A 42,801-nucleotide genomic window follows, 5' to 3' on the forward strand; every position below is an offset into this window, starting at 1 on the left:
TTTTTATATTCGGCAAATCCGGGGCGGTTCACTATTCGCTATCTAGTTAAATCCGAACTCACTGAAAAGAAGGTTTATCTTATAGTCCCTCGGCTCCCGCAAAAGCTCCAGGTAGAGTAACAAATACAGACAGAATTCAATGGAGTCTTTACAAATTTTGATATTATTTTTATAAGGCAGACGCAAAAAAGGATTTTTAGAGGTTCCCTAAATATTATCTATTTTCAGGCAAGATAAAAGAAGGGACTGGGCTTAAAGGAATGGAGGTCTTAGGGCCTCCTATTTCTAATACCTGAACCCGATGGTTAAAAAGATCTGTTATATATATGCGTCCGAAACTGTCTATCATTATATCTGAAGGGTAATTAAACCACCCAGGATTCCAACCTCGGCCCCCAAACTCAAACTTTAGTTTTCCTGTATCGTAGTCATAAACTAATCCTGTATGTCTCATGTAATCTACTACATATATTAATTTTTTTCGGGGATCGGCACATATCCCGCGAGGACGACTTAACTTTCCAGCACCACCTCCTTTTTGCCCTCCTTTAAAAAGGAATTTTTCGTTATGGTCATACACATAGAAACGCCCCATTTCTTCGCTAAGGAGATAGATCCTTCCCTTACTGTCTATAAAAACATCTGTAATAATGGCTTTTTGTTCAGGTGTTTCGGGGGCAAATCTGTCTTTAGGAGATATAGTTTTGATATAGTTCCCTTCCCTATCAAGAACTATTACCCCTTTATAACCTATTCCGGTGACATATATTTTTCCGTTTTGCCCTATAGCTATTGAACGAGGGAAAAAGTTTTCTGCTCCTTCAAAGTCCTTTAGAAAAATGTCTTTTATCTTGATAGCCGCTGCATTAAATATAGAAATATGAGGACGAGCCTCGTAAGAACTGCTTCCTTGGCATAGATAAATGTTTCCTTGCTCATCAATAGCTAATCCCGCTGGAGTATATATACCCCTACCTTTACCCATGGAAAAAATAGGGAAAAGATCCGGACTATAAACAATAATTCGTCCTTTGGCTGTATCAACCACATATAATTCGTCTCTTTGGGCATCGTAGGCTAAATATGATGGAAAAGATAGCCTTTTACCTTGATCGTCTTTTTCAATAATAGCAATGACTTTGGGTTCTACCCTTTGAGCCTGTCCTTCAAGGACTTTTTTTAAGGCCTCTTCACTTGGTTGCTCAGTAACTTGTTGAGCAAAAGAAGTAGAAAGCCAAAAGAAAAGGCCCAGCAAAGCTATACCTAATACTTTGCTGAGCCTTAAATAACCCGTCAACATGATTCTTTACTGAAAGATACCTTTGTTAGTATGACAGACAAAGCAACCGCAATTTGTAGAATCTCCAACGGTGCACTGGGAGTAATCCCATCTTAAGATGTCATCATAAGGCGTGCCGTGAGGTCTGTGACAGGACAAACACATAACCATGTCCTGCCCTGGGGTGACCGTAGCACTTGGTCCTCCCAAAGCTGTGAGGTCAGGCCGTGCTACTGGAGCAAGGGGATTGTAAACGGTATAATTGGCGTATTCACCAGAGCTAGGGATTACCGCATCAGAAGGATGCCTTAACCAGGGGGATCCACCGCCTGCATTATCATTTTCTATATGGAAATTCCCGTGACATCCTGTACAGTAGGCGGTCATAGTATTGGCTTGAATAGACATAAAACCACCTGTTCCTGATAAATTGCCAGGTTTCCCAAAATATTCATTATGGTCAGAAGCACTAACGGTGGCTTCCCAGTCATTATCTTCAATCCCTTCTACCCCGTATCCTGTAGTATGGGCTGCCGCCAGATACCTATACCATCCTCCACTTTCGCCTACCACGTTGTTATAATTCCCATTGGGGTGGTCATCAGCGTGATGTTTTGGATATACGTGACAACCCGTGCATCCATATTTACCCTCAATAATAGACGGTTGACTGAGTTTTATATGGCAGCTATTAGTACAACTTATGGCACTTCCAGGGGCTTCAGTTAAAAAATCATCGTCTTCGTTGAGAAAGACGTTATGTCCTTTGGGGTCTCCTACCTGACCATCGGTGTTGCCAAGGCCTTCTTTTACCCACCAGAAATTGCCACCAGCAAGATAATTGGTGGGAGCATTCCCTCCAGTATAAAGCACTACTGGCACAACACTATTACCCAACATATAAGTTGTAGAAGATTCACTTGAGGAGTGGCAGCCAACGCAGTCATATTTAGTAAGGGCCATATGAGGGCCATTCCCGCTAACTACTTGGCCGTTTTGAGAATTGTGCATGGTATGACAATTTGAACACATTCCAGAGACGCGGGCTTTTCCAGAAGAAGCTAAAACTAAAACCACTGAGAAGCTTATGAGAAACAGAAAAAGTCTTTTCATACCCCCCTCCTAAAAAAATAGAAAGGGGGATATCCCCCTTTCTATTTTTAGCTTAGTACTTATTAGTATGACAGGCGAAGCAGCCACACTGGTTACCAACTCCACTTGAAGCGTTACAGTTGTTGTAATCCCACCTTAAAAGATCAGCATAAGGAGAACCATGAGCCCGGTGGCAGGAAATACAAAGGACTATATCATCATTTCCAGAAAACTGAACAGTAGAAAGAACTCCACCGGTAAGATCACTACCTAAAGGAGCTCCTGGCCAGTAATCTCCTGCATTTCCAAAAGGCCCAGGATAGGCTGTATAACCGGCACCAGCCGCAGAGCTTAGAGCAAAATCAGTAGGATGCCTCAACCAGGGGGAGCCAGATCCAGTGTAGCTTATCTCATTTCCACTATGGAATTGTCCGTGACATTCGGCACAAAGATAATTAATGGTGGCACTATCAGTGGGGGTGTTAAAAGCGGAGCGATTGACAGCATAGTACTGGTTGTGGGCTGTATTAGTAGGCTGATATTCCCAGTCGCTGTCTTCTATTCCTTTGATACCATAAAGGAACCTGAAGCTTGTTCCTACAGTAGTGCCATCAATAGTGCTATCGTCAGCATGGTGTGCTCCACGAATAGCCGCGAAATCGTCTTCCTGGTCATGTTTACCGTGACAGCCATAAGTGCCGGCACATGTTAACTGTTTGCTCCAGGTTGCTTCGTTGTTGGCCAGAGCACCGTTCGCGTTAAAGCTGGTGTCCCAGCCAGGAGGGGTCATGCCAATAGCACCATCTTCTCCAGCTATACCAACAACGTTATGTCCTGTAGCATCACTACCGTTTTTAACCCAGTAGAAATTACCACCAGCTAAAGTGTTACCTTCTATTCCAAAATTACCATAGTTAGGAGTCGTTTCGCTTAAAACATAAGGAATATTATTTGAACCTGTATTAGTACCCGTATGGCATCCTACACAATCTCCTATAGTGAGGGCACGATAAGGACCATTTGCCACTACACTTGCCCCATTTTGGGAGTTGTGCATAGTATGGCAGTCAGCACACTGCCCTTGTACTTTCGCCCATGTAAACTTGGGTAAAAAACTTATCAATGCCAAGCATACCAGAAATAAAATTAAGCGTTTCATAACCCTCCCTCCTTAAAATAAATTTTTTTTGGGTTATTAACATCTTTTATAAATTATTTTTAATAACCACCTCCTTACACCTATTTTTTCCTCTAATTTTAATAATAGAACATCTTTTGTCCTAAAACTAATAAAAAATTTTTTAGGACTACGAGATATTTAATAAAATAAACTTAATTTAGTTCAAAAAAATAAAAACTATTTAAAAGTTTTCCTGAAGTTTTTAACATAAAAGAACTCTTTATTAAAAAGAGCAAATTAAATATTTCAATTTTTAAGAATAAAATATTCTAGAATCTTCAAATTTTAAATGTTTTCACTTTTTTTCTTAATAAAACGTTTTTTTTCACAACTTGAGTTTTGAAAGAACAAAAGCTAATATCCCTCGCAAATGCTTAAATTTTTTTTAGGTTTTTTGTCTATTATTATTATTAATATTCCATGGTCGGTTTGGGCCCTCAGTTTTATGGGGGACTGGCGTTATCTTGAAAACGAAGACGAACCTAAAATTTTTTCGCAAATTTACTCTTTAACTTTTTCTTCGCAGGTTACCAATAATATCAGTTTGGGTACGACTTTTAGATATAACCGAACTTCTCAAGGGGATAGCTACCGAGAAACACTTACGCCGGTTTTTTCTTTATTTTTACGTAATGATTTTTTTAATTTTAATCTTAGTGCTACAGCTACAGAGCAACACGGTACAGATAGTAGAGATTTATCCAGTCGTTCCTGGAATGCGGACTTTAGTTCTTCATATATAAAAGATATAAATTCTAGAATTTATTTTGGTAGTTCTAAACAAGAAGATAAAATGACTCCACATTTAATTAATCAAAAAAGTGATTATTGGGGATTAAATTTAAGTAAAGATTTTAAAAATTTAGATATATATTATGATTATAGAAGTAGCCAAGGGGAAGACTATGTTTTAAAATCTGTTACTAATAATTATTCACATCTTGTAAGGCTTAATTATACTGGTGTATTTAATAATCTTTCCTATTCTTTTGGTCAGCAATTTAATTATACTAAGACTAAATGGCAGGGAGAACTAATTGCTGGAAAAGCTAATTTCCCTATAAATATTTCGGTGGAGTGGTATATAGATGATAACCCAAGTTCTTGGGATGGTAAAAATCTTGAAGATTTTAACGATAGTAATGACGATGATTACGTGATAATTGATTTAGGAACAGAAGAAATAGGATTGATGGAGTTCTACTATGATACTATAAATTGGACTGCTATACCAAGTGATATCAAATGGGATATTTATTATAGTAACGATAAAATTACTTGGGACTCACTCGTTACGGATGTTTCCTTGCCCTTTGATTTTTCTACTTTAGGTACTCTAAACTTTTCTAAAGCTCGCTATTTAAAGCTTGTTCCCAAAACATTTTCTGATTTAGAATTTAAATCTCCCCAGTTTCTGGCTTATAAATATGTTCTTTCTTCTCAATATACTAGTAGTTTGAAGACATACCGTACTTCTCTGGCCCTTTCATACAATTTTTTGGAAAATATTACTTCGTCTTATTCTTTTTCCTTAAATTTAGCTGAACCAACTCCTGGTCCAGACTCTAAAGATTATATCCATAGTATTTCTGTTTCTTGGATACCTAATAAATTTTTTCAACCTACGGCTTCGGCTTCCAAGACTAAAAATATAAAAGATAATCAGCCAGACTTAACAATTGATAATATATCTTTTTCTGTTTTTTCTGATATCTTGCCCACCTTGAATATATCTTTTGGTTATACCTATACTAATGTTAAAGAAGATGATATAAAAAAAGTTACTAATGATAACTTTAATGTTAGCACCTTTGCCAAAATTTATCCAGACTTAGATTTTAGGTGGGATATTTCTATTGGAAGATCTAAAAACTTTGAAAATAATTTAACTTCCAAAACCCTATCTTCTCGTATTAATACCATAGCTAGATTGAAACCAGCTATTACTACAACAATTACGTATCAGTATGATTATAATGATAATGATATATCTTCAACAACTACTCATAATTTTAGTTTTGATTTTAGCTGGACCATCTCTGAGTATTGTTCTTTTCATGGTTCTGAAAGTATTAAAATTATAGAGAGGGAAACTTCAATAAATTCTTTTTATTCTTTATGGTTTTTATTGACTTCTAAAACTCAAATTAATTTTCAATATTCTTCTAGTAGAAATGGCACTACTTCAGACCAGTTTTCTAGTTTTCTTTCCTGGAAGATTAGTAAATATTTGTCTTTTAAGGCTAACTATAATTGGTTAAAGACAGATGATGATACGTCTTGGTCATGGATGTTCAATTTAACGGCTAAATTTTAGGAGGTAATCATGAAATATTTTAAAGTTGTTTTATTTTTATTTTTATTCTTTTTTATATCTTCTTGTTTTTCTTCTTATGTTCAAAAATCTTTTGTGAGATCAGGTGTTGATATAGGATATATTAAAAAAGTAGCAGTTTTGACTTTTCAAAATAATAGTCAAGATAAATATGCTGCAGAAAGATTAAGGAACATAGTAATTACAGAGATTCTTTCAAAAGGTGTTTTTGATGTGGTAGATAAGTCATTAGTTGATACCATTTTATTAGAAGAAGGTATAACAGAGCAGGCCGTATATAATAAAACCACTTTACGGAGAATAGCAAAAAAATTGGGAGTGCAAGCTTTAATAACCGGTTCTGTAGACACTTATGAAATAGTCCGTGAAGGAACTTATAGCTATCCTGTCGTAGCTGTTACTTTAACCCTCATTGATGGTTCTACCGGAGAAATTGTATGGCGTGCTAGCGGTTCTCTTAGTGGCTATAGCACTATTGGCCGAATATTTGGCCTCAAACCAAAAGATTTGACCCAGTTGAGCTTTGATTTGATTCAAGAACTTTTAAAACAATTAACTTAAATTTTTTAGATGTTTTTTATTGATTTCAATAATTTTTTTTGTATTTATATTTTCATGAAAATATAGTTATAATTTTAATATAGTGAATATTATGATTTATTTTATAATTAAAATGAAATGTTTTTTCTTATTTGTATTCATATTTCTATCGTTTTTAGGCGTTAGTAATGCCAATTCTAAAATAGTAGTATTGCCATTTGAAGATCTTTCTGAAGATATAAATGGTATAAACTTCGAAATTCCAACTCTAATAGCAGAATCTCTTAAAGAGAATAATATAGTAACCATTTCTCCTAAAGAAGTACTACCTTTTTTGGCAAAAAACCGAATTAGATGGGTTGGTTGGCTTGATAGAATTACCGCAATTAAGCTGGCTAAAAAATATCAAGCCAGTTTAATAATGGTTGGTACTATTACTGAAATAAATAAAAATGGTTCAACTTCATCTCTAGGAATCACGGTGCAACTAATTAGACCTAAAGATTATAGTATTGTATGGTCAAAAACTATAATATCTTCTTCTGAAGAAGAGATTAGTTTTTTAGATCTTAAGACTATGGATTATTATGCTGTTAAGCAAGAAGTTATCCGTACTTTAATTAGTAGTTTACCGGTAAATGTTAAAAGATCTATTTATGAGCCTCCTGAAGTTCAAATTTCAGAGGTTTTCGTATCTCCTCGTAAAATAAAAGGAAATGAAATAATTACTTGCGCTGTTCGTCTGGATTTATCTGGTCCTCTCCCTCAAAAAGTATATTTTTTGTGGAAAAATAAAAAAATAGAAGCTCAAAAAAAAGACAGTCTTTATATAGCTCGTTGGAACGCCCCCGAAAAAGAAGGTAGATACTTTATCAATTTGGAACTTTATTGGCCTAATTTAGGTTTAAAAAAGAAGATGTTTTTGTCTGATTTCCGGGTTGATAATACCCCTCCAGATATAGGACTTAAAATATTAAAAGGAAAAAATATAAATGGAAAGTTAGTTTTTAATAAATATATCTATTGTATTGCTAGCCTAAAACGTCCAGAACCAATTGCTAGATGGCTATTTGAGGTAGTTGATAAAAAATCACAAAAAGTTCTTTTTAAAGAAGATAGGCCTGGTCCACTACCTAAAAAATTTGTTTGGAAAGGAAAAGATAATCAAGGATATTTGTTACCAAGTGGCCCATATATTATTCGTCTTAAAGTTTGGGATTTAGCTGGCAATATAGGTCAAGTACAAAAGGAAGTTTTATTTGTACGTAATGCTCCACAAATTAATTTATTAGCAGAAAAAAGAAACAATAATAAAATTGATATTAAACTAAGTTTATCGAACCATTTATTGCCTATAGACTATATTAAATTGGAAATATGGGATGAGGAAGGAAACTTATTAAAAGAAGTAAGCATTACTGGTAAAGAAATAGAAATAAATAAAAATATTTTTTTGCAGATGAAAAAGAATAAAAAAGTATATTATTCATTAGAAGTCAGAGATATTGTGGGGAATAAAAGAACTATAAAAAATTTTCCATTATCTACTATTTTAATTCAAGCTAAAAAAGAGAATAAAAAGAAAGAGAAAAAAAGTATATGGATAGAAGACTTTTAATTTTGATCATAGTAATATTATTTTTTATAATTTCATGTTCAAAAAGTGTTCCTGAAGTTAAAACAGTAAAAAATTTTTCTTTAGATACATGTAGAGTTATTGTTTTGCCATTTGAAAATCAAACAAAAGACCCTACTATTCATAAAATTTTTTATAGAATATTACTTGATTCTTTAAATGAAGAAGGTTTCTTTCTTGTTCCCGAAGGCCAAATTCGTAGATTTCTTATTATGGAACGGTATTTAGTTGGTGAAAATATTCCTTTAACTTCAATTCAGCTTTTAGCCAAGAGAACCAAAACAAAGATTTTTATTGATGGTGCTATTTTATCATATGAAAAAAAAGAAAAAAATTTAAAATTAGCTTTTATAATAAATGTTAAAGATGCTTATACTGGTAAAATATTGTGTTCTACTTATCATGTCAGAACTTCTGAAGATTATAGAAAGATTTTGCATTTTGGTAAAATTTATTCTCCTTCAACTTTAATAAAAAGAATGATTAAAGAGGTGTTAATGGAATGGGAACAAAAAGGAATTTTCAGTTGCTGATTTTTAAAAATAGTTTTTTTATTTTTTATTTATTTTTTTTAATTATTATTTTTCCAAATTCTGCTTATTCTTTCTGGGGAGATAATTATCTTTTTAAAATAGATAATAAGAAATATACACGAGATGATTTTCTTGATTGGTGGAAATATTGGAAAGAACCAGGGATGAAGTTTCCTGGAACTCCAAATCCTTTTATAAACTGGATTTTAATAGCAAATGAAGCAAAAAGAATGGAGTTAGATAAAGATCCTCTCTATAAGCATAAAATTAGAGTTTTTTTAGAAGTTAGGGGGCTCTTACTTTTAAAAAATGAAGAGGTTGATAAGAAAATAGATCTTTCTCAAAAACGTCTCTGGAAAGAGTATGAATCTAATTATATCCCACGTTTAAAAATAAAAGCATTAATAACACAAGATTATCAACAGGCTAATAAGTGGAAAAAATCTATAAAGACTAAAGAAGCATTTTTAGCACTTTATGAAAAATTGAAAAATGAAGGAAAAGCTCGAGATTTTGGTTGGGAAAGACCTATTACTATTCCTGAAAAGATAAGAAAAAAGGTTTTAAGAGCAAATAAATCTGAAATAGTGGGTCCTCTAGAATATAAAAATACTTATTTTTTATTGTTTATAGAAGATAAATTAGGACCAGATCCTGCTGATTTTAATCTTGTAAAGAGAGAAATTGCTGAAAAGATTCGCAAAAAAGATGAGGCTTATTATACAGAAAAACTTATTGAAAATCTTAAAAAGAAATATAATGTTAATGTAAACTGGGATACTATAAAATTAATATCTTTAGATAGTCTTCCCGAAAATTTGAAAGAAAAAATAGTTTTGACTATTGATGATAGAAAATTAAATGCTGATCAATTTTGGCATAAATTAAAAAAAGAAATTGATCTTAGATTTCATAAGAAAAAGTTATCTCCTGAAGAAATAGATAAAATGAAGCACTTTATTATTAACACTTATATTTCTCAAACATTAACTAGTCTAGAAGCTTTGAACAGACACTATGAAAAAAAGTCTCCCCTTAAAGATATTTATGAGTTTTATAGAAAACAATTATTAGTTGTTTTGTTTAAAGAAAAAATAATAAAGCCACAGATAAAAATTTCTGAAGAGGAATTGAAAGATTTTTATAATAAAAATAAAGATAAATTCACAAGACCTGATATGGTAGAAATTGCTGTTATAAAAACTAGAGATCCTAAGCTGATTAGAAGAATATATAAACGTATTAAGCAAGGAGATAATTTTTTTGAAGTTGGAAGAGAACTACAGTTTCATGGTTTACGTCCAGAAAGGTATTTTTTAAATCAACTTGTTCCCGAAATGAGAAAGGCTATTATTAAATTAAAATCGAATGAAGTATCGCCTATTATAGAGTTTAAAAGAGGAGATAATACTTGGTATTGTTTGGTATATTTAATAAAATTTTATCCTAAAAAAGTACATTCGTATGACATAGTTAAAGAGGATATAAAAAGAATTTTAGAACAACAAAAGTTTGACAAATTAGAACAAGAATATATTGATAAATTGAGAGCTCAAGTAAATATAAACATCAATGAAAAGGAGTGGTTGAAACTGAGGCGAGAGATGATGGAGGATCATAATGACAAACCATCCCAATAGATTACTGAAATATTTTATTCTTATTTTTTTGTTTTTTTTATTAATAACATCATGTGTTTCAAAGCCATCACCTCAAAAAACTAGAAAAAACTGTATTGATTGTCATCCAGATTTTCAAAAAACTGTTAAAAAAAATGGTCCTTTTTTACATAAACCTGTGGCTGAAAAAAATTGTAAAGGTTGTCATCGGCCACATGGAGTAATAGGTGGAGCTTTTTTGAAAGATAAACCTCCAAGATTGTGTTTTAATTGCCATAAAAAAAATGTTAAAGATTTTCAAAATAAATTTATTCATGCCCCCCTAAAGAAGGGAGATTGTTTTATTTGTCATGAATATCATTCGTCTCAGAATAAACTTTTATTAAAAGAACCTTCTTTTCAACTTTGTTTGTCATGTCATAAAGAAATCATTAAAGGAAAGTTTAAACATAAAGCGTTAGATAATAATCAAGGATGTTTATACTGTCATGTGCCTCACACTGCTAGTAATAAAACTTTATTAAAAGAGAATGCATCTAGTTTATGTTTGTCATGTCATAAGAATAAAGAAAAGTTAAAAAAGTTACACTTTGAGATTAACTTTAATGATAACTGTATTAGTTGTCATAATCCTCATGTAGGCAATGATAAACGATTATTGAAACCTTATGTTCATCCGTTAGTAATTCAAGGCGAGTGTTTTAAATGCCATATATATAAAGGAAATAATTTAGATATTAGAAAGGATTTAATCAATCAGTGTTTGGAATGTCATAAGATACAGTCTGGAAGAAGTATACATAAACCATATTTTGATAAAAAATGCTTTGAATGTCACGAGCCACATGCTAGTTATAATTTATTTTTACTTAAAAATACTCCAGGTAAAGTTTGTATCCAATGTCATAGTGACTTTTCCAAAATTAAACAATATAAAAGTATTCATGATCCTGTTAAGAAAGAGAATTGTTTAAGTTGTCATAAAGGTCATGTATCTAATTACAAATTTTTGCTAAAAAATGATGATAAAAAAATATGTTTTTCATGTCATGAAAAAATTAATGATAAAAGATTTAAACATCCACCTTCCCAGAAAGATAATTGCTTAAAATGTCATAGGCCTCATTGGTCAAAATTTGAAGGACTATTAACAAACGAGCAGAAAAAGTTATGTTTTTCTTGTCATAAAAAAACTTCTTTAGAAGAAGATCTTTTTAGCTTACATATGCCATTTCAGAAAGGTAATTGTGCTGATTGTCATAATCCTCATTCATCTAATTTTTCCAAATTATTAGTAAATAATACTCCTCAATTATGTTGGAATTGTCATGATAATTTTAGAAAAAATTATTCTAAATTAAAAAAACATAAACCTTATAAGGAAGGCAATTGTCTTTTGTGTCATAATGCACATTCTTCTGATTATGCTTATCAAATTAATGGTCCTCTTTCGAATATCTGTTTTGAATGTCATAATAATTTAGGAAGAAAAATTAAGTCAGAACCTTTTGTCCATCCTCCAGTTCAAAAAGATAATTGTTCTAAGTGTCATGATGTTCATGGGACCAATAATGTTTGGTTTTTAAAACAGTCTTTGAACAATTTATGTGTATCTTGTCATATTGATATTTCTAAATATTGGCAAGATGCTTTTTCTCATCCTCCAATTAAGAAAGAGAATAGTTGTGTTGAATGCCATTTTGTACATGCTTCTAAATATAATTACCTTTTAAATAAAGCTTCTGATAAAATATGTATTGTCTGCCATAAAATTGATGAAAAAATGATAAAAAATCATAATAATATTAGACCAAGTGAATCTAATTGTACAACGTGTCATAATCCTCATGGAGGAGAGAATAATAAAATGTTATGGTTAAATCAACATCCTCCTTTTGCTAAGGGTGATTGTACACCATGTCATGAGGGGAGGTCAAAGTGAGAGTTTTTTTGCTTATTTTTTTATTTTCTTTGTTTTATTATACTTCTCCAGTCATTTCTAAAGTAGATAATAAGACCTGTTTTCAATGTCATAAATCTAAAATATATCTAGATAAAAAATATATACACAAACCTATTCTTACTAAAAAAGGATGTCTTGAGTGTCATTTTCCTCATGCTTCTAAAAATGAGAAACTATTAAAAGAATCAAATATTAAATTATGTTTTTCTTGTCATAAAAAGCTAGAAAATGATTTTAAAAAGAGACTTTTTTTACATGAACCTTATAAAGAAAAAGCTTGTTTAAGATGTCATGTATCTCACTCTTCTAATTATAAATATTTACTTAAAGATGACGTATATGATCTTTGTTTTTCATGTCATAAAAACTTATTAGTAAATAGGAAAAAGTTCTTACATAAGCCCTATAAAGAGGGGAAATGTTTGTCTTGTCATAATCCTCATATTGGATATGATGTTAGACTTCTTAATGAAGTTAGTATTAATTCGTTATGTTTTTCTTGTCATAAGGAAGATAAAAAGTTTTTGAATGCTCATCTTGGAAGAGATGCTACTAATTGTTTAGAATGCCATGATCCACATATGAGTAATAACAAGTTTATATTGAAAGACTTTGAACATAAACCATTTGCTGAACAAAAATGTAATTTATGTCACAGCCAAAAAGATAAGTCAACTGCTTTATGTTTGAAGTGTCATCAAGATATTACTGATACTTTTTATTATTTTCATAATCATTCTTTAGGAGGATATCAAGAGAATTCTTGTTTGGTTTGTCATAGCCCTCATGTCGGTAATACAAAAATACTTTTAAAAAGTTCTCCTAAAATATTATGTATTTCCTGTCATAGTTTAGCATATAAGCAAAAAGAAAATTCCCTCTATGTTCATCCCAAAAGAGACAATTGTATTGAGTGTCATAGTGGACACGGTTCTAATAATCCATCTATGTTAAAAGGTGATGGAAATCAGGTTTGTTCTAGATGTCATAAAACACAAGGTAAGTTTTCGCATCCAATTGGAAATAAAGTTTTAGATCCTAGGAATGGCAAACCTATAACTTGTATTACTTGTCATGAGCCTATGGGGACTAACTTTAAATATGAATTGAAATTGAGCGGAGAGGCTACATTATGTGTAGAATGTCACAAAAATTATTAATAATATTAACAATTTTTCTTTCTTGCTTTGCTATTAAAATAGAAGATGTTTTTTCTTATAAATTTCATTATCAATTTTCAATTTTAAAAGACACATATGATAATTACTTAAGTCAGCCATTTTCTATTTTTGTTGATAACCAAATTGAAAGAATTTATGTATGTGATGCTGCTGAAAATCGTTTGATTTCATATGATTTTACTGGGACTCCATTAAAAGAATTTGACGCCGCAGGACAATTAAAAGGGCCCATCTTTATGATTAAAGATCCTTCTGGGTGTCTCTGGATCATAGAAAGATCTATTAACTCTTTAACTTTTGTAGATCTTAAAGCCAAAAAATTTCAAAGACGTTTTTTAAAATATAAAAACCATATTCTTTTACCGGCTAAACTTGCATATTGGAAGGATTATCTTTTTCTTTTAGATCAAATGAGTGGTTTAATATATGTAATCGATAAAAACTTAATAACTCCTAATAAAATTATTAAACCCAAAAAATTAAAAGATTTTAAGGGTTTTATCGATATAAAATTTAGAAAAAATAAATTATGGGCTCTGGAAAACGGAGGAAAACGGTTGATTGTCTTTGATTTAAATAAAAAAACTGAGCAAATATTTAATTTAAAGGGGGCGAACACTGTACTGCCAGTATCTTTTGATATCGATAATCACAATAATATATACCTTTTAGATAGAGATTTAAAAAAAATATTGGTTTTTTCTCCTGAAGGAATTTTTAGGAAATCTTTTTTGAAAGAAGGTTTTAGGATGGGACAGGTTCTTTATCCTTCTTATTTATTAATTTCAGGTTCAAGGCTTTATGTAGTTGATGAAGGGAACGGAAGGATAGATGTTTGGGGGTTTTAAGTGAAAGAAAATGTCACTCCAAAAATTACTATATATTTTATACTATTAACGAACTTAATTTTTATTTTATATCCAGTCATAAGTCTAGCTAAAATTAAAAAAGGTCTTCCTTGCTCGGCCTGTCATACTATGCATTACTCTCAACATGGCGGAATCTTAACTCATTGGGGAGGATCTGGTCCATATAAAGCTTTGGTAATTAATGATTGTCTTGGATGTCATACCGGTAACAACGATGGGACTAACTATATACCTTATGTGCTTTCAACCAGTCCTCCTGATTACTCTAATGCTGGAGTATCAGGAAATACATTAGCTGGTGGCAATTTTTATTGGGTATCTCAGGGACAAGAAGATAGAGGTCATAATGTAAAACCTTTTCCACCTGATTCTGTTTATGGATATACCCCTCCTGGAGGAAGTCCTTTGTCTTCTCAGCTTTCTTGCGCTGGGCTAAATGGATGCCACGGAGATAGAAGTAAACAAGGAGATTTTGAGGCTATATTGGGAGCTCATCATGCTAACGATGATGTTATTGATGGAAACACTGTAGGAACCAGTTATCGGTTTTTGTTAGGAATAAAAGGATATGAAGATCCAAAGTGGGAATATAAACCTAACGTTTTTTCTCATAATCAATATAAAGGTGCAGATCGAATTTCTGAAACAGAAGTTGATAAATCTACTATAAGTTATTTTTGTGCACAATGTCACGGAAATTTCCATAGCGGTTCAAGTCAGATAAGTGCTGATATTGGAGGCTGGGGATCCCCTTGGCTTAGACATCCAACAGATTATGACATGGGAAATACTCTAAGTGATTCCGAATATCGAAATTACCCCGGAGATTACCCTGGAGCTGGTGCGACGGGTAGTAACCCTTATTCTCTTATAGCTCCAGTAGGCAGTGAAGATGTATCTTCGCCGAAATCTAATATTTTGTTTCAGAAGGACGCAATTATTACTTGTATTTCGTGCCATAGAGCCCATGGCACACCTTATAAACATAATTTACGGTGGGATTATTATGGCTGGCCAGAAACTACATCAATCAATGGTTGTAATGCGTGCCATACGGCTAAAAATTAAGCCAATCTTATTGGTTTTGAGTTCAGTCCTTTGGGGGATTTCACTATGTTGGGCTGGAGATTATCTGGATTCTGCCCATGGAAATAATGTTTATGGAGTGAAGCAAATAAATCTTTCTAGTTATGCGAGGGGTAATTGTGGCCATTGTCACTGGCAGCATGCTTCTGTTGATGGAAATGTAGGTTCGCCTTTTCCTTTTGCTTTATTTGCACTAAATTTTAATATTTCTGCCTCTCAGGCACCTTATGAAGTTTCTGATAATATGTGTTTTTTATGTCATAGTAATTCTTCTGTTCAAGTTAATGGTATACAAAATTTTGATTATAGTAAAACTTTCGGAGGGACTTCAAACTCTAATATTTCATCAATTTTAGAGAGTTTTAATTTAAAAAATTTGTATCCTTCAGCTTCATATCATAATTTAAAGGATATATATGATTTTGCTATTAAAAAAGGATGGCCTTTTTTTAAAGAAAAATCTAATCCCTGTGTAGCTTGTCATAATCCTCATTTAGCTAAGCGTATTAAAAGTTATCCTTCAAGTCCCGCTTCTTATACCGCAGTATCTTTACCTATAGAAAAAGTTATTTCTACCAGGAAGGAATCACATTATACTCTTTGGGGAGACAATCTAGATGAACGTATGTCTAATTTTTATTCTGGACGTTATCAGGCTCCTTATTCTTATGGATCTACTAATACTTATGAACCTGGTGGAACTACTATATATGATGGATCTAATCTTCCAGATTATGCAACTTTTTGTATTTCTTGTCATAATCAATATGATGAAATTTATAGTACTGAGTTAGGTCGTAATCTTCGTAAGATTGATTGGGTTTCAGAAGGTGGTGATAATGTAGCAACGATACCTTATCCCGATAAACATGGTAGAAATTCAGCTACAAATAGTGTTCATTTAAAAGATCCATATGCTTCTTCTCCTTTGGGAATATCCATAGGTTTTGTTACTTCTTGTACTGATTGTCATGAGCCACATGGTTCTCCTAATCCCTATCTTCTTCGTACTGAAGTAAATGGAATTTTAATTACTCAATCTTTAGTAGGTAATATAGGTAATGAGCTTGGTTATTTTTGCCGGGCTTGCCATAAAGACGATGCAGCTTTTGGACGTACTAATGAAATAAACACATGGGAATATATCCACCATGATAGTCCAGATGCTCCTTATCCCAAGAATAGATGTAGTCACTGCCATGGACCAGGTGGTCCCAGGAAACCACCTATTCCTTGTTTAAATTGTCACAAGCACGGTTCTAAAGACGACTGGGCACCAATATATAAAACGGGGAGAGTATGTTTTTAAGAGTTATTTTAATATCATTATTTATATCATTGTTTATCGTAGCTCCTTGTCAATCATCCAGATTAAATGTTTTCTTGAATATAGTTAATCCTACATCTGATAAGATAATTTTAAAAATCAAAAACATTTCGGTAAGAATTGATAATAGAATTATTTCCTTGCAAGACTTTCCTCAAAAAATATCTTCTAGAGTTGATTTTGGGCAAGAATTTTTAGGATGGATTTCTTTTGAAAAAGGAGTAATTGATCAACTATCTATAGTTTTAGATAAAGTGTCTATTAATGGTAAATTATTTTCTATAGAAGAAAAGAAAATTAATTTGCCAGTAAACTATAAAATATTGTCAAAAACAAGTATATGTCTTTTTGTTTTATGGGATATAAAAGCTTCTTTGAAATCTGAAAAATTTTCTCCTGTTTTTTCCTTAAATATTCAAAGAACTCCTCAAAGAGGGGATAATCTTTACATTTCTTGCGATGATTCTTCTACTATTTTTGTTGTTCGTAGTGATGTAAACAGAGTAGTTGCTTCATTATATATTCCTTCTGAACCTAAATCTTTAGATATTGATAGATTTAATGATCAATTGATAGTTGTTTCTGATAAAATGCGTTTGCTAAGTATTGTTGATATTTCTGCTCTTCGTTTAGTTGATAGTTTTGTTTTGCCTATAGTTAATTTGCCTCAGTATCTATTTTTTATTCCTAGACAATCAGTAATTATTACAGATCCTGTTACAAGTAATGTTCTATTAGTAGATCTTTCTTCTGGAAATTTAGTAGTTTTTAAACGTTTAGGTTATTCTCCTTCTGATATTTTGTTTGATTACAACCTGAATAAGATTTTTATTTCTTCTCCCAGAGATCAAAGTGTCTATATTCTTTCCAAAAGTTTAGAGCTTCTACACAAAATAAAGGTTGGTCAAAGGCCACGAGGTATGGCTATCTTAGGTGAAAATTTTTACGTAGCTGATCCTGCCACAGGTATGGTAGATGTTTTTAGGGTGGGTTCCTGGGATCATTTAGGACGTATATATAGTGGAAGAGGAGCTGTTAAAGTTTTTTCATATATAGACCGATTATATGTTAGCAACGAAAAAGAAGGAACGATTTCGGTGATTTTCAAAAATCAAATGGTAGTTTCAAAAAAAATTAGAGTAGGGAAACAGCCTTTTACTATGACAGCTTCCTCTAAAAGAGGATGGTTATACGTGGCCCTTAGGGGAGAAAAGGCTATTGGAATAATAGATCTTAATTCCCTAAAATTAATTGGCAAGATTTCTCTTGGGGCTAAACCATTTGATCTAGTTTTATCCGAATAATATAGGGCTATATATGAAAATAAACATGCGATATTTATTTTTAGCTTTTTCTTTTTTGTTAACGATTTTTTCTTTAAATGATTTATGGGCCAAGTCTTGTAAAGAATGTCATCCTGATAATAAAATAATTTCTCCTAATGCTAGTTTTTTTCATCAGCCTTTTATGAAAAATGATTGTAAGACATGTCATGGTGGTGAACAGTATTCTTCTAATGAAAATACTTTACTTAAAGCTGTTAAATGGGAATCTAGGCATATATTCAAGGGAGGAAAAGCATATATTTTACTTCCTTCAACTATAAAATCTTATGATATAGTTTTTGAGGCTCCATCTTTAGCTTTTCAGAAAATTCTTTCCTATTCAAAAGCTAGTATATTGCCTGAAGATATTGAACCTGTAATAGAAGAAATTTCGTTATGTAATTGGGAAAAAATCCCCTGGACTGAAGCGGGGATTTGTGTCAAAACTAATATTCCTTGTCGAGTAAGAATAGTTTGTAACGGTGTTTCTGGTTCTACTATTGATGAAAATTATTATACATATCAAGTAGTTCCTCTAGCTCATGTAAAAAATAATAACTTTTATAGTTGTAAAGTAGAAGTGCAAAATTATGATGGACAGGTTGCTTTCCAAAATTTTAGATTTAAAGCTATAGAAGTTTCTAAAGTAATAGATTTTCCAGCAAAAACAGTAGCAGTAAATATTTATCAGTCTCCTTTAGATGAGCTTATACTAGAAATTGAAGCTGATGGCCAACTTTCCTGGCGGATTGGATTGCTTCCTAAGTCAAATAATAAATTGTCTGATAAACCAAAAGATCATCCTTTAATAAAATCAATTTATTGGAGCTCTATAAATGCATGTTATAGTTGCCATAATAAAATAAAATTGGGAGTAAGTCATCCTGTGGGTGTTTCTCTGAGTTATAAGATGGCTCAAAGGAATAAAGATTTGCCTCTGGTTAATGGTATAATTACTTGTACAACATGTCATTTTCCACATACTGCTTCTAATTCTTATTTTTTAAGAAAAACTGGAAAAGAATTATGCTTGTCCTGTCATAATAAGTAATGTGAGGATAATATGCAAAAACGTAAAAAGTTAAATCTTAAAGTTAAATGGGAGTTACAAAAATGGCTTTTAACAAAAATATTATTAGCTATTTTTGTATCTATATCAATTTCTTTACTTATTTTATATTTTTTTAGTCACCAAGAAATAGGAGAAAGTTTTTATAGAGCACATTTAACTATAAGATATGTTAGTGACTTATTATTGCCAGTTATTTTGTTGTCAGGTATTATCTGTTTGGCTGTTGGTATATTTTTAATTATTTTTCTACCTCAAAAAGTTGCTGGTCCTATTTATAGAATAGAAGAAGATTTAAAATATATAAGAAAGAATAAAGATCTTACTAAAAAAATTTCTTTAAGAAAAAACGATCAGTTTCAGTCTTTAGCTGAAGAAATTAATCGGTTTTTGTCAAATATACAACAAGATCTTTTAACTATTGAAAAAAACATTGAAAAAATAGAAAAGAATGCATCTGAGCCTGAAATAAAGAACTTGGCAGCTATAAAAAATATTATTAAACAATACAAATTGTTTAGATAGGGAGTGTCCACCCAATAAAATGACCAAATCAAGGAGGGTGGACACATGACCAAAATCAAAAAAGTACCTCAAAGGGCGTCCTCCTACCTAACACCCCCTGCTTCCTATATGGTAAATAATCTATCCAAAACACCCCTATTATCTTCTCTATCTCCCCATAACTCTCTACCTTCAATACCTCACTCACCCGCCCAGGGACTATATGGCTTCGTCCTCCTATGCTATATCCCTTCTACCTCTAATCTAAATATATCCTGAAGGCCTTGCCCCAAAATTCCTTCCCATTGTCCGTTAATACATTCTTCATCTTGAATGGAAAAATCTCACCACCGCCTTTGTAAAATCCTCCGCTTCTTCTCCCCTCCTATCTTCGGTAACTTCTTAACATCCATATGAATAACCCTCGGATCTTTTACTTCCTGAAACCTCTTTACCTCCTAGGTAAAGCCTTCTTTAGCTCCCTCAAACTCGGAAGCTTCTTTCTTTTAAGTAGCTCCCCTAGCGTTGACCGGGCACTGTTTTCTCTGGTATAAGTCCTGGTTACCTCCAGTAAATCATCCAGAGGCAGGAGAAATTTTTCTCGTAAATACCTTATGGCCTCAACCTGCCATGGCTTCCAGCTGGTTTTTATCTCCTTCGGGCCATAAGGAGCATCTTCGGGATTTTCTCTGTGTCTCCATTTGAAAACTGTTACAGTAGATACTCCCAGCTCTTTGGCCAGAACCCTTATAGGCTTTTTGCTCTCCCGAATCATTTTTCTTTGGTGAATGGTAAGCTTAGCACTTTTATGAAGAACCTGAGGCATGAGACTTCCTCCATTCTTCAAGTTGTGTTTCAATCTACCATAACTGGTTATATAATCCACTGGATAAAAAGTGGTGAACTCTCAAGTTCTTGTTGTTTTTGAGGCTTCATATTATATTTTTTATATGCATATGCTTTTTTTCCTAACTTGTTTGATAATTTTGAGTTTAGGGATAATTGAGCCCGTCTTTGCCGTTCAAACCCATGGGCCTCCTGAAGGTTTTTATTCTCATATGTTGGCTCATGTCTTATTTGTAGTGGCCATAATATTTTTGCTGTATTTTTTAAGAAAAAATCCAGATGTTAAAACTAAACCTTGGCGTTATTTTCGTTGGTCTTTATTTTTCTTCCTTTTATGGAACTTAGATGCCATGGCTGCTCATATTTTTAAAAAAAGGCTACCGGAAACAGCTCTTTATTTGCCTCCCAATCCTTTTGAACATGCTCTTCTTGGCCCCTTAAATTGGGAAAAATGGTTTTTCTATATAACTCACTTTGATCATTTATTATGTGTGCCAGCGATGTTTTTCTTAATGCAGAGTTTAAGACATTTTTATCAATCAAAAAATAGTCTATGAACTATCTTCCTTTTTATCCTATATATTCTGTAGACTTTTTGGGTTCTTTTTTAATGTTATTACTTTCTTTTGCTACCTTTGGTTATGCCAGACGATTAAGGAGAGAGCATAAAAAAAGTGTTCTTTTTATTTATCTTTTTGGACTTTCTACGGCCTTTGTTGCTTTTTCTATTTCTAGAAGTATTGGGCATATGCTGCGTTTTATTTTTATTTATGCTGGTGTTCCTGAATGGTGGAAATCTTTAGCCCCTATTTCTGGAAGTTTGAATTCAGCTTGTTTTATAACTATAGCAGCTCTTTCATTTGTTTATGCTAGTGTCCAACATGTTATTGCTCTTGTTAGATCAGATGCTGAAAAATTGAGAAAAGCTAAAGAAGAATTAGAAAAAACTAATCAGAAATTAAGAGAATTATATCAAACATTAGAAGATAAAGTTCGTCAAAGGACGCAGGAGCTATTAGCTTCTGAAAGTAAGTTCAGAAGGCTATTTGAATCTTCTGGAGAAGCTATTTTTTTCTGTGATTCTCAGGGAAGAATTTCTGATATCAATCCAAGTGGTGTAAATTTATTAGGATTTAATAGTAAAGATGAGCTTATTGGTCAGCCAATGGTAAACTTTTTTGCAGAAAAAAAAGATTGGCAAGATTATGTTAGAATTACTTGTCAAAATGGATTTATTAAAGATTTTGAGACTAAATTAGTAACAAAAAATGGTCAAGAAAAATACGTGATAATTACAGCTCATGCTACTAAAAAGTCTAGTGGATGTAAAATTGGCTTTGAAGGTATTGCTAAAGATATTACTAGCTATCGTAAAATGACTGAAAAATTAATTTACTCGGAAAAGATGGCTTCTCTTGGACAATTGGCTTCAGGAATTGCCCATGAGATTAATACTCCTCTTAGTATTATTTTAGGGTATGCCCAAATGTTAAAAAAAGATTTTAAAAATGATAAAGATGTTTTTGAAGAGTTATCTATAATAGAATCTCAAGCTGAAGTTTGTAAAAAAATTGTATCTGATTTATTATCTTTTGCAAGATCTTCTGATAAATCTTCTATAAGAAAAATTTTAGTTAATGATTGTATTTTGCAAACTGTAGATATTATTAGACATACTTTTGAAAAAGATGGTATCAAATTTTTGATAGAATTGTCTGATGATCTTCCTTGTATTGAAGCAGATCCTGATAAATTGCGTCAAGTTTTTCTTAATTTGTTGAATAATAGTAGGGATGCTGTTGGAAAAGATGGTCTTATTTTTATTAGAACTTTTTTGAAAGAAGATTCTATTGTTATAGAATTTGGAGATAACGGTAGTGGTATTCCTTCTGATATTAAAGACAAAATTTTTGATCCTTTTTTTACCACCAAACCACCTCGAAAAGGTACAGGCTTAGGTTTATCAGTCTCTTATGGTATTATTCAAGATCATAAAGGAAAGCTTGAAGTTTTTTCTCCTCCAGAAAGAGACTATCATTTAAGTTTGAATCTAAAAACTGTTTTTGTTATTACTTTACCAATTTTTAGATAAATCTTACTAGAGGTATATTTATATGAAAGCTAGTATTTTGGTTGTTGATGATGAGCCTCATATGACAAGAATGCTAAATCGCCTTTTTAAACAGATTTCTAATGTGGAAATAAAAACCTCTTTATCTGGAGAAGAAGCACTTCAATTAATTCCTGATTTTTCTCCAGATGTTATTGTTACTGATATAAAGATGGAAGGTATAGATGGAATTACTTTATTAAAAAAAGCTTTAGAAATTGATTCAACTATTTCTATAATCCTTATCACAGGATATGGGACAATAGAGATGGCTGTTGAGGCTTTAAAATCAGGAGCATATGATTTTATTCAAAAACCTTTTGATAGTGAGCATATTTTACATGTAGTTAAACGAGCCATTGAGCGGACTCATCTTTTGCGAGAAAATTTTTGTTTGAAGAATCAGGTAGTTACTTGTGCCTGGGAAAAATTAGGTATTATAGGAGAGTCTCCAGCGATTAAACGTATATTAGAGGTAGTTGAAAGGATTGCTCCCACGGATGTTCCTGTTTTGATAAGAGGAGAATCTGGTACTGGTAAAGAACTTATTGCTAGAGCCATTCATGTTTTAAGTGAGCGTAAAGATAAAGAGATGGTGGTTGTCAATTGCCCGGCAGTGCCAGAGCATATCTTAGAATCAGAACTATTTGGCTATTTAAAAGGGGCTTTTACCGGCGCAAATTCTGATAAAAAAGGCCTTTTTCAAATAGCTAATGGTTCAACTATTTTTTTAGACGAAATAGGAGATATTTCTTTAAACGTTCAAACTAAGTTGTTGAGAGTACTTCAAGAAAAAGAAATAAGGCCCCTTGGTTCTACTAAAACTATTTCAGTTGATGTAAGAATAATTGCTTCTACCAATCAAGATTTAGAGAAAAAAATCAAAAAAGGGGAATTCAGAGAAGATCTTTATTATCGCCTAAATGTTGTTACTTTGGAGTTGCCTCCTTTAAAAGAAAGAAAAGAAGATATCCTTCCTTTAGCTTATCATTTTTTGCGCCAATATACTGAAAAATACCAGCGGCAGGTTAATGGTTTTAGCTCTGAAGCTATAGAATATTTAGTTAATAACCCCTGGCCGGGTAATATTAGAGAGCTCCAAAATGTGATTAGAAGAGCTGTTTTGTTGTGTAAGGGCGAGGAAATAAAACTTTGGGATTTAACTGAAAAAAAAGTAGAAATCCTCCCTCATTGTTTTGATATGTTATTTGATAAACCTTATGTTGAAGCTAAAAAAGAATTGGTTGAAAAATTTTCTCGGAATTATATCGAAAGACTACTTAGTAAGACCAAAGGTAATGTAACGCAGGCTTCTCGCCTGGCTGGAATGGAAAGACAAGCTTTTCAGCGCTTGATGCGTCAGTTTCAGATCAAGTCAGAAGATTTTCGTTAAAACTTTGTTGCACCTGCAACAAAAAAGTTGCATTTAATTTTTTCTCTTCTTTTATTTCTAGCTTTTTCCAGGCTCTAAAAGGGCTTTTTGCCTCCTTATTTTGGTAACTTTTTTGGCCCCCTTTTTGCTTAATATTTGTTTATAAACAAACTTCTATTTTTTTTCGGTATATAAAAGTTTTTTCTAAAGGAGGTGATATCAAAAAAAGTAAAAGTATTTAGCCAAAAATATTTTTATTTCAAGAAAACTAATTAAGAGGAGGAGGAGATGGACTGGATAAGGAAATTTTCTAAGTTTTTAATGCCTATCTTTATTTTGTTAGTAATTGCCTGGGTTTATTGTCTTTATTCTGGAGTTCAGGCTTCAGAAGAAGCCCAAAAAATGGCAGAAGAGGCTCAGAAGGCAGCAGCGGCTGGGGCTGCTGCCGCCAAAGCTGCTGGAGAAGCAGCAGGCTGTAATATCCTTTTGAACAATAACTTAGGTCTTAAAGGGGACCTTGGAAGGATTATTGCCCAGACCCCGGTTTGTACTCCTACCTGTACTGAGGGTTGCATAGACCCAAACGCACCTCGTGGATATTTAGGTATCCCCGGGGCACCTAAGCCTAGCCCTATTGGCGGTCTTCTTTGGGCCATCTGGGTAGGCTGGATTTTTTCTACAGTAGGTGCTTTTGGTGGTATTATGGCTGGCGTTGGTCATATTACCATTTTTGGTCTGGCTAATTACGCCAAAAGCTTTAAGAAGACCAATCCGGCTCTCAATAAGTTCCTTACTGATACTATTCGTGTGTCAAATATGTTTCTAGTCGGTTTGAGTGCTCTGGTTTCTACCGTTAATTACTGGCGAATGAAGCGCATTGTTTGGCCTTTGGCCATAGCTCTAGCTATTGGTGCGGTAGGTGGTGCTTTTGGTATAGCTGAGCTTACCGCAGGCAAAATTAGCTTGAAGTCCTATATTGGTTACTTCGGCCTGGCTGTTTTTGCCGTAGCAGGTTTTATGTTTTACGGCACTACTGAAAGGGCTCGCGCCAAAAGAAAAGCTGCTCGTGAAGCGGCTAAGCGTTTTGAAGAAGCTGCCAAAAAGGGTGGTGAGGCTGAAGGTGTAAAAGTCGTATCTTTTGGCTTGACCAAGTGCGTTTTTACTTTCTATGGGGTAGAGTTCAAATTTAATCCCCTCCTGGCCGCCTTTGGTGGCTTGGTAATCGCCACTATAGCGGTTTTCTTAGGAATCGGTGGTGGGTTCTTGCTGGTTCCCTTTATGACCGACATAGTAAAGCTCCCTATGTTTATCGTAGCTGGCACTTCGGCTTTTGTTGTTCTTATAAAAATGATTATGGGGATCTTCACCTACATGGTTCTTAAAGGAGTGCAGGTATGGTGGCCTCTCATTGGAACCGAGCTGGTGGGTATCTTTATTGGTTCCATGGTTGGGCCCAGGACTCAGAAGTATATCCCCGATATCTGGCTTAAAAGGCTCTTTGTGGTGTTGGCCATTTACGTTGGCTTGAGATACACCTCCAAAGGCTTCTTGGGGAAGAGTATCGTACCTCCTTATTAAATATAATACGGGGGGGCTCCGCCCCCCTTCCTTTAGGAGGATTTATGCAAGACTGGATTATATACTTAGATAAAATTTTCTTACCTTTTTACCACATACTTTCTGACCCTGTATTAGCTTATTTTCTGGGAACTTTTATTTTAGCTGTTATGTGTATATTTTTAGGTGAACTTTTAGTTGGTATTGCCTTTTATGCCAATCGTCATTACGTCAAAAAATTAACCAATGATTTAGTTAGCTGGAGTAATCTATCTGTTGAAGCTGTTAAAAAGGGAGATACAGAGGCCTATCATACTTTTAATAAAGAGGCTAATGATGTTTATGGTAAACTTTTTTTCTTAACCATAGCACATTCAGCTGCTTTTTTAATTCCTATTCCCTTTGTTCTTTCCTGGATGCAATTTAGATTTGGAAATGTAGAATTTCCTTTGCCTTTTTATGTTCCTTATATTGGCGATAGTGTAAGTTATATTTTTACTTTTATTGTCTTATATTTGCCGGCTTATTGGCTTTTTAAAAGGATAAAAAATAAGCTTCCTGTTTATCGCTATTTTAACCAGATAATGCAAGAAAGCAGTGAAGCAGTAAAAGAGATGAAAAGTTTAGCTGATTTATTAGAAGAACGAATTAAAGCTTCTAAAGCTAAACATAAAAATATAGCTAAATCAAAAGCTTAAGGGGGAGATTATGGGAGAAAAAAGAACAGTTTATTCTATATGTGGTATGTGCTCGGTTAGATGTCCTATCGCTGTAGAAGTTGAAGATAATGAAGTCCTGTGGATTTCCGGTAATCCTCATGACCAGGGTATAAAAACTGGCATTTGTGCCAAGGGGATTGCTGGAAGAACTCTTCTCAAAGATACAGAAAGGCCTCTTTCGCCGTTAATAAGAGATGGTGAACGTGGTTCAGGAAAATGGCGAAGTGTTAGCTGGGATGAAGCTTTAGACTATGTGGCTGAGAAACTTAAAAAAATAATTGACGAACATGGGGGGCGGGCGGTTCTTTTAAGTGACCGAGGAGGGCCTTTTGGTGAATACCGAAAGGCCTTTCTCAAGGCTATTGGCTCTCCCAACTATTGTAACCACGACGTAACTTGTGCTGTTTCAGTAAACCATGCCGCCCTTTCTCTTTTTGGTTTCGGGCGAAAGACCCTTAATTATGATTACAAAAATGCCAAACACATCGTCCTTTACGGCCGTAACATAATGGAGTCCATAAAAATTAAAACTACCAAGGCAGTATTAGATGCCTTGGATAAAGGTGCCAAGCTAACCTATATTGACCCTCGCTACAGTGTTACTGCTTCAAAAGCTACACGCTGGTGGAAAATAAGGCCTGGAACTGATTACGCCCTCAACCTGGCTCTAATTCATATCATTATCAAGGAAAATCTTTACGATAAAGAGTTTGTTTCTCGCTGGGTAGATGGTTTTGAGCACCTGGCTAATTTTGTTGAGCCTTACACTCCTGAATGGGCGGAAAAAGAGACAGGGATTCCTGCTTATGAGATGTATGAATTTTGCCAAGAAGTGGCTAAAGATGCCCCTCACGTTATTTTTCATCCCGGCTGGATGAGGGCCCGTTATTTACAGGCCTTCTGGGAAATCAGGACTACTTATATTTTAAATATTTTATTAGGCGCTATAGAGGTGCCAGGTGGCCTTTTCTTTATGAAAGGGCCAGGGGATACTGGTAAAAAGGGCTTAAATAGTATTGGTGAAAACTTGCCCAAGGTAGAGGAAAAAAGGGCAGATGGTGTTGGCTGGAAATACCCTCACATAAATAAAGGACCTGGACTGTTACATAGGGCCTTTGAAGCTATAAAGACTGGCGACCCTTATCCTTTAAAGGCTTATATTGTCCATCGGCACGATCCTTTAACTGGTCTTCCTGATCCAGAGGCTCAGGTAGAAATCTTTAAGAATCTAGACCTGCTGGTAGTTATAGATGTTAACTGGAGTGAGACTTCTAAATATGCCGATGTGATTTTGCCTGAGTGTACTTATCTTGAGCGCTCTGATTTAATTGCTACACAAAAAGGGCTTAAACCGGGTTTTCGTATAAGAACGGCCGCTATAGAGCCCCAATACGATACCAAGCCCGGCTGGTGGATATATTTACAATTAGCCAAACGCTTAGGGAAAGGCGAACACTTTCCTTACGAAACAATTGAAGACTTATGGCAGAAGCAACTTGATGGCACAGGGGTTTCGGTAGAAGATATTCAGAAAAAAGGTTTCATTTCTTTAACTGATAAACCTATCTGGTATGACCGCCTGGAAAAACTTCCTTTCAAGACAGCTTCAGGAAAAATTGAAATTATTGCCAAAAAATGGGAAGAAGCCGGCATTCCTTCCTTGAAACCCTATGAGTCTCCCGAAAAACCTCCAGCCGGTAAATTCAGGCTACTTTTTGGGCGCTGTGCCTGGCAGACTCATGGTATGTGGCAAAACAACCCCGCCCTTCATCCTTACTTAAAAGAAAATGTCCTCTGGATAAATGACAGGGTAGCCAAAGAAATGGGCCTTAAAACTGGAGATACTGTAATTGTGAGGAACGGGACTTACGAAAAGAAAATAAAGATTTTTGCCACAGACCTTATTCACCCAGAGGCCGTCTATATGCTTCACGGCTTTGGTAGAACCGTGCCACAGCAAACCAGAGCCTACCAAAAAGGCGTGGCTGACCAAAGATTAGAAATAGGCTTGCTTGACGTTTATGATCCTGCTGGCGGGGCCAATGCCCTTTGTGAATGTTTCATAGAAGTAGAACCTGTTAAATAAAACTTAGTTAGGAGGTTTTTAAAAATGGCTAAATATTACATTTATCATAATCCTCAGAGGTGTATTGGTTGTTTAGCTTGTGAACTGAGTTGTACTGACTGGAAAGGCCTACCTTTTGGCCAGGCCAATTGCCGTATTTTTCGCTTTGGGCCGGAAAAAATACACGGTAAAGAAAGCATGACTTTCATCTATAACTCTTGTTTTCATTGCGAAAGGGCTTTTTGTACAGAGGCCTGCCCCACCGGCGCCCTTTTTAAGAGAAAAGAGGATGGGATAGTGGCTTTCAATGAAAACTTATGTATTGGCTGCCGAGCCTGTATAATGGCCTGCCCCTGGGGTATTCCCCAGTGGAACTCTTTGAAAGGGACTATTCATAAGTGCGATTATTGCGTAGAGCGCCTGGAAGAAGGCCTTGAGCCCGCCTGTGTTACCCGCTGTCCCATGGAAGCGCTCAAGTTTGTAAAAGTAGAGGAAGTCAGCAAATTAAAGCGGACTTCCTGGCTTAAAGATACCTTTAAAAAAGAAGTAGCCCATGCAGCTGAATTTTAATTTATACAAAATTTCACAAATTTTTCGTTTTTGACAAAAAAAAGAAAGGATTTGGTAGTTTATCCCTGATTTTGTAATTAGAGATTATTAATTATTTGTATTGACAAAATTGATTTTTAGTGAATGAAATAAGGCATCCATAAGGTTAATTATTTGGAGGCTTTTAAGAGACATGAAAAATTACACCATTGAACATGATCCTTCTAAATGTGATGGGTGCCGGAAATGTGTGGAGGCCTGCCAGAAGGGTAATAATCTGGCGGAAGGAATTTCTAATTGCCGTATCCTTTCTTTAAAGGTTGTTAAGGATGGCGAAGTAAAAGAAGTTTACGCTTACTTTTCCTGTATGCAATGTAAAAAGCCCAAGTGTGCAGAGGCCTGTCCCACTGGGGCTCTTTATCGTGAAGGACCTCTGGACATAGTTTTCCTGGATAAAAACTCATGTGTAGCTTGTTTGAACTGTATTTTTGCCTGTCCCTGGGGAGTACCTGTTTTTGATCCCAAGAATGGAGTTATTGCCAAATGCGACTTATGTTATGACCGGGTTAAGGCAGGTAAAAAGCCTTTCTGTGTAGAAGCGTGTCCTAACGAAGCTTTGCTGGTTAAAGAGAAAAAGGCTCCAGCTAAAAAGGCAGCTAAAAAACCCAAAGCCAAAGCTAAGGCTTCGTCTAAGGCTCAAGACCAAAGTTCAGAAGCTCAAACTAGTGCCTAAGTAGGAGGAGCTATGGAAATATCTTTGAGTTTGAAATATATCCCCATTTTGATAACAGCTCTCATTGTCTTTGTTATTGGTTTGGCCATGGTGATTATCAATCAGGTTTTAGGGCCTAAACGTCCATATTCAGAAAAATATCTTGCTTATGAATGTGGTCTTCCGCCTACAGGAGAAACCAGACACCGGTTTGACATAAAATTTTACGCTATAGCTATTCTTTTTGCCGTATTTGATGTGGAGGCCGTTTTTCTATATCCCTGGGCTATTACCTTTGACCAGATCGGCTTTTTTGCTTACATAGAAATGGTGGTATTTATAGCTCTTCTTTTGGTGGCCTATTTTTACGCCTGGATCAGGGGAGGTTTCCAATGGGATTAAAAGGCACGGTAGAGGTTCAAGAAGGCATACATCAGGTTCCAGGTACTGGCGTTTACGTTACCACCTTTGACAAGATAATTAACTGGGCCCGCGCTGGTTCCATGTGGCCGGTTACTTTCGGCCTGGCCTGATGTGCCATTGAGATGATGGCCGCAGGTGCGAGCCACTTTGATTTAGATCGTTTTGGCATAATTTTCAGGGCTTCTCCGCGCCAGGCTGACGTATTAATTGTCGCTGGAACTGTTACCAAAAAAATGGCCCCTATTGTGCGGCGGGTCTATGACCAGATGCCTGAGCCTCGCTATGTGATTGCCATGGGAAGTTGTGCTTGTTCCGGAGGAGTCTTCAGGACTTATTCTACGGCTCAGGGTTGTGATGAGTTTCTTCCGGTAGATGTTTATATTCCTGGGTGCCCTCCCAGGCCTGAGGCCTTACTTGAAGGCTTGATGAAGCTTCAACAGAAGATTCGCAGTGAACATAACCGATGGGGTAGTTTTCGCTAAGGAGGCGGTATGTTGGCCATTGAAATGCTAAAGGAGAATTTTCCAGATGAGATTATTGAAGAGGGAGAAAGTGCCGGCCAGCCCTATGTAGTGGTTAAGAAAGAAAAGATTGTGGAAATTCTTAAATTTTTACATGAAAAACCCGAGCTTCTTTTTGATCACCTGGCAGATCTTACGGCGGTTGACTGGCTTGGCAAAAAAACTCCTCGCTTTGAAGTAGTATATAACCTCTTTTCAATTCGCAATAGAGAGCTTTTAAGAGTCAAAGCTCAGGTTTCAGAAGAAGACCCGCGTATAGACTCGGTTACTTCTGTCTGGAAGGTAGCCAACTGGTTTGAGCGCGAAGTATATGACATGTTTGGTATTATCTTTAATGGCCATCCTGACCTGCGGCGTCTTATCATGCCAGAAAATTGGCAGGGCCATCCTCTTCGTAAAGATCATCCTTTGGCCGTAGAAGGCGAAAGCGAATGGCAGGACTACAAAGAACTTAAAGAAAGGGTCAGAGAATTTGCTCAATATGATTGGTATCATCGTATTCCTCAAGGGCAAAAGGACGTGACAGAAAGTCCAGCGGGAGAGCAGGAGGAAACCAATGCCACAAGCGCTTGAAATTATAAAAAAACAAATAGGGGAAGATGAGTGGGATGAACCTTACTACGTAAATATGGGCCCCCAGCACCCAGCTACCCACGGGGTGTTGAGGCTTTTCCTGGAGCTTGACGGCGAATATATAACCCACTGTGACCCCATAATAGGCTATTTGCACAGAGGTATTGAAAAACTGGGGGAAACTTTCACCTATTCGCAAAATATAGTTCTTACTGACCGTCTGGACTACATTGCTTCTGCGGCCAATAACGTGGGGTATTGCCTGGCGGTGGAAAAGCTAATGGGGCTTGAAGTCCCTCGCCGGGCCCAGATATTGAGAGTAATTGTGTGTGAAATGGCCCGTATCGCCAGCCATCTTCTCTGGCTAGCCACCCACGCCCTGGATATTGGGGCCATGACGGTCTTTCTCTATTGTTTTAGGGACCGTGAATGGCTCCTAAATATTTATGAAGAAATATGTGGAGCTCGTCTTACGCATACGTATCCTTGTATTGGGGGAGTACGTCTAGACTTTACACCCCACATTATTGAAGAATTATATAAGTTTACCGAAGAATTCCCTAATCGTATCCCCGAATATGAAACCTTGATTGATGTAAACCGCATCTGGCTTAAGAGAACCAAGGGCGTTGGGGTTATTTCAGGTGAAAAGGCGGTAAACCTGGGCTTGACAGGGCCTTCTCTTAGAGGCTCTGGTGTCCGTTATGATCTTCGCAAAACCGTCCCCTATCTTATCTACGATGAGCTTGATTTTGAAATGGCCGTGGAATACGAAGGCGATGTATACGCTAGATACCGTGTGCGCATGAAAGAGATGCGCGAGTCTAACAAAATTATTCGCCAGTGTCTGGATAAATTAGCTGAATGTGAAGGAGAGCCTGTTATAGCGGAAAATGCTCCGGGATTATTTATGCCTTTTGATAAGCCTAAAAGGCCTCAGGCTGCCCCACATCCCAAAAAAGTATATTTAATTAAAGGCGTAGAAGTGCCAGTGGTACCTGAAGGAGATGTTTACGTTGCTACCGAGGTGCCCAAAGGAGAGCTTGGCTTTTACCTCGTAAGCGATGGAGCCGGGCATCCCTGGCGTATGCGCATAAGGGCTCCTTCATTTGTCCACATTTCTGCTATTCCTGACTTGTGTAAAGGTCAGATGGTAGCTGATATCATTGCTGTCATAGGTTCTATAGACATTGTTTTAGGAGAATGTGATAGATAGAGAGGTTGAGCTATGGATGTACAGGGAGCATACAACGCTGCCAATCACTTTTTGCTAAAATACTTGGGCATTTCGTTATTTAAGGCCTTGATAGTGGTTGTTATTGCCCTTTTGCACGTGGCCTATATCACTTATGTGGAAAGAAAAGTTATTGGCCGCATGCAGCAAAGGCTTGGGCCTAATAGAGTAGGGCCGCGAGGGCTACTCCAGCCTATTGCTGACGTCTTAAAGCTTATTACCAAAGAAGACATTATTCCTAGCTCGGTTGATAGCCGCTGGGTTTTTATCATTGCTCCCTTTATAAGCTTGGTGGCTGGAGCTACCAGTCTGGCGGTTCTTCCCATCTGGGAACACTTTGTGGTTACTAATGTTAATGCTTCTCTCCTGGTTGTTTTGGCCATGAGCTCTCTTTCTTCTTTTGGTGTAATCCTTGCTGGTTGGGCTTCTAACTCTCGTTACAGTTTTCTTGGTGGTCTTAGGGCCGGGGCTCAGGTGGTGAGTTACGAGATAGCCATGGCCCTTTCTCTGGTGGGAGTAATGATGCTTGCAGGTTCTATGAATCTTGTGGAAATTGTTAAGGCCCAGATAGCCAGTCCTTTTAAAATATACGCCATCCCCCAAATTATAGGGTTTTTCGTTTTTATGATTGCCGCTATTGCCGAAACCAATCGTACTCCTTTTGATTTGCCTGAGGCAGAAACCGAACTGGTAGCTGGATACTTTGTGGAATATAGCGGAATAAGATTTGCCTTGTTTTATCTGGCGGAGTATTTCGGCATGGTGGTTATGTCCATGCTGGCTGTGGTTTGTTTCCTGGGTGGCTGGTATGGTCCCTTTGATATTCCAGGGATACCCATGTTCTGGTTTTTACTTAAACTTTACTTTTTAATCTTTTTCTATATCTGGGTGCGGGCCACCCTTCCTCGCTATCGTTATGACCAGTTGATGGGGTTGGGCTGGAAGGTGCTAATTCCGCTTTCCCTTTTAAACATTGTAATTACCGGATTTATAAAGATTTTGGTTTAGAAGCAGGTAGAGACAGGAGGCGCCATGGGTCTGATTAAAACGGTTTTTCTTACAGAAATAATGAAGGGGCTTTCGCTCACCTTAAGAAAGCTTTTTGCCAAGCCAGTTACCATACAATATCCTGAGGTTAAAAAGGAACCAGCCCCTGGCTTTAGAGGTCGCCACGCCCTGGTGCGTGATCCCAAAACAGGTAAAGACCGTTGCGTGGGCTGTTACCGATGTGCTCAGGTATGTCCTTCCCGTTGTATTTTTATTGAGACAGAACGTGATCCTAACACCAGAAAACGTATCGTAACCCGTTACGATATAGACGCCTTGCGCTGTGTTTATTGTGCCTTTTGTGTGGAGGTGTGCCCGGTAAACGCCCTTGTTCTTACGGAATTTTACGAATATTCAGGTTACAGCCGGGATGAACTATACTTCACCAAAGAAAAGTTACTGCAAAACTGGGATGAATTTATCGTAACACAAAAGCGGCCTTATTTTAATCCTTTCTGGAAGCCTCGCGGAGTGCCAGAAAAGATGCTCCCTGGACCAAAAAGAAAGGCGGAGGGTATCTAAATGGAAGCCTTGTTATCTAAACTTGTTTTTCTATATCTGGCGGTAGTTCTTATAGCTACATCAATTCTTGTTATCACCAACCGTAATGCTGTGCACGCAGTGCTCTGGATGCTAGTTATGTTTTTTCATCAGGCAGTGCTTTTTATAACGCTTGATGCCGAGTTTCTGGCAGCTATTCAGATAATTGTCTATGCCGGGGCAGTATTGGTGCTGTTTCTATTCGTAGTTTACATGATAAACCTGCGGACAGAGTTGAAAATCAAGAATTTTATGGATTTCTGGCCGGCGGCTATTCTGGTCTCCATAGCTTTGCTTATTTTGATAGCTAAAGGGGTTGGCTCTCTAAAACTGCCTTCTCCGGTGGGAGATATGACCCCTGAGCGAATTCTGGCTGAAGGGCATGGCAAAGTTTTAGGTAAAGCCCTTTTTACTGAACATATCCTTTCTTTTGAAGTAGTTGGGGTGCTTTTACTGGTGGCGGTTTTGGGTGCGATAGTTCTTACCAGAAGAATTCGTATGAAAGGAGAAGAGGCATGATTCCTGTTTCCTGGTTTGTTGTGTTGACTCTTTTTCTTTTTAGTATTGGGGCTCTGGGCTTTATAGTCAGGCGAAACGTTATCATTATGCTCATATGTATAGAAATCATGCTTAATGCGGTAAACATCAGTCTGGTAGCCTTTGGGCGTGCTCTGGAACACACGGTAGCGCATGTGTTGGTGTTTTTTGTTATTGCGGTGGCTGCAGCGGAAGCAGCCATTGGTCTGGCCTTGGTAGTGCTTCTCTTTAAGAAAACCAGAGAAGTACATATGGACGAATTTCGTCTTTTAAAGGGGTAACCTATGGAATACGTAATCTGGATACCGTTCTTACCATTGATAGCCGCTACTATTACTTTGATTTTCGGTAAGTGGTACATAAGGAAACAGGCGCACTGGCTTCCGTGTATAGCGGTCTTTGGGTCTTTTCTCCTTTCGTTTAAGGCCCTTTTAGATGTTATCGGAGGGGCCAGGGCCAATTTTGACCTTTATTCCTGGGTGATTGCCGATACCTTTCACGCGGCTGTTGGCTTTCAAATAGATCCTCTCTCGGTCTTGATGCTGGCTATGGTTTCTTTTCTGTCTTTTCTTATACATGTCTATTCTATCGGTTACATGGAAGATGACCCGGGTTATTATCGTTTCTTCGCTTATATTTCCCTTTTTACTTTTTCCATGTTGATGTTGGTTTCGGCTAATAACTTTTTGCAACTCTTTTTTGGCTGGGAGGCGGTGGGGCTTTGTTCTTATCTTTTGATTGGTTTCTGGTATCAGAAAAAGAGTGCCGCGGATGCAGCTAAAAAGGCTTTTATTGTAAACCGTTTTGGTGATTTTGGCTTTGCCCTAGGTGTTTTTCTGGTCTTCTTAACCTTTGGATCCATTTATTACGAAGACGTTTTTGCCAGGGTTCATGAGATTGCTCATACTACGGTAAATGTTCTGGGGGTAGAAGTCCTTCTGGCTACACTGATAGCCGTTCTTCTTTTCTGTGGGGCTATGGGTAAGAGTGCCCAGTTTCCGCTACACGTCTGGTTGCCAGACGCCATGGAAGGTCCCACACCAGTTTCCGCTTTAATTCACGCTGCTACCATGGTTACCGCTGGTGTATTTATGGTATGTCGTTGCCATGAAATATTTGAGCTTTCTCATGTGGCCATGGCTATAGTGGCAGCGGCAGGCATGATTACCTGTTTTATGGCCGCCACCATTGCGCCTACCCAATTTGATATTAAGCGCGTGATTGCTTATTCCACCCTTTCACAGCTTGGTTACATGTTTATGGCCTGTGGGGTAGGGGCCTTTGCTGCGGGTATGTTTCACCTTTTTACTCACGCCTTCTTTAAGGCCTTGCTCTTTCTTGGAGCTGGCAGTGTAATGCACGCCATGCACCACGCCCCTGATCCTACAGATATGCGTTACATGGGTGGCTTAAGAAAATATATGCCTATAACTTTTGCCACTTTTCTGATTGCTTCGCTTTCTATTTCTGGTATTCCCGGGCTTGCTGGTTTTTTCAGTAAAGATGAAATTCTCTGGCTTTCCTTTGTTTCGGAGTATCCCTGGGGTAAGTTGGTCTGGTTTGTAGGGACGGTGGTAGCAGGGCTTACAGCTTTTTACTCTTTCCGTGTAGTTTTTATGACCTTCTTTGGGGAGTTCCGGGGGAAAGAAGTATTGCACGGTCATGAACCCCATGAATCTCCATCAGTGATGACTATACCTCTTATGATTTTAGCGGTTGGAGCCGTGGTAACTGGCTGGCTGGGTGTTCCACATGTTCTAGGTGGTCACAATCACTTTGCTAAGTTTCTTGAGCCAGTGCTTGGGCATCCTCATATTAATTTACCTTATTGGCTTTACGGCAAGAAAGAATGGATTGAACTTTTCTTGATGGCCATTTCTGTAGGCGTAGGTGTCTTGGGTATTGCAGTGGCTTACGTGGTTTATGTTAAGAAGCCCGAGCTTCAGCGTCTTATCCCAGAAAGGTATCCCGCCCTTTACCGTTATCTTTATAACAAATGGTACTGGGATGAGATTTATGACGCCACCATTGTTAAGCCTACGTTTTTTACCGCTCGTTCAATTGTTCAGGGTGTGGTTGACTCTATACTCATTGAAGGCGTGGTTAACGGATTGCCGGATCTTATTCGTCGTGGTGGTGAATCTTTAAGGCGGCTCCAGAACGGAGTGGTTCAGACTTACGCTTTGATTATGGCTACTGGTGCCGCCGTAGTTTTATTGTTGGTCTATTTCTTTTAGGGAGGGCTAAATATGGAAGTGGCCTTGCGTATGTCTGACTTTCCGCTATTGTCGCTGATAATATGGCTCCCGGTGGTAGGGTCCCTTGTTTTGCTGGCTTTACCCCGGAATGACCGTCTTATCCGCTGGTTTACGCTGGTAGTGGCCGTGGCAGACTTTCTGGTCTCCTTACCCCTTTTCTTCTCCTTTGATAAATCTTTTTCCGGGATGCAGTTTGTAGAAAGACATTCCTGGATAAAGGCCTGGAATATTTCTTACTTTTTAGGGGTTGACGGTATAAGTGTTCTGCTGGTCCTTCTTTCTACCCTTATAACTATTCTATGCGTTTTAATTTCCTGGGAGTCGGTGACAGAGAAGGTAAAGGAGTTTCATATTGCTCTCCTTTTGACCTCAGCGGCCATGATTGGTGTTTTCTGTTCACTTGACTTGTTTCTCTTCTATCTTTTTTGGGAAGCTATGCTTATCCCTATGTACTTGATAATTGGTATATGGGGAGGCCCCAATAGGCTCTATGCTACTATTAAGTTCTTTCTTTATACCCTGGTGGGTTCGGTTTTAATGCTGGTTGGTATTATCTTTCTCTATCTCCAGGCCGGGACATTTAACATCCTTGAGATAATGAAACTTGGACTACCTTATAAATTCCAGTTCTGGCTTTTCTGGGCCTTTTTTGCCGCCTTTGCGGTGAAAGTGCCCATGTGGCCGGTACACACCTGGTTGCCAGATGCTCACACTGAGGCCCCAACCGCTGGTTCTGTAATACTTGCTGGTATCTTGATTAAAATGGGAGCTTACGGTTTCCTGCGTTTTTCCCTGGCTTTCTTTCCTGTAGCTGCTAAGTCTATGATGATTCCTATGCTGGTGCTTTCTACTATAGCTATTATTTACGGTGGTATAATTTGTTTGGCCCAAACGGACCTCAAGCGTCTTATCGCTTACAGTTCTGTAAGTCATATGGGGTTTATTACCCTGGGTATATTTTCTTTGAATGGTAACGCGGTGGAAGGAGCTATCCTCCAGATGATTAACCACGGAATAGTAACAGGAGCCCTCTTTATGTGTGTGGGAATTGTTTACGACCGTACCCATACCCGAGCCATTAAAGACTACGGGGGACTGGCTACGGTGATGCCGGTTTATGCGGCTTTCTTCATGGTCTTTACCCTCGCCTCAGTAGGGCTACCAGGGACCAATGGTTTTATAGGTGAATTCCTGGTGCTTTTAGGAACATTTACCTCTAAAAAGTGGGCAGCTGTGCTTGGCACCACGGGAATCATTATTGGTGCAACTTATATGTTAAGGCTTTACCAGCAGGTATTTTTCCAGGAAGTTAATCCCAAAGTGGCAGGGTTGCCAGATATCAAGATGAGGGAATTTATTGCTCTGGTTCCCATGATTCTTTTGGTGCTTTGGATTGGTTTTTATCCCACACCGTTTTTGGGGTTTATGCACGAGTCGGTTAGGTCTTTATTAGAGCATGTTCACAATGCCTCTGGCGACATAACGCCTGTTAGTGAAATCATAAAGGAGGGAATAAATGTGGTCATCCCTTCCTAGCTTCGTAGCGGTTTATCCTGAAATTTTGTTGGTAGTGGTGGCCAGTATTATGGCCCTGGCTGATCGTTGGGTGAAACTCAAAGACGTATTTGCCTGGATCACCATAGCCACCTCGGTCATAGCTTTGATAATGGTCTTTGCGGTGGAAGGGGCTGTCTTTGGAAATAGCTATGCGGCTGATACTTATGGCCTTTTTTTCAAAATGATTTTTCTCCTGGCCTTGATTATGGTTACCCTGGTCTCTCCAGGGTACAACCGTATGGTCGGGATTCACTTTGGTGAATATTATGCCCTTCTTATGTTTGCGGTAACGGGCATGATGCTCATGGCTTCAAGTAAGGACCTTATCCTTCTTTTCCTTGGCCTTGAGCTTATGTCTCTTTCTGTTTACGTGCTGGCTGCCCTTCTTTATAGTGATTTGCGTTCTCTTGAAGGAGCTATGAAATATTTCCTCCTGGGGGCTTTTTCTTCAGCTTTTCTCCTGTTGGCGATAACTTTTCTTTATGGACTCACTGGCACCACTTACATTGATGTCATTGCCAAGAAGGTTTTTTATCCCGGGCTTGCTGATAATACAGCCCTGCTATTATCAGCTGCTCTTTTCGTGGTAGCCTTTGGTTTTAAAGTGGCGCTGGTGCCTTTTCATATGTGGTCACCTGATGCTTATGAAGGAGCTCCCACCTCGGTTACTGCTTTTATGGCTGTAGGGCCTAAAGCTGCTGGTTTTGCTGCCATGGGGCGGGTATTCATAGAAGCCCTTTATAACGCCAGGGTGGATTGGGTTGAATATTTAATACCACTCGCCTTGGTGACCATGTTTGTTGGAGCTATTCTTGCCGTGGTGCAGACCAATATCAAGCGCCTATTAGCTTATTCTTCTATTACTCATGCTGGTTATGCGGTTCTGGGAATTATTGCTGCCAGCAGAGAGGGCATGGCTGCTACCATGCTTTATCTTTTTCTTTACCTGTTTATGACCATTGGTGCCTTTTCTGTGGTTACTCTTTTCCGCCAAAAAGATTTTCTCGGCGAAGAGATTACCGATTATCAAGGTCTCTCCAAAACCCATCCCTGGGTAGCTCTGGTGATGCTCATTTTTCTTTTTTCATTGGTGGGTATCCCCCCTACAGCTGGTTTTATTGGGAAGTTTTTTGTTTTTAAAGCCGCTTATGAGGCAGGCCATCATCTTCTGGTAATAGGAGCGGTTTTAGCCAGCGCCATTGCTGCTTATCCTTACTTACGAATTGTCATGCTCATGTACATGAAGGAACCTGAAAAAGATCTAGCGGTTAACGTGACTCCTTATGTTTTTGCTGGCCTTATCATTTCAGTGGTGGGGGTATTAATTCTTGGGGTTTACCCCGAGCCGGTTATCAATTTTGCAAGAACCTGCTGCGCTGGCTTAATTCCTTAGTCTACTTCAGGGGTACGCTTGACCGTGCCCCTTTTCCCTCTTATTTTCTATTTTTCAGTTTTAAGCCATTCTCTAGTAAAATTATAGTGTCTATCATGGAGGTTTTATGCCGCTAAAAAACTATATTCTACGAGATCATTTGGGAATATTTACCATTGGTGAAATGGTAAATAGGTCTGCAAAGGTTTACGGGTCTAAAAAGGCTTTAAGTGTATATCGTGATGAGAAATGGCAATATATCACTTATAGAGAACTTGGAGAGAGAGTGCGTTTTCTAGCTAAAGCTCTTCAAGGGGCAGGCCTCAAAATGGGGCAAACCTGTGCCATTTTAGGCCCTAACTCTCCAGAATGGGGACAGGCCTACTTAGCTATTACTAGCCTGGGAGCCATTTCGGTGCCTATAGACCCGGCTTTAAAGCCCCATGAGTTTAAACATATTTTAGAAGATACTGATACCAATTTTATATTCGTGGCTCAAAAGTTTTTGGAAGACATATTAGAGATAGATGAAGAGTTATCTTTTAAGAAGATAATAGTATTAGATTCTTTTGAAAAATCAAAGTTTTCCAATAAAAAAGTTTCTAGCTTTGAGGTATTTTTAAGAGAAGGCCAGAAACAAAAAGATAAGTTTAAGAAGCCCAAATTAAAAGACATAGCAGCCATCATATATACCTCAGGGACCACGGGTAAGGCCAAAGGAGTGATGTTAACCCACGAAAACATTATGTCAGATGTGGCCTTAGTGTATCAGATGGTGGATTTGGAGCCAGGGGAAAGCATTCTTTCGGTTTTACCCATTCACCATACTTTAGAATGTACGGGTGGCTTTTTATTGCCTCTTTATGCCGGGTTAAACATTTATTATGCCCGTAGCTTAAAATCTCGCGAGATAATTGAAGATCTGCGTACTTCTAAGGCTTCGGTAATGATAGGGGTTCCCCTTTTATTCCAAAAGATGCTAGAGGGCATTGAACGGAAGGTGAAACAAGCTCCTTTGCCCAGAAAGACTTTGTTTAAGGGGTTACTGAAGGTAGTTGAGCTAGCTGAAAAGGTTGGTAAAGACGAAGAGGCAGCCAAGGTTCTTTTTGCTAAACTTCGTGAAAAGGCTGGGCTTGGGCACCTTAAATATTTTGTTTGTGGTGGTGCCCCTTTACCGCCTTTTGTGCCTGAAAAATTTAGAAAGCTTGGTATAAAAATACTCCAGGGGTATGGTCTGACTGAAGCTAGCCCCGTGCTTACTCTAAATCCCGTTTTTAGACCCAAAGATACCAGTGTGGGAGTTCCCCTCCCTCAGGTGGAGGTAAAAGTAGAAAGTCCCAATGAAAACGGGGTAGGTGAGCTTTGTTTTAAAGGCCCTATGGTAATGAAGGGATACTATAAAAACCCTGAGGCCACTAAAGCCGTTATAGATGACGAAGGCTTTTTGCACACTGGTGACCTGGGATATATAGACGAAGAAGGTTATGTATATGTGTGCGGGCGGGCTAAAAACGTAATTGTCACTCCAGCAGGAAAAAACGTATATCCAGAAGAGGTAGAGTTTGAGCTTGATCGCCGGCCTTTTATTTTGGAGAGCATGGTCTATGGAATACCTACTGAACGGGGAGGAGAAGAGGTAGCAGCGGTAATTGTGCCTGATTATGAAGAGATTGACCGCCAATTTTCAGGTAAACAATTAACCGAAGAAGACGTAAAGGCCTTAATTGCCAAAGAAGTAAAAAAGGCCATGGAGAATGTGGCTACTTATAAGCGGGTGAAGCAATTTATCATTTGGGACGAAGAACTCCCCAAGACTTCTACCAGAAAAATTAAACGCCATCATGTTTTACCAGTGGTCCTAAACCAGAAGGGAAATTAAAGGGGTATCGCAAGGCAAGGTAGTCGCCATGACAATCTCAGATCCCTTCGCTAGCCTTTGAGACAGGATTTCTTAGCCTGAGATTGTTTCGGCCTCTGCTGACGAGGCCTTACGTGATTGGCCTACTTTGTCACTGCAAGGAGCATGTAAGCGCGACGAATCAGTCTCAAAGATCCCTCGCTTTGCTCGGGATAAGCTAAGCAGTTCAGGGTGAGAACAACCCCAAAGATCTCCTCGGCGCCGGTATCGCCTCGCGATAACGCTATGTAAGGTAAAAATACTCCCTTAATATGAGCTCCTGGCAAATATTGGACATTTTTGTAAGATTAATTATATTTTAAAGGGGTCGGTCGGAGGTCGCCGGGGGCTCAGGGCCCTCGGAGGAAAGTCCGAGCTCCACAGGGCAGGGTGCCGGGTAACACCCGGAGGGGGAAACCCCTGGAAAGTGCCACAGAAAATAGACCGCCCTGTACCCATTTTCCAGGGTACGGGGTAAGGGTGAAAAGGTGGGGTAAGAGCCCACCGCCTCTCCTGGTAACAGGAGAGGGCATGGCAAACCCCACCCGGAGAAAGGCCATGTAGGGGAGCGTTTGAGGGTGGCCCGCCCGATGCTCCCGGGTAGGCCGCTTGAGCGGTTGGGTAACCAACCGCCTAGAGGAATGACCTCCACCCGCTTAAAGCGGGTACAGAACTCGGCTTATGACCGGCCCCCATCTATTTTTTTTTCTCCGATTAAAGATAACGGTTAAGAGGTAGTTGAGTTAAATTTAGTAAGCGAATTTTCCTCTCCTCTAATTAAATCTTTTATTAGTTCCGGGAGGATTTTGGAGTATAAATTTTTTGTTTCTTTTTTTATAAAATGGCACAAATCAAATAGTTGAGCAGGGAATGCTTTAATCCTTTCTATAAGAAAAAATTTTTCAAAATTTTCTTTTTTTTGAGCAATATAAATTACTTCGTCCCAAATAAAATTTTCATTAAGAGAGATAGTAATAAGATCTGCTACATCTTTAGGTTCATCCCTTGAAACAATTGCACAAATCTTATTAGCTAAAATATTTATATGTAAAAGTTTAGACTTTATCTGACAGTCACCCTCCCAAGAGCCACCTTGTCAGCCCTGGTTAGATTGTGAAAATCTCCTCTTCATTAAAATGAATCTTCTCTTTTGCCAAGGGCACATTCGCTAAAAATGTCTCCATCGGCGTCCGTCCATTACAGTATTTCCCTTGGTGCGGCCTCTCTTTGTTGTATTTTTCCATCCATAAGTCCAAATCCCTCTGTAATTCCTCCAATTTCAGATAAATCTTGCGCCTCAAGGCTATGCTATAAAATTCCTCTTTCACCGTCCGATGAAATCTCTCGCAAATCCCGTTCGTCTGGGGATTCTTG

Annotated in this window: 36 protein-coding genes, 1 other RNA gene and 2 pseudogenes; 34 read left to right on the forward strand and 5 right to left on the reverse strand. The window is 37.2% G+C overall.

Going from position 1 to position 42,801, the window contains the following annotated elements:
- Positions 1 to 214: 214 nt before the first annotated feature.
- Genes TH606_RS05325 through TH606_RS05335 form a run of 3 tightly spaced genes read right to left on the reverse strand, consistent with a single transcriptional unit; the run spans position 215 to position 3,530 of the window.
- The gene (locus TH606_RS05325) at positions 215 to 1,300 is read right to left on the reverse strand and encodes an NHL repeat-containing protein (protein WP_068541894.1); all 1,086 of its coding nucleotides are present in this window, start codon (positions 1,298 to 1,300) and stop codon (positions 215 to 217) included.
- Between the two features lie 6 nt (positions 1,301 to 1,306).
- Complete coding sequence (locus tag TH606_RS05330; protein ID WP_068541895.1) at positions 1,307 to 2,392, reverse strand: cytochrome c3 family protein; 1,086 nt, start codon at positions 2,390 to 2,392, stop codon at positions 1,307 to 1,309.
- A 52-nt stretch (positions 2,393 to 2,444) separates the two neighbouring features.
- A complete protein-coding gene (locus TH606_RS05335) occupies positions 2,445 to 3,530 on the reverse strand; it encodes a cytochrome c3 family protein (RefSeq protein ID WP_157627867.1) in 1,086 nt (361 codons plus the stop codon).
- 415 nt (positions 3,531 to 3,945) lie between these two features.
- Between TH606_RS05335 and TH606_RS05340 the strand changes: the two genes are divergently transcribed.
- From TH606_RS05340 to TH606_RS05400, 13 genes are all read left to right on the forward strand, one after another.
- Positions 3,946 to 5,868, forward strand: coding sequence for a hypothetical protein (locus TH606_RS05340; RefSeq protein WP_157627868.1), 1,923 nt, complete (start codon positions 3,946 to 3,948; stop codon positions 5,866 to 5,868).
- Positions 5,869 to 5,877: 9 nt separating this feature from the next.
- On the forward strand, positions 5,878 to 6,447 hold the full coding sequence (locus TH606_RS05345) for a GNA1162 family protein (protein ID WP_068541898.1): 570 nt from the start codon (positions 5,878 to 5,880) through the stop codon (positions 6,445 to 6,447).
- Positions 6,448 to 6,538: 91 nt separating this feature from the next.
- Positions 6,539 to 8,044, forward strand: coding sequence for a hypothetical protein (locus TH606_RS05350; protein ID WP_068541899.1), 1,506 nt, complete (start codon positions 6,539 to 6,541; stop codon positions 8,042 to 8,044).
- Positions 8,026 to 8,595, forward strand: coding sequence for a hypothetical protein (locus TH606_RS05355; protein WP_068541900.1), 570 nt, complete (start codon positions 8,026 to 8,028; stop codon positions 8,593 to 8,595). The genes TH606_RS05350 and TH606_RS05355 overlap by 19 nt, the downstream gene beginning before the upstream one ends.
- Positions 8,565 to 10,235, forward strand: coding sequence for a peptidylprolyl isomerase (locus TH606_RS05360; protein ID WP_068541901.1), 1,671 nt, complete (start codon positions 8,565 to 8,567; stop codon positions 10,233 to 10,235). The genes TH606_RS05355 and TH606_RS05360 overlap by 31 nt, the downstream gene beginning before the upstream one ends.
- Positions 10,216 to 12,156 (forward strand): cytochrome c3 family protein, encoded by a 1,941-nt coding sequence (locus TH606_RS05365; protein ID WP_068541902.1) that lies wholly within the window; start codon positions 10,216 to 10,218, stop codon positions 12,154 to 12,156. Before TH606_RS05360 ends, TH606_RS05365 begins: the two co-directional genes overlap by 20 nt.
- Positions 12,153 to 13,337 carry a cytochrome c3 family protein gene (locus TH606_RS05370; RefSeq protein ID WP_068541903.1) on the forward strand — a complete coding sequence of 395 codons (1,185 nt, stop codon included), beginning with the start codon at positions 12,153 to 12,155 and terminating at the stop codon, positions 13,335 to 13,337. The genes TH606_RS05365 and TH606_RS05370 overlap by 4 nt, the downstream gene beginning before the upstream one ends.
- Entirely contained in the window at positions 13,310 to 14,206 is an 897-nt protein-coding gene (locus TH606_RS05375) for an NHL repeat-containing protein (RefSeq protein WP_157627869.1), read from the forward strand. Before TH606_RS05370 ends, TH606_RS05375 begins: the two co-directional genes overlap by 28 nt.
- Entirely contained in the window at positions 14,207 to 15,295 is a 1,089-nt protein-coding gene (locus TH606_RS11495) for a cytochrome c3 family protein (protein ID WP_068541905.1), read from the forward strand.
- The gene (locus TH606_RS05385; RefSeq protein WP_197460513.1) at positions 15,234 to 16,622 is read left to right on the forward strand and encodes a cytochrome c3 family protein; all 1,389 of its coding nucleotides are present in this window, start codon (positions 15,234 to 15,236) and stop codon (positions 16,620 to 16,622) included. The genes TH606_RS11495 and TH606_RS05385 overlap by 62 nt, the downstream gene beginning before the upstream one ends.
- Positions 16,613 to 17,944 (forward strand): YncE family protein, encoded by a 1,332-nt coding sequence (locus tag TH606_RS05390; RefSeq protein ID WP_068541907.1) that lies wholly within the window; start codon positions 16,613 to 16,615, stop codon positions 17,942 to 17,944. The genes TH606_RS05385 and TH606_RS05390 overlap by 10 nt, the downstream gene beginning before the upstream one ends.
- A gap of 13 nt (positions 17,945 to 17,957) precedes the next feature.
- Entirely contained in the window at positions 17,958 to 19,016 is a 1,059-nt protein-coding gene (locus tag TH606_RS05395; protein WP_068541908.1) for a cytochrome c3 family protein, read from the forward strand.
- Positions 19,017 to 19,028: 12 nt separating this feature from the next.
- Positions 19,029 to 19,559, forward strand: coding sequence for a methyl-accepting chemotaxis protein (locus TH606_RS05400; RefSeq protein ID WP_068541909.1), 531 nt, complete (start codon positions 19,029 to 19,031; stop codon positions 19,557 to 19,559).
- 430 nt (positions 19,560 to 19,989) lie between these two features.
- Here the strand turns inward: TH606_RS05400 and TH606_RS05405 are convergent, their stop codons facing one another.
- Entirely contained in the window at positions 19,990 to 20,364 is a 375-nt protein-coding gene (locus TH606_RS05405; protein ID WP_068541910.1) for a hypothetical protein, read from the reverse strand.
- Between the two features lie 256 nt (positions 20,365 to 20,620).
- Here TH606_RS05405 and TH606_RS11500 point away from each other — a divergent pair, with 256 nt between their 5' ends.
- From TH606_RS11500 to rnpB, 21 genes and pseudogenes are all read left to right on the forward strand, one after another.
- Complete coding sequence (locus TH606_RS11500) at positions 20,621 to 20,941, forward strand: hypothetical protein (protein WP_157627871.1); 321 nt, start codon at positions 20,621 to 20,623, stop codon at positions 20,939 to 20,941.
- The gene (locus tag TH606_RS05415; RefSeq protein WP_068541912.1) at positions 20,938 to 22,476 is read left to right on the forward strand and encodes a two-component system sensor histidine kinase NtrB; all 1,539 of its coding nucleotides are present in this window, start codon (positions 20,938 to 20,940) and stop codon (positions 22,474 to 22,476) included. The genes TH606_RS11500 and TH606_RS05415 overlap by 4 nt, the downstream gene beginning before the upstream one ends.
- A gap of 22 nt (positions 22,477 to 22,498) precedes the next feature.
- Positions 22,499 to 23,887: a sigma-54-dependent transcriptional regulator gene (locus TH606_RS05420; protein WP_068541913.1), complete on the forward strand. Its 1,389-nt coding sequence runs from the start codon at positions 22,499 to 22,501 to the stop codon at positions 23,885 to 23,887.
- Positions 23,888 to 24,154: 267 nt separating this feature from the next.
- The gene (locus TH606_RS05425) at positions 24,155 to 25,444 is read left to right on the forward strand and encodes a sulfite exporter TauE/SafE family protein (protein WP_068541914.1); all 1,290 of its coding nucleotides are present in this window, start codon (positions 24,155 to 24,157) and stop codon (positions 25,442 to 25,444) included.
- Between the two features lie 44 nt (positions 25,445 to 25,488).
- Positions 25,489 to 26,121 carry a hypothetical protein gene (locus TH606_RS05430; protein ID WP_068541915.1) on the forward strand — a complete coding sequence of 211 codons (633 nt, stop codon included), beginning with the start codon at positions 25,489 to 25,491 and terminating at the stop codon, positions 26,119 to 26,121.
- A gap of 10 nt (positions 26,122 to 26,131) precedes the next feature.
- On the forward strand, positions 26,132 to 28,228 hold the full coding sequence (locus TH606_RS05435; RefSeq protein WP_068541916.1) for a molybdopterin-dependent oxidoreductase: 2,097 nt from the start codon (positions 26,132 to 26,134) through the stop codon (positions 28,226 to 28,228).
- Positions 28,229 to 28,252: 24 nt separating this feature from the next.
- Positions 28,253 to 28,777: a 4Fe-4S dicluster domain-containing protein gene (locus TH606_RS05440; RefSeq protein ID WP_068541917.1), complete on the forward strand. Its 525-nt coding sequence runs from the start codon at positions 28,253 to 28,255 to the stop codon at positions 28,775 to 28,777.
- Between the two features lie 172 nt (positions 28,778 to 28,949).
- The gene (locus tag TH606_RS05445; RefSeq protein ID WP_068541918.1) at positions 28,950 to 29,489 is read left to right on the forward strand and encodes a 4Fe-4S dicluster domain-containing protein; all 540 of its coding nucleotides are present in this window, start codon (positions 28,950 to 28,952) and stop codon (positions 29,487 to 29,489) included.
- 12 nt (positions 29,490 to 29,501) lie between these two features.
- Entirely contained in the window at positions 29,502 to 29,870 is a 369-nt protein-coding gene (locus TH606_RS05450; protein ID WP_068541919.1) for an NADH-quinone oxidoreductase subunit A, read from the forward strand.
- Positions 29,861 to 30,373, forward strand: a pseudogene (locus TH606_RS05455) (NADH-quinone oxidoreductase subunit B). Before TH606_RS05450 ends, TH606_RS05455 begins: the two are co-directional and overlap by 10 nt.
- Positions 30,374 to 30,382: 9 nt before the next feature.
- A pseudogene (locus tag TH606_RS05460) lies at positions 30,383 to 30,850 on the forward strand (NADH-quinone oxidoreductase subunit C); the annotation flags it as partial.
- 118 nt (positions 30,851 to 30,968) lie between these two features.
- A complete protein-coding gene (locus TH606_RS05465; protein WP_068541921.1) occupies positions 30,969 to 32,201 on the forward strand; it encodes an NADH-quinone oxidoreductase subunit D in 1,233 nt (410 codons plus the stop codon).
- Positions 32,202 to 32,213: 12 nt separating this feature from the next.
- A complete protein-coding gene (gene nuoH / locus TH606_RS05470; protein WP_068541922.1) occupies positions 32,214 to 33,227 on the forward strand; it encodes an NADH-quinone oxidoreductase subunit NuoH in 1,014 nt (337 codons plus the stop codon).
- A gap of 24 nt (positions 33,228 to 33,251) precedes the next feature.
- Complete coding sequence (nuoI, locus tag TH606_RS05475) at positions 33,252 to 33,788, forward strand: NADH-quinone oxidoreductase subunit NuoI (RefSeq protein ID WP_068541923.1); 537 nt, start codon at positions 33,252 to 33,254, stop codon at positions 33,786 to 33,788.
- Positions 33,789 to 34,325: an NADH-quinone oxidoreductase subunit J family protein gene (locus TH606_RS05480; protein ID WP_068541924.1), complete on the forward strand. Its 537-nt coding sequence runs from the start codon at positions 33,789 to 33,791 to the stop codon at positions 34,323 to 34,325.
- Positions 34,322 to 34,624: an NADH-quinone oxidoreductase subunit NuoK gene (nuoK, locus tag TH606_RS05485; protein ID WP_068541925.1), complete on the forward strand. Its 303-nt coding sequence runs from the start codon at positions 34,322 to 34,324 to the stop codon at positions 34,622 to 34,624. The genes TH606_RS05480 and nuoK overlap by 4 nt, the downstream gene beginning before the upstream one ends.
- Positions 34,625 to 34,627: 3 nt before the next feature.
- The gene (gene nuoL, locus TH606_RS05490; RefSeq protein WP_068541926.1) at positions 34,628 to 36,580 is read left to right on the forward strand and encodes an NADH-quinone oxidoreductase subunit L; all 1,953 of its coding nucleotides are present in this window, start codon (positions 34,628 to 34,630) and stop codon (positions 36,578 to 36,580) included.
- A gap of 12 nt (positions 36,581 to 36,592) precedes the next feature.
- Positions 36,593 to 38,137: an NADH-quinone oxidoreductase subunit M gene (locus tag TH606_RS05495; RefSeq protein ID WP_068541927.1), complete on the forward strand. Its 1,545-nt coding sequence runs from the start codon at positions 36,593 to 36,595 to the stop codon at positions 38,135 to 38,137.
- Positions 38,118 to 39,551 carry an NADH-quinone oxidoreductase subunit N gene (locus tag TH606_RS05500; RefSeq protein ID WP_068541928.1) on the forward strand — a complete coding sequence of 478 codons (1,434 nt, stop codon included), beginning with the start codon at positions 38,118 to 38,120 and terminating at the stop codon, positions 39,549 to 39,551. Before TH606_RS05495 ends, TH606_RS05500 begins: the two co-directional genes overlap by 20 nt.
- 106 nt (positions 39,552 to 39,657) lie before the next feature.
- On the forward strand, positions 39,658 to 41,409 hold the full coding sequence (locus TH606_RS05505; protein ID WP_068541929.1) for an AMP-dependent synthetase/ligase: 1,752 nt from the start codon (positions 39,658 to 39,660) through the stop codon (positions 41,407 to 41,409).
- A gap of 342 nt (positions 41,410 to 41,751) precedes the next feature.
- Positions 41,752 to 42,124, forward strand: an RNA gene (gene rnpB / locus TH606_RS05510) — RNase P RNA component class A.
- 409 nt (positions 42,125 to 42,533) lie between these two features.
- Here rnpB and TH606_RS05515 read toward each other — a convergent pair.
- Positions 42,534 to 42,801: integrase core domain-containing protein (locus tag TH606_RS05515; protein ID WP_157627872.1), on the reverse strand; the 268-nt coding region annotated here is incomplete at its 5' end.

This window comes from Thermodesulfatator autotrophicus, from assembly GCF_001642325.1.
GTDB classification, from domain to species: domain Bacteria; phylum Desulfobacterota; class Thermodesulfobacteria; order Thermodesulfobacteriales; family Thermodesulfatatoraceae; genus Thermodesulfatator; species Thermodesulfatator autotrophicus.

What these genes read in the sequence shown, in the direction of transcription:
- TH606_RS05345 (WP_068541898.1), top strand. Translation starts at nt 5,878, where the DNA reads ATGAAATATTTTAAAGTTGTTTTATTTTTATTTTTATTCTTTTTTATA.
- TH606_RS05435 (WP_068541916.1), top strand. Translation starts at nt 26,132, where the DNA reads ATGGGAGAAAAAAGAACAGTTTATTCTATATGTGGTATGTGCTCGGTT.
- TH606_RS05425 (WP_068541914.1), top strand. Translation starts at nt 24,155, where the DNA reads ATGGACTGGATAAGGAAATTTTCTAAGTTTTTAATGCCTATCTTTATT.
- TH606_RS05480 (WP_068541924.1), top strand. Translation starts at nt 33,789, where the DNA reads ATGGAAGCCTTGTTATCTAAACTTGTTTTTCTATATCTGGCGGTAGTT.
- nuoL (WP_068541926.1), top strand. Translation starts at nt 34,628, where the DNA reads ATGGAATACGTAATCTGGATACCGTTCTTACCATTGATAGCCGCTACT.
- nuoI (WP_068541923.1), top strand. Translation starts at nt 33,252, where the DNA reads ATGGGTCTGATTAAAACGGTTTTTCTTACAGAAATAATGAAGGGGCTT.
- nuoK (WP_068541925.1), top strand. Translation starts at nt 34,322, where the DNA reads ATGATTCCTGTTTCCTGGTTTGTTGTGTTGACTCTTTTTCTTTTTAGT.
- TH606_RS05445 (WP_068541918.1), top strand. Translation starts at nt 28,950, where the DNA reads ATGAAAAATTACACCATTGAACATGATCCTTCTAAATGTGATGGGTGC.
- TH606_RS05360 (WP_068541901.1), top strand. Translation starts at nt 8,565, where the DNA reads ATGGGAACAAAAAGGAATTTTCAGTTGCTGATTTTTAAAAATAGTTTT.
- TH606_RS05375 (WP_157627869.1), top strand. Translation starts at nt 13,310, where the DNA reads ATGTGTAGAATGTCACAAAAATTATTAATAATATTAACAATTTTTCTT.
- TH606_RS05330 (WP_068541895.1), bottom strand. Translation starts at nt 2,392, where the DNA reads ATGAAAAGACTTTTTCTGTTTCTCATAAGCTTCTCAGTGGTTTTAGTT.
- TH606_RS05395 (WP_068541908.1), top strand. Translation starts at nt 17,958, where the DNA reads ATGAAAATAAACATGCGATATTTATTTTTAGCTTTTTCTTTTTTGTTA.
- TH606_RS05505 (WP_068541929.1), top strand. Translation starts at nt 39,658, where the DNA reads ATGCCGCTAAAAAACTATATTCTACGAGATCATTTGGGAATATTTACC.
- TH606_RS05450 (WP_068541919.1), top strand. Translation starts at nt 29,502, where the DNA reads ATGGAAATATCTTTGAGTTTGAAATATATCCCCATTTTGATAACAGCT.
- nuoH (WP_068541922.1), top strand. Translation starts at nt 32,214, where the DNA reads ATGGATGTACAGGGAGCATACAACGCTGCCAATCACTTTTTGCTAAAA.
- TH606_RS05350 (WP_068541899.1), top strand. Translation starts at nt 6,539, where the DNA reads ATGATTTATTTTATAATTAAAATGAAATGTTTTTTCTTATTTGTATTC.
- TH606_RS05335 (WP_157627867.1), bottom strand. Translation starts at nt 3,530, where the DNA reads ATGAAACGCTTAATTTTATTTCTGGTATGCTTGGCATTGATAAGTTTT.
- TH606_RS05405 (WP_068541910.1), bottom strand. Translation starts at nt 20,364, where the DNA reads ATGCCTCAGGTTCTTCATAAAAGTGCTAAGCTTACCATTCACCAAAGA.
- TH606_RS05390 (WP_068541907.1), top strand. Translation starts at nt 16,613, where the DNA reads ATGTTTTTAAGAGTTATTTTAATATCATTATTTATATCATTGTTTATC.
- TH606_RS05500 (WP_068541928.1), top strand. Translation starts at nt 38,118, where the DNA reads ATGTGGTCATCCCTTCCTAGCTTCGTAGCGGTTTATCCTGAAATTTTG.
- TH606_RS05420 (WP_068541913.1), top strand. Translation starts at nt 22,499, where the DNA reads ATGAAAGCTAGTATTTTGGTTGTTGATGATGAGCCTCATATGACAAGA.
- TH606_RS05495 (WP_068541927.1), top strand. Translation starts at nt 36,593, where the DNA reads ATGGAAGTGGCCTTGCGTATGTCTGACTTTCCGCTATTGTCGCTGATA.
- TH606_RS05365 (WP_068541902.1), top strand. Translation starts at nt 10,216, where the DNA reads ATGACAAACCATCCCAATAGATTACTGAAATATTTTATTCTTATTTTT.
- TH606_RS05400 (WP_068541909.1), top strand. Translation starts at nt 19,029, where the DNA reads ATGCAAAAACGTAAAAAGTTAAATCTTAAAGTTAAATGGGAGTTACAA.
- TH606_RS05385 (WP_197460513.1), top strand. Translation starts at nt 15,234, where the DNA reads ATGGCTGGCCAGAAACTACATCAATCAATGGTTGTAATGCGTGCCATA.
- TH606_RS05430 (WP_068541915.1), top strand. Translation starts at nt 25,489, where the DNA reads ATGCAAGACTGGATTATATACTTAGATAAAATTTTCTTACCTTTTTAC.
- TH606_RS05465 (WP_068541921.1), top strand. Translation starts at nt 30,969, where the DNA reads ATGCCACAAGCGCTTGAAATTATAAAAAAACAAATAGGGGAAGATGAG.
- TH606_RS05415 (WP_068541912.1), top strand. Translation starts at nt 20,938, where the DNA reads ATGAACTATCTTCCTTTTTATCCTATATATTCTGTAGACTTTTTGGGT.
- TH606_RS05325 (WP_068541894.1), bottom strand. Translation starts at nt 1,300, where the DNA reads ATGTTGACGGGTTATTTAAGGCTCAGCAAAGTATTAGGTATAGCTTTG.
- TH606_RS05440 (WP_068541917.1), top strand. Translation starts at nt 28,253, where the DNA reads ATGGCTAAATATTACATTTATCATAATCCTCAGAGGTGTATTGGTTGT.
- TH606_RS05355 (WP_068541900.1), top strand. Translation starts at nt 8,026, where the DNA reads ATGGATAGAAGACTTTTAATTTTGATCATAGTAATATTATTTTTTATA.